The sequence below is a fragment of the Arthrobacter sp. HMSC08H08 genome, assembly GCF_001807575.1.
In the GTDB taxonomy this organism is placed as follows: Bacteria; Actinomycetota; Actinomycetes; order Actinomycetales; family Micrococcaceae; genus Pseudoglutamicibacter; species Pseudoglutamicibacter albus.
Genome location: NZ_KV789371.1, coordinates 1 through 57671, shown reverse-complemented (window position 1 = coordinate 57671; position 57671 = coordinate 1). Strand labels below are relative to the sequence as shown.

At 60.6% G+C, this 57671-nt stretch carries 49 protein-coding genes and 2 tRNA genes (1 of these 51 running past the window's edge); 36 read left to right on the top strand and 15 right to left on the bottom strand.

What is annotated here, in order from left to right:
- From HMPREF3175_RS00255 to ilvA, 9 genes are all read left to right on the top strand, one after another.
- Positions 1-548: the end of an FtsB family cell division protein gene (locus HMPREF3175_RS00255; RefSeq protein WP_070490016.1), read on the top strand. It extends 571 nt beyond the left edge of the window; 548 of the gene's 1119 nt are visible here — the last part of the coding sequence; its start codon lies off the left edge, out of view; it ends in the stop codon at positions 546-548.
- Positions 549-602: 54 nt separating this feature from the next.
- Positions 603-1331, top strand: a complete 729-nt coding sequence (locus tag HMPREF3175_RS00250) for a DUF501 domain-containing protein (protein ID WP_070490014.1) — start codon at positions 603-605, stop codon at positions 1329-1331.
- Positions 1332-2282 (top strand): Ppx/GppA phosphatase family protein, encoded by a 951-nt coding sequence (locus HMPREF3175_RS00245; protein ID WP_070490012.1) that lies wholly within the window; start codon positions 1332-1334, stop codon positions 2280-2282.
- 47 nt (positions 2283-2329) lie between these two features.
- Complete coding sequence (locus HMPREF3175_RS00240; protein WP_035754932.1) at positions 2330-3718, top strand: NAD(P)/FAD-dependent oxidoreductase; 1389 nt, start codon at positions 2330-2332, stop codon at positions 3716-3718.
- Positions 3719-3780: 62 nt separating this feature from the next.
- Positions 3781-3853 (top strand) — tRNA-Leu (locus HMPREF3175_RS00235).
- Position 3854: 1 nt separating this feature from the next.
- Positions 3855-4505 (top strand): peptidyl-tRNA hydrolase, encoded by a 651-nt coding sequence (locus HMPREF3175_RS00230; RefSeq protein WP_070490010.1) that lies wholly within the window; start codon positions 3855-3857, stop codon positions 4503-4505.
- A 120-nt stretch (positions 4506-4625) separates the two neighbouring features.
- The gene (locus HMPREF3175_RS00225; protein ID WP_070490008.1) at positions 4626-5630 is read left to right on the top strand and encodes a Bax inhibitor-1/YccA family protein; all 1005 of its coding nucleotides are present in this window, start codon (positions 4626-4628) and stop codon (positions 5628-5630) included.
- Positions 5631-5717: 87 nt separating this feature from the next.
- On the top strand, positions 5718-7076 hold the full coding sequence (locus HMPREF3175_RS00220; RefSeq protein ID WP_083285496.1) for an AI-2E family transporter: 1359 nt from the start codon (positions 5718-5720) through the stop codon (positions 7074-7076).
- Positions 7077-7231: 155 nt separating this feature from the next.
- Complete coding sequence (gene ilvA, locus HMPREF3175_RS00215) at positions 7232-8491, top strand: threonine ammonia-lyase (protein WP_035755019.1); 1260 nt, start codon at positions 7232-7234, stop codon at positions 8489-8491.
- Positions 8492-8615: 124 nt separating this feature from the next.
- Here ilvA and greA read toward each other — a convergent pair whose 3' ends face one another.
- Entirely contained in the window at positions 8616-9104 is a 489-nt protein-coding gene (gene greA / locus HMPREF3175_RS00210; protein WP_035754933.1) for a transcription elongation factor GreA, read from the bottom strand.
- A 199-nt stretch (positions 9105-9303) separates the two neighbouring features.
- Positions 9304-9762, bottom strand: a complete 459-nt coding sequence (locus tag HMPREF3175_RS00205) for a DUF4307 domain-containing protein (protein ID WP_070490003.1) — start codon at positions 9760-9762, stop codon at positions 9304-9306.
- A gap of 67 nt (positions 9763-9829) precedes the next feature.
- Here HMPREF3175_RS00205 and mca point away from each other — a divergent pair, with 67 nt between their 5' ends.
- The 4 genes from mca to HMPREF3175_RS00185 all read left to right on the top strand — a co-directional run bounded on the left by mca (position 9830) and on the right by HMPREF3175_RS00185 (position 12584).
- Entirely contained in the window at positions 9830-10798 is a 969-nt protein-coding gene (gene mca, locus HMPREF3175_RS00200; RefSeq protein ID WP_070490001.1) for a mycothiol conjugate amidase Mca, read from the top strand.
- 59 nt (positions 10799-10857) lie between these two features.
- The gene (locus tag HMPREF3175_RS00195) at positions 10858-11160 is read left to right on the top strand and encodes a tripartite tricarboxylate transporter TctB family protein (protein ID WP_070489999.1); all 303 of its coding nucleotides are present in this window, start codon (positions 10858-10860) and stop codon (positions 11158-11160) included.
- A complete protein-coding gene (locus HMPREF3175_RS00190; protein ID WP_070489997.1) occupies positions 11157-11936 on the top strand; it encodes an isoprenyl transferase in 780 nt (259 codons plus the stop codon). Before HMPREF3175_RS00195 ends, HMPREF3175_RS00190 begins: the two co-directional genes overlap by 4 nt.
- A 132-nt stretch (positions 11937-12068) precedes the next feature.
- Complete coding sequence (locus HMPREF3175_RS00185) at positions 12069-12584, top strand: prepilin peptidase (protein ID WP_052048287.1); 516 nt, start codon at positions 12069-12071, stop codon at positions 12582-12584.
- 190 nt (positions 12585-12774) lie between these two features.
- Here the strand turns inward: HMPREF3175_RS00185 and HMPREF3175_RS00180 are convergent, their stop codons facing one another.
- The 3 genes from HMPREF3175_RS00180 to HMPREF3175_RS00170 form a co-directional block, all read right to left on the bottom strand.
- Positions 12775-14196, bottom strand: a complete 1422-nt coding sequence (locus HMPREF3175_RS00180) for a class II fumarate hydratase (protein WP_035754942.1) — start codon at positions 14194-14196, stop codon at positions 12775-12777.
- A gap of 10 nt (positions 14197-14206) precedes the next feature.
- A complete protein-coding gene (locus HMPREF3175_RS00175; RefSeq protein ID WP_035754944.1) occupies positions 14207-14827 on the bottom strand; it encodes a carbonic anhydrase in 621 nt (206 codons plus the stop codon).
- Between the two features lie 149 nt (positions 14828-14976).
- Entirely contained in the window at positions 14977-15642 is a 666-nt protein-coding gene (locus tag HMPREF3175_RS00170) for a DUF4245 domain-containing protein (RefSeq protein ID WP_070489995.1), read from the bottom strand.
- A 142-nt stretch (positions 15643-15784) separates the two neighbouring features.
- Here HMPREF3175_RS00170 and HMPREF3175_RS00165 point away from each other — a divergent pair, with 142 nt between their 5' ends.
- Both HMPREF3175_RS00165 and HMPREF3175_RS00160 read left to right on the top strand, forming a co-directional pair.
- Positions 15785-16171 (top strand): DUF485 domain-containing protein, encoded by a 387-nt coding sequence (locus HMPREF3175_RS00165; protein ID WP_070489993.1) that lies wholly within the window; start codon positions 15785-15787, stop codon positions 16169-16171.
- A gap of 29 nt (positions 16172-16200) precedes the next feature.
- Entirely contained in the window at positions 16201-17757 is a 1557-nt protein-coding gene (locus HMPREF3175_RS00160) for a solute symporter family protein (protein ID WP_070490139.1), read from the top strand.
- Positions 17758-17869: 112 nt separating this feature from the next.
- On the opposite strand, the gene HMPREF3175_RS00155 is transcribed toward HMPREF3175_RS00160, so the two are convergent.
- Positions 17870-20080 carry a BCCT family transporter gene (locus HMPREF3175_RS00155; protein ID WP_070489991.1) on the bottom strand — a complete coding sequence of 737 codons (2211 nt, stop codon included), beginning with the start codon at positions 20078-20080 and terminating at the stop codon, positions 17870-17872.
- Positions 20081-20310: 230 nt separating this feature from the next.
- Between HMPREF3175_RS00155 and glpX the strand changes: the two genes are divergently transcribed.
- On the top strand, positions 20311-21255 hold the full coding sequence (gene glpX / locus HMPREF3175_RS00150; protein WP_083285511.1) for a class II fructose-bisphosphatase: 945 nt from the start codon (positions 20311-20313) through the stop codon (positions 21253-21255).
- 137 nt (positions 21256-21392) lie between these two features.
- Here the strand turns inward: glpX and manA are convergent, their stop codons facing one another.
- From manA to HMPREF3175_RS00130, 4 genes are all read right to left on the bottom strand, one after another.
- Positions 21393-22643: a mannose-6-phosphate isomerase, class I gene (manA, locus tag HMPREF3175_RS00145; RefSeq protein ID WP_070489989.1), complete on the bottom strand. Its 1251-nt coding sequence runs from the start codon at positions 22641-22643 to the stop codon at positions 21393-21395.
- Between the two features lie 64 nt (positions 22644-22707).
- Positions 22708-24441: an LCP family protein gene (locus tag HMPREF3175_RS00140; protein WP_239446199.1), complete on the bottom strand. Its 1734-nt coding sequence runs from the start codon at positions 24439-24441 to the stop codon at positions 22708-22710.
- 35 nt (positions 24442-24476) lie between these two features.
- Entirely contained in the window at positions 24477-25037 is a 561-nt protein-coding gene (gene purE / locus HMPREF3175_RS00135; protein WP_370977498.1) for a 5-(carboxyamino)imidazole ribonucleotide mutase, read from the bottom strand.
- A complete protein-coding gene (locus HMPREF3175_RS00130; RefSeq protein WP_070489987.1) occupies positions 25025-26182 on the bottom strand; it encodes a 5-(carboxyamino)imidazole ribonucleotide synthase in 1158 nt (385 codons plus the stop codon). Before HMPREF3175_RS00130 ends, purE begins: the two co-directional genes overlap by 13 nt.
- Positions 26183-26485: 303 nt before the next feature.
- Between HMPREF3175_RS00130 and HMPREF3175_RS00125 the strand changes: the two genes are divergently transcribed.
- The gene (locus HMPREF3175_RS00125; protein WP_083285492.1) at positions 26486-26968 is read left to right on the top strand and encodes a GtrA family protein; all 483 of its coding nucleotides are present in this window, start codon (positions 26486-26488) and stop codon (positions 26966-26968) included.
- A 64-nt stretch (positions 26969-27032) separates the two neighbouring features.
- On the opposite strand, the gene HMPREF3175_RS00120 is transcribed toward HMPREF3175_RS00125, so the two are convergent.
- On the bottom strand, positions 27033-27881 hold the full coding sequence (locus HMPREF3175_RS00120; protein WP_141739856.1) for a TIGR03089 family protein: 849 nt from the start codon (positions 27879-27881) through the stop codon (positions 27033-27035).
- A gap of 432 nt (positions 27882-28313) precedes the next feature.
- Here HMPREF3175_RS00120 and HMPREF3175_RS10565 point away from each other — a divergent pair, with 432 nt between their 5' ends.
- From HMPREF3175_RS10565 to HMPREF3175_RS00105, 3 genes are read left to right on the top strand one after another with little or no spacing between them, the layout of a single operon-like run.
- A complete protein-coding gene (locus HMPREF3175_RS10565; protein WP_141739855.1) occupies positions 28314-28967 on the top strand; it encodes a WhiB family transcriptional regulator in 654 nt (217 codons plus the stop codon).
- A complete protein-coding gene (locus tag HMPREF3175_RS00110; RefSeq protein WP_083285491.1) occupies positions 28964-32473 on the top strand; it encodes a glycosyltransferase in 3510 nt (1169 codons plus the stop codon). Before HMPREF3175_RS10565 ends, HMPREF3175_RS00110 begins: the two co-directional genes overlap by 4 nt.
- Positions 32454-34076, top strand: coding sequence for a DUF5719 family protein (locus tag HMPREF3175_RS00105; RefSeq protein WP_070489979.1), 1623 nt, complete (start codon positions 32454-32456; stop codon positions 34074-34076). Before HMPREF3175_RS00110 ends, HMPREF3175_RS00105 begins: the two co-directional genes overlap by 20 nt.
- A gap of 20 nt (positions 34077-34096) precedes the next feature.
- Here HMPREF3175_RS00105 and HMPREF3175_RS00100 read toward each other — a convergent pair whose 3' ends face one another.
- Complete coding sequence (locus HMPREF3175_RS00100) at positions 34097-34609, bottom strand: metallopeptidase family protein (RefSeq protein ID WP_083285490.1); 513 nt, start codon at positions 34607-34609, stop codon at positions 34097-34099.
- A gap of 141 nt (positions 34610-34750) precedes the next feature.
- Between HMPREF3175_RS00100 and HMPREF3175_RS00095 the strand changes: the two genes are divergently transcribed.
- The gene (locus HMPREF3175_RS00095; RefSeq protein WP_035756219.1) at positions 34751-35137 is read left to right on the top strand and encodes a DUF3499 domain-containing protein; all 387 of its coding nucleotides are present in this window, start codon (positions 34751-34753) and stop codon (positions 35135-35137) included.
- 82 nt (positions 35138-35219) lie between these two features.
- The gene (locus HMPREF3175_RS00090) at positions 35220-36281 is read left to right on the top strand and encodes a TIGR01906 family membrane protein (RefSeq protein ID WP_070489976.1); all 1062 of its coding nucleotides are present in this window, start codon (positions 35220-35222) and stop codon (positions 36279-36281) included.
- A gap of 102 nt (positions 36282-36383) precedes the next feature.
- Here the strand turns inward: HMPREF3175_RS00090 and HMPREF3175_RS00085 are convergent, their stop codons facing one another.
- Entirely contained in the window at positions 36384-38273 is a 1890-nt protein-coding gene (locus tag HMPREF3175_RS00085) for an AMP-dependent synthetase/ligase (RefSeq protein ID WP_256174079.1), read from the bottom strand.
- Positions 38274-38343: 70 nt separating this feature from the next.
- Positions 38344-40014: a dolichyl-phosphate-mannose--protein mannosyltransferase gene (locus tag HMPREF3175_RS00080; protein ID WP_052048455.1), complete on the bottom strand. Its 1671-nt coding sequence runs from the start codon at positions 40012-40014 to the stop codon at positions 38344-38346.
- Between the two features lie 135 nt (positions 40015-40149).
- Here HMPREF3175_RS00080 and rsmI point away from each other — a divergent pair, with 135 nt between their 5' ends.
- From rsmI to pth, 14 genes are all read left to right on the top strand, one after another.
- Positions 40150-40995 carry a 16S rRNA (cytidine(1402)-2'-O)-methyltransferase gene (rsmI, locus tag HMPREF3175_RS00075; RefSeq protein WP_070489972.1) on the top strand — a complete coding sequence of 282 codons (846 nt, stop codon included), beginning with the start codon at positions 40150-40152 and terminating at the stop codon, positions 40993-40995.
- A 192-nt stretch (positions 40996-41187) separates the two neighbouring features.
- A complete protein-coding gene (locus HMPREF3175_RS00070; RefSeq protein WP_035756215.1) occupies positions 41188-42666 on the top strand; it encodes an NAD-dependent succinate-semialdehyde dehydrogenase in 1479 nt (492 codons plus the stop codon).
- Positions 42667-42779: 113 nt separating this feature from the next.
- Entirely contained in the window at positions 42780-43769 is a 990-nt protein-coding gene (locus tag HMPREF3175_RS00065) for a TatD family hydrolase (protein ID WP_070489970.1), read from the top strand.
- A 213-nt stretch (positions 43770-43982) separates the two neighbouring features.
- Positions 43983-45179: a resuscitation-promoting factor gene (locus tag HMPREF3175_RS00060; RefSeq protein ID WP_176744712.1), complete on the top strand. Its 1197-nt coding sequence runs from the start codon at positions 43983-43985 to the stop codon at positions 45177-45179.
- 152 nt (positions 45180-45331) lie between these two features.
- Complete coding sequence (gene rsmA, locus HMPREF3175_RS00055; protein ID WP_083285488.1) at positions 45332-46291, top strand: 16S rRNA (adenine(1518)-N(6)/adenine(1519)-N(6))-dimethyltransferase RsmA; 960 nt, start codon at positions 45332-45334, stop codon at positions 46289-46291.
- Positions 46288-47265, top strand: coding sequence for a 4-(cytidine 5'-diphospho)-2-C-methyl-D-erythritol kinase (locus tag HMPREF3175_RS00050; protein ID WP_070489968.1), 978 nt, complete (start codon positions 46288-46290; stop codon positions 47263-47265). Before rsmA ends, HMPREF3175_RS00050 begins: the two co-directional genes overlap by 4 nt.
- A gap of 157 nt (positions 47266-47422) precedes the next feature.
- Complete coding sequence (locus HMPREF3175_RS00045) at positions 47423-49285, top strand: ABC-F family ATP-binding cassette domain-containing protein (RefSeq protein ID WP_070489966.1); 1863 nt, start codon at positions 47423-47425, stop codon at positions 49283-49285.
- 11 nt (positions 49286-49296) lie between these two features.
- Positions 49297-50076, top strand: a complete 780-nt coding sequence (locus HMPREF3175_RS00040; protein ID WP_070489964.1) for a gamma-glutamyl-gamma-aminobutyrate hydrolase family protein — start codon at positions 49297-49299, stop codon at positions 50074-50076.
- A 98-nt stretch (positions 50077-50174) separates the two neighbouring features.
- Positions 50175-50246, top strand: a tRNA-Gln gene (locus HMPREF3175_RS00035).
- Positions 50247-50282: 36 nt separating this feature from the next.
- Positions 50283-51770 carry a bifunctional UDP-N-acetylglucosamine diphosphorylase/glucosamine-1-phosphate N-acetyltransferase GlmU gene (glmU, locus tag HMPREF3175_RS00030; RefSeq protein WP_070489962.1) on the top strand — a complete coding sequence of 496 codons (1488 nt, stop codon included), beginning with the start codon at positions 50283-50285 and terminating at the stop codon, positions 51768-51770.
- Between the two features lie 62 nt (positions 51771-51832).
- Complete coding sequence (locus HMPREF3175_RS00025) at positions 51833-52813, top strand: ribose-phosphate diphosphokinase (protein ID WP_035756212.1); 981 nt, start codon at positions 51833-51835, stop codon at positions 52811-52813.
- Between the two features lie 219 nt (positions 52814-53032).
- The gene (locus HMPREF3175_RS00020) at positions 53033-53659 is read left to right on the top strand and encodes a 50S ribosomal protein L25/general stress protein Ctc (RefSeq protein WP_035756211.1); all 627 of its coding nucleotides are present in this window, start codon (positions 53033-53035) and stop codon (positions 53657-53659) included.
- A gap of 290 nt (positions 53660-53949) precedes the next feature.
- Positions 53950-55749, top strand: coding sequence for an alkaline phosphatase (locus HMPREF3175_RS00015; RefSeq protein WP_141739854.1), 1800 nt, complete (start codon positions 53950-53952; stop codon positions 55747-55749).
- Positions 55750-55933: 184 nt separating this feature from the next.
- A complete protein-coding gene (pth, locus tag HMPREF3175_RS00010) occupies positions 55934-56485 on the top strand; it encodes an aminoacyl-tRNA hydrolase (RefSeq protein WP_070489958.1) in 552 nt (183 codons plus the stop codon).
- 250 nt (positions 56486-56735) lie between these two features.
- Here the strand turns inward: pth and HMPREF3175_RS00005 are convergent.
- Positions 56736-57671: Na+/H+ antiporter NhaA (locus tag HMPREF3175_RS00005; protein WP_070489957.1), on the bottom strand; the 936-nt coding region annotated here is incomplete at its 5' end.

Here is a 57671-nt window from a genome sequence, read left to right as displayed (position 1 = left end):
CCCGCATCAACGATCGCCTCACGGAACGCGCAGCACTTCAAGGCGCGATCCGATCGACGGGTAAGCGCACCCCAGCCGAGAAGAACAAGCCAGCCCCGCAACAACCCGTTCCGGCTAAAAGCTTGTCGATGCGCGTCATCGTGCTCACCATCGTCATCGCGATCTCGGTGGTGACAGTGTTCCCAGCGCTCACAACCCTGGGCCAGCAGACCGCCGAACTCAACAAAGCCCGCGCGGACATCGCGAAGGCAAAGTCGGAACAAGAACGGCTCACCCGTGAGCTTAAACGCTGGGATGACCCGGAATACATTAGGCAACAGTCTCGCAACCGGCTCAATGTGTATGCGCCGGGGGAAAAGCTCTACGTCCCGGTGGGTAAGCCTGCTAAAAAGAAGCTCGCCTCAACCAACCACCCGAGCGGCTACCGCCAAGGGCTGCCGTGGGTCGAAGGGCTGTGGGATTCCACCGTGTCGCTAGGCGTCAACCCGACCACGCGCTTCCAGGACTCAGAGGAAAACGCTCAAGAGCCCGAAGGTGAAAAAGACTGAGTAGAAGTTGATCGGTGCAGGTATCGATAGGGCGGCACCGAGTGAGGAGAAGACATGACGACCCTCGCAGCAGAGGCGCTCAATAGCGAAGAGCGGGTCCCCACCGAGAAGGACGTTGACACCGTTTCGCGTCAGCTTGGCCGGCCCGCTCGTGACATCGTGGAGATCGGCGCTCGCTGCGTGTGCGGTAATCCTCTCGTGGCAACCACCGCGCCTCGTCTCAGCTCCGGTATCCCGTTCCCCACGACCTACTATTTGACGCATCCGGTCGCGACCTCGGCGTGCTCACGTGTTGAGGCTGAAGGCCTCATGGTCACGATGAACGAACAACTTTCTAAAGACCCTGAGCTCGCGAAAGCCTACGCAGCAGCGCACGAACACTATCTTGCGGTGCGGGATGCGATCGGTAAGCGCTCCGGCGTGGGTGAGGTCCCTGAGATAGCGGGAGTATCCGCGGGCGGGATGCCGGACCGCGTCAAATGTATCCACGTGTTGGTGGGGCATTCGCTGGCGGCTGGCCCGGGAACCAATCCGCTCGGCGACCAAGCTCTCGAAGCGATCGCTCAGTGGTGGCGCCCCGATGTCTGTTCGTGCCAAGGCGCGTGGGACACCGAAGGTCCCGCACCATCGAAAGACAAGTCCCGCCACGTGCGCACCCAAGCGGGTGACCCGGAGAAGAAGCGACTTGAACGAGCCGCCAAACGCGCGGCAGACGAGGCTAGCGACAACAGCAAGGCCGGCAGCAGCGCGGCCGATGGCACGAACCAGGCGGAAGGTAACTAGATGCGTGCTGCCGTCATCGACTGTGGAACGAACTCCGTCCGACTCCTGATTGCTGATATGACGGTCACTGACGGCGAGATCGAACTCACCGACTGTGTACGCACGATGGAGGTTGTGCGGCTCGGGGAGGGCGTGGACTCTCACGGCCGGGTCTCGGCAGAGGCCCTAGGCAGGCTTGCGAAAGCCCTCGATGGTTTCGCGGCCACGATCAAACGGTTCCAGCCGGAGCAGACCACGTTCGTGGCTACCTCAGCTACCCGGGATGCCGCCAACGCTGAGGAGGTGCACGATGTGGTGCGCCATCATCTCGGGGTCGAGCCGCGCGTCATCACGGGCGAGGAGGAGGCTCGCTTCTCGTTCACGGGCGCGGTCTCTGCGGTCGATGTGGCTCCGGTTGAGAATGTTTTGGTCCTGGACCTTGGGGGAGGGTCCACCGAGTTCGTGACCGGGCGCGGCGGCGAGGTGACTGCTGAAGTATCAACGCAGATGGGTGCGGTCCGTTACGCCGAGCGTTTCATGCATTCTGATCCGCCATCAGAGGAACAGAAAGAAGAACTCGCTCAGGCCGTCGGGGAGGTCCTGGCGGGGATCTCAGACACGATTGATTTCAGCTCGGTTGACAGGCTCGTGGGTGTCGCCGGTACCGTGACCACGGTGCTCGCTCACGCGCTCGACCTGCCTTCGTATGTCCCAGAACGCATCACCGGCGCCGCGATCCCCGTCCCGTTGGCGATCGCAGTGTGTGGCGAACTCGCATCGTTCTCTAAGAAGCGGCTCGCTGACCTGCCGTACATGCACCCTGGCCGGGTCGACATCATGACCGGTGGCGCGATGATCCTCAAAACGATCCTTGAAACCATCCAGGAACGCACCGGCGGGCGCGTCAAAGAGCTCGCGGCGAGTGAAAACGACATTCTTGACGGCGTTGCGATCGATCTCATGCGCCGCTGAGTGCCGCGTGAAGTTTGACAATCGCAGATCAGGCATAGAATGGAACTATGCCTAGCTCACAGCAACTGTCCCAACGCCCACGTACTCTTGTTGTTGGGGGTGGATACCTCGGTCTTTACGTTGCTAAGAACCTGCAGAAGAAGGTTCGTGCACTTGGCGGCGTCGTCACCGTTGTCGATCCGCTTCCATACATGACCTATCAGCCGTTCCTCCCGGAAGTTATGGGTGGATCGATCGAGCCACGCCACATCACGGTGCCTCACGCACGTTGGCTTCGTCACAGCGAGCTCGTGCGCGGCTCGGTAGTCCGCATCGACCATCAGGCGAAGGAAGCACTCGTCAAGGATGACAACGGTGAAGAGTTCACCATCCCTTACCAGGATGTAGTCCTCGCCGCTGGTGCGATCACCAAGACGTTCCCGATCCCGGGCCTTGCTGATGCCGGCATCGGGGTGAAGCGTGTGGAGGAAGCGATCTATTTGCGCGACCACGTGCAGGAACGCATCCAGTTCGCTGACAATACCGATGACCCGGTGGCGCGTAAGCGTGCGCTGCGTGTTGTTGTTGTGGGTGGTGGCTTCAACGGTGTTGAAACCATCTCCGAATTGCACGATGCGGCGGTTCTTGCCGCTAAGCGTTGCAACAACATCACACCGGCAGACCTTGACTTCCAGCTCGTTGAAGCGATGGGCAAGATCATGCCTGAGGTCCAGGAGGACTCCGCTAAGTGGGTTGTTGAGCACCTTCGCGACCGCGGTATCACCGTGCGCCTGAACACATCGCTCTCTGATGCGACCGACCGCCACCTCAAGCTCGTCTCGATGCCAGGTGGGGACCCAGTCGATGAGTTCGACGTCGACACCCTGATCTGGACCGCGGGCGTTCAAGCCAACCCGATGATCCGCGAAACCGACCTCAACGTTGAGCAGCGCGGCCGCCTGACCGTCGATGCAACGCTGCGTTGCGTTGATGCTGACGGCAACGTCATCGAAGGCGCATGGGGCGCAGGCGACATCGCGGCAGTCCCGGACCTCTCCGGTGGCGGCCTCCCAGACGGCACGTGCGTTCCGAACGCTCAGCACGCCGTCCGCCAGGCTCCTGTCCTGGCAAGCAACCTGCTGGCTGAACGCTACGGCCAGGGTGAGATTAAGGAATACAAGCACACCAACCTCGGTGCTGTTGCCGGCCTCGGCTACGGCAAGGGTGTCGCTAAGATCATCAAGTTCCCGATGCACGGCTTCCTCGCTTGGGCTGCTCACCGCGGCTACCACGGCATGGCGATGCCAACCATCGAACGTAAAATCCGCGTGTTCAGCGGCTGGATCAACCAGCTCATCGCTGGCCGCGACGTGTGGGGTCTGCGTAACGTGAACCGTCCGTTCGACGAGTTCCGTAAAGCAGCTTCCCCTAAGAAGAAAGCTGATGCTTCTAAGTAATTCTCATAGCGAGGCATAAGCCTCGCGCGTGCTCAGCGTCTAGCATGGCGCTGAGCACGCAAGCCCCCATAGCCCAATGGCAGAGGCAGAGGACTTAAAATCCTTTCAGTCTGGGTTCGAGTCCCAGTGGGGGCACGTGCCAGCTGTTGAACTGATTCAGCCGATCGCGGTCTTGAAAGACCCGGAGGCTTTAGCGACCCACGAAGATACGTGTCTTGCCGCGGCGCTCGCTTCCATCACAGCGTGGCTTGCTTTCCCGGATGACCCGATGTGGGGCCCGTGGCTTCACGGGCCCGACGGCCGGGGCGGCGGTCAAGGCAAAAGCGTGCGACGGGGCAAACCGAAAGACTTCCGTGCGCTTGAGAACGCCGGAGCGGTCATGGTGAGCGTCGGGACTGCTCAAGCGGCCGCGCTGGCCCCTACTGAATATCCGCTGACCGGCCGCATGAAGCAGCTGCAGGTTTCTGGAACCGAATTCGAACACGCCGGCGAGCCAACCGTTTACGGTGAGATGAATTCGCCGAAAATTCTGCACATCGGTATCGATACCGTATTGGGGATGTCCACGGGTAAAGCGGCCGCTCAGTCCGCCCACGCAGGGCTGACATGGGCGATGCAGTTGAGCCATGACGAGCTTGAAGACTGGATTGAACACGGTTTCCCATCCACGCTCATCCCGCTTGATCGCGATGGTTGGCGCACCACGGCAACGAACACGACAGTGGTGATCCGCGATGCCGGGCACACCGAGATCACACCGGGTTCGGTGACCGCGGTCGCCTGGTGAGCGAATGCGTACAGGACAGACGACCCTGTAAGATGGTTCACAGTTCCTTGGACGCGTGAAACGTCGCCAGGTGATCTGTGCGTGTTCGCGCCGCCCTAAGAAAAAAGAGGTAGAAAATTAATGGCTTTCCGCAGTAGCAACCCGGTTTTCAAAGAAGGAAACTTCCGCGAGAAGATGCGCAACGGTGAAGGCGCCGAAGCGATCCACGCGCCGTCAGCTGCAGATCTTGACCGTATGTATGGTGCGCCCTCGGCACAGCCGGGCCAGCAGCCTCCGCAGCCACCGCACGGTTATCAGGCCCCGCAGGGTAACCAGCCGCCGCAACCGCCAATGGGTTACCAGCCTCAACAGGGCTATCAGCAGCCTGACTACGCGGCTGGCGATCTAAGCGTCCAGCATGGTCAGGGTGGCCAGGGCGAGCGCATGGTCATGGGCGATGTGCTCAACAAGATGACCATCTTGCTCGGCCTGATCGTTGCTTCCGGCGCGGTTGCTTGGTTCATCGTGATGGGTACCGTCCGTGGCGCTATGAGCGGGGCGGGCGTAGGCGCACTCGGTGGCGCAATCATCCCTATGGTGGTTATCGCAGCGATCGGTGCTTTCGTGATCGCGATGATCAACCAGTTCAAGCGCGTCACCTCGCCGGCCTTGTCTGTTATTTACGCGGTCCTTGAAGGTTTCGTGTTGGGTGCGATCTCCGCGATCGCTGAAGTCGCTTACCCAGGTATCGCTCTGCAGGCCGTTCTCGGCACGATCCTCGTGTTCGCTGTCACCTTGGGCCTGTACCGCTCGGGTAAGTACCGCACCTCGCCACGCATGACCCGCATCGTGATGGTTGCGGCGATGGCTTACCTCGCGTTCTCCCTGGTCAACCTCGGTGTTGTTGTTTTCGCTGGCACCTCGATGCGTACCGGCGTGTTCGGTATGCTGATCGGCCTGTTCGCGGTGCTGCTCGCTACCTACTTCTTGGTCATGGACTTCGAGTTCATCCAGGGCGCGATCGAGCAGGGCGCACCGAAGCACGTTGCATGGACCGCGGCGTTCGGTCTGACGGTCACGCTCGTGTGGATCTACATCGAGGTCCTGCGTCTGCTGATGATCATCCGCGAAATGGTGGACCGCTAAACGCAGGACACCACAGCTGGGCACGCTCAGCGCATAAACCTCAAGCCACGGTATGCCAAAACATTTGTTTTGGCATACCGTGTTTTTATGCCCAGATCATCACCGAACCGTCTCCGCAAGGCGGGGGCGAGGTTTTCAGAAAAGCTCCGTAGCGTCCGCAACTCTATAGAGCAGCGCCGCGCGGAACTTAAAGCGGAGCAGGAACAGCCAGAGCGAGAGCCTGAACAGCCAGATGTAGCGGTGCCTAGCGATATCCCGCAACCGCTCAAGGTCACCGCGGGGTATGCGTGGCGCATCGGCGTCATTATTGTGGTGACGGTCATGATTCTGTGGGGCCTCAGCCGTGTAGCGGTGGTTCTGATCCCGGTGATGATCGCCGCACTACTGGCCGGCCTGTTGAGCCCTTTGAAGAAGCTGCTTGTGAAACTGCGGTTTCCAAACGGGCTGGCGACCTTCGGAGCGCTACTGATCTTCGCGGGCCTGCTCACTGGAGTTGTGTGGCTCGTGGTCGCGACCATGGCGCAAGGCGCTGAAAGGTTGTGGGCCGAGGCGATCGACGGCATCAACTCGATCCGCACTTGGTTGGCGACGGGCCCACTCAAGATCACGGATACACAAATCACGGACTGGGCCCAGGAGATGCTGCAGCGCCTGCAAGCGAATTCGCAGGATGTACTCAAGCAGGCCGCATCAGTGGGCACCACCGTGACCCATTTCCTCACGGGCCTCCTATTGACGATCTTCGCGCTGATCTTCTTCCTGCTGGATGGTCCGAAGATCTGGAAGTGGGTTGTCGGTCTTTTCCCTCGCCACACCCGTGCTGCCGCTGATGGGGCTGGCCGCTGTGGCTGGGCGTCACTGATTTCTTATATCCGCGTCCAGGTTGTGGTCGCGTTGATCGACGGTTTCGGCATCGGGCTGGGCGCCTACATCCTCAACGTTCCGTTGGCACCACAGCTGGGTGTGCTGGTGTTCCTGGGTGCGTTCATCCCGATCGTCGGTGCGTTCCTGACCGGCGCTGTCGCCGTGCTGATCGCGCTTGTAGCCCAAGGCTGGGTCGTCGCGCTGATCATGCTCGGTGTCGTGCTGCTGGTGCAACAGGTTGAATCCCATGTGTTGCAGCCGCTGATCATGGGCCGCGCAGTGAGCCTTCACCCGCTCGCTGTGGTGTTGGTGGTTGCGTGCGGCACGTTCCTGTGGGGCATCGCTGGAGCGCTGTTCTCGGTTCCTCTGGTGGCCATCATCAATAGCGTCGGCAAGTATCTCGCCGCGAAGGAATGGGAGCGAGACCCCGCGGTTGCCCACCACCGTAAAAATTCCAGGCAGAGTGACGTAAAAGCGAGCCACGAGCCAACAGATACATATGATGAACAAGAGCCCCGTCTCACCCCGCGCCCAGCTGATACCGCAGCCGAGCGGGACGGTGACGAGCAACAAAAACCATAGCTGCGCGGCAAAACTCAAAGCGCAGTGACCGCTGGAAACCTCAGCAACCAGGAGAAACTAAAGTAGTGACGAGAAACAGAGTAGTGACAGAGCAGGCACGTCAAGACGAATCGTCCACTCCTACAGAACCCACTCCCACCGAAGCGGCACCGACGATTCCTCGCGAAGACCCCACACGTAATCTTCCGGTGACGCTTGCTGATATTCGCCGTGCGGCTGAGGTGCTCGATGGCGTGGTTGAGAAAACTGGCCTGCATCACTCGCGTGCGTTGGAACTTCACACGAAGGCACCCGTGTGGCTCAAAGCCGAGAACCTGCAGCGTTCCGGGTCCTTCAAGGTCCGCGGCGCCTATGTGCGCATGAAGAACCTCACGGAATCCGAACGTGCCCGCGGCGTTGTGGCCGCATCGGCCGGTAACCACGCCCAAGGTGTAGCCCAGGCCGCATCCCGGCTCGGGATCAAAGCACGGATCTACATGCCGTTGGGCGTGGCACTACCTAAGCTCACCGCGACCCGCGATCACGGCGCCGAGGTCGTATTGCACGGCGACACTGTCGATGAAGCGCTCGCCGCAGCCGAAGAGTACGCGAAGGAAAGCGGCGCGGTGTTTGTGCACCCGTTCGACCACCCGGACATCATCGCGGGGCAGGGGACCATCGGTTTGGAGATCCTGGAGCAGTATCCAGAGGTCGAGACCGTGATCATGGGAGTCGGCGGCGGCGGCTTGCTCGCCGGGGTCGCGACCGCGATCAAGGGTCGGGCAGCTGAACTGGGTCGGGATATCAAGGTCATCGGTGTCCAAGCTGAGGATGCGGCGGCCTATCCGCCGTCGCTAGCCGCGGACGCGTTGGTTCCGCTCACGAAGGTCCGTACGATCGCCGATGGCATCGCGGTGGGCCGCCCCGGCCAGATGCCGTTTGAGATCATTCGTGAGCTCGTTGACGATGTCGTGACGGTCTCTGAGGACGCGCTGGCTCGCGCGCTCGTGTTCTTGCTGGAGCGATCCAAGCTCGTGGTTGAACCGGCCGGTGCCGTGGGGGTTGCGGCCCTGCTGGAGCACACGCTTGTCGATTCCGGAATTGAGCCTTCCAAGACGGTCGCGGTCCTCTCCGGAGGCAACATCGACCCGCTCCTCATGCTGAAAGTGATCCAGCGCGGTCTGGCTGCCGCTGGCCGTTACCTCACCATCAAGATGATGCTTCAGGACCGCGCGGGTGAGCTCGCAACCATATCCCGCATCATCGCCGAATGCGGCGCCAACGTGACCCGCGTGGACCACACCCGCATCGGCGGGGCGCTGTCGATGGGCGACGTCGCGATCACCATCGACATGGAAACCAACGGCCACGAACACTCCAACGAAGTGCTCGATGCGCTACGCGAGCACGGCTACGACCCACAAGTCATGCAGTAGTAGGCCCACAGCAGCCAAGCGGGCTGCCACCAGGGGCAGCCGATACGTGATGGGACAGCGTGAGGGGCGGTTCAGAGATCTGAACCGCCCCTCACGCATCAAGCTCGTTGAACTTAAACGGTGTTTAGCCTTCGAACGGGTGAGCCTCTACGATTTCGACCGGGATCTCCTTGCCGTTCGGGGCGGTGTAGCTCAGTTTCTCGCCGACCTTGCGGCCGTCGATCGCTTGCCCGAGTGCGGAATGATCCGAATACACGTCAAGATCGGTGCCGTCAGCGAGCTCGCGGTTACCGAACAGGAAGCGGGTCTCCATACCCGCGATGTTGGCGACAACCACCATGCCTGGCTCGACCACGCCGTCGTCTTGAGGGGTTTCACCCACCTGGGCGTTCTCAAGCAGCTGCTTCAAGTACACGATGCGGCCCTCGTTCTTCGACTGCTCTTCACGCGCCGCGTGGTAGCCGCCGTTCTCCTTCAGGTCGCCCTCGTCACGAGCAGCTTCGATACGCTCAAGGATCTCAGCCCGGTACGGGCCGGAGAGGTGCTCCAATTCAGCGCTCAGACGATCGTAGGCCTTCTGTGTCAGCCACACTTCTTCATGCTGAGACGTCATGAACACTCCATTTCGTTGAACCGCGCCCCAACAGCGCGGTGGTTAATTGCAAAAGAAAATACCCACTGGTTACCTTGACCGGACTGAAGCAGCGTCAAGCTAATCCCAGCGGGCACACTCGTTATCGCACGAGTCTAACGCGCAAAAGCGAACAATGGGAGCCACAACAGGCTAAATCTATGGAAAATTTGTGGCCGCGCTACTGGGTTCCTGTGCGCCAGCATGCTTCGTGGCCGGCCGTTACAGGCGTGAACGTGGTGCGCATCGGAACGGTTTTCTGCACGATGTAGCGATTGCCGGAACGCTCGGAACTTTCATCCGCTTGGAAACGGACTTCCCTGTAGCCGACCACCGAATAATCCTGGCTCAACGCACGCAAGCCGCACGTCACATCGGCCCCAGGATCCATGGTCACCGCAACCGTGACCTCAACGTTGCGGTCACTGATCAGCTGATACGAGATGTCCTTGGCATCGAAACTGCTTTGGAACCGAAGCGTCACAAAAAGCAGGTAGCCGGAAAGAAGCAGAATCCCGACCACCGCAACAATCCACCAGCCGCGCGTTGACAAACTACGACGCGCAGAACCATAGCGGTTCGCTAGGCTTGGAGATTGGCGAGTATCCTCGCCACCGATTTTGAGATCACCTGAGGACATGATGCCCCCATTCTATCTGGGGCATCGAAGGGGGAATCGCACCACCATGGGACATTCGCCGCGTAGTGTGCCTGATTCGTCTGGCTTGCGTGTACTTTCCGTGCACGCCCACCCCGATGACGAAGCCAGCAAGGGCGCATCGATGGCCGCCGCGTACGCGCAGGCCGGGGCGGAAGTGCTTGTCGTGACCTGTACTGGCGGTGAGCGCGGAGACATCCTGGTAGAGGAGGTCCAAAGCATGCCGCGCGCGCACCGCGACCTCACTGGTTTGCGCCGCGAGGAGATGAAGGTTTCCGCGAAGGCGCTCAACATCAAGCATGTTTGGCTGGGCTTCGAGGATTCGGGCCTGCCGGAGGGGGACCCGCTGCCGCCGCTTCCAGAGAGCTGCTTCGCCTCGGTTCCGCTCTATGATGCTGCCGCGCCGCTGGTGCATCTGGTGCGTACGTTCAAACCGCACGTGCTCATCACGTATGACGAAAACGGCGGATACCCACACCCGGACCACATTCGTACCCACCAGATCTCCGTCGAAGCGTTCCGTGCCTCCCACCGCGAAGACGAATATCAGGGCCTCGGTGAGCCGTGGACCATCTCCAAGATGTACTACGACCGCGCGTTCTCACTTGAGCGCTTCAAAGCCCTGGACGAGGCGATGCGTCAACGCGACGGTGTCTCTCCGTTCGGTGAGCGCATTGAATTCTTGGAAAGACGCCAACGCGACAGCACCAACCCCGCTGCCCGGCACCGTGTGACAACGCACGTGCCCATCAGTGGCTTGGTGCACTTACGTGATGAGGCCCTCCTGGCCCACCGTTCCCAGGTTGAACCGGGCGGCTTCTTCTTCGCGGTCCCTCCGGAGCTCGTGGAAGAGGTGTACCCGTGGGACGACTACGTGCTCGCGGCCACTCGCGTGCACACCGAACTACCGGAGTTCGACCTGTTCGCTGGCCTTCACGATGGCGAAGGTGAGCGCATCGGTACGTTGCGTCCGGTGCCGGAAGCCTTCAAGCCAGAGCTTGCCAACGAGCGGCGGTAAAATAGATCAATGCACGGGGGACGCCGGATCCTCGGATGCGTTGCGTATGGAAGGTGAGCATGCTTTTCTCAGTACTGGCCTACGTCCCAGCGAATCTGGGCACTGACTCGGATGAGTACCGCGCTGTTGGGCCCGGCTTCCCGGGGTTTGTGGCTATCGCATGCTTGGCGATCGCCGTTATCCTCCTGATCGTGTCTATGGCCCGCCGCATCCGCCGCCTCGATTACCAGCCGCCGGTTGAGACCGCTCAGGCTGAGCTTGTTGAGCAAGGCCAAACTGATGAAGTTGAACGTGAAGCACGCCGCCGTCTTGCCGAAAAATACGGTGAGAACGCCGAGCCGGGGCGAAGCCCGCAAGCATGAGGCTACTGAAGATCTCGTGGCCGCCGCGTTTCCTCTATGGCCTGTATGAGCGGCGGCTAGCGCGCGAGCTGGAGCCTGCGAAACTTCCCAGGCACATCGGCGTGATGGTCGATGGGAATAGGCGCTGGGCTAAGCTCGCGGGTGCGCCGACGGCCTCGGGGCACCAAGCGGGCGCGGATAAGATCCTTGACTTCCTTGAATGGTGCCGTGAGATCGGCATCCGTACCGTGACTCTCTACATGCTCTCTACCGATAACCTCAACCGCGACTCGGCTGAGGTTGCCGCACTGCTACGGATTATCGACGAGACCTTGAGCCGGGTGGGGTCTGAAGGGTCGATGCGCGTGCATCCGGTCGGGGCGCTGGATGTGTTGCCTGCCGAGCTTGCCGAGAAGTTGTGTGCGCTGCGTGACAGCACCGCTGGCCGTGGGGGCCTGCACGTGAATGTTGCGGTGGGCTACGGTGGCCGCCGCGAGATTGTCGATGCGGTGCGCGCTTTACTTGAAGACGCCGATACCCGCGGTATGAGCGCCGGCGAGGTCGCGAAGGCACTCGATGCCGATATGATCGCCAAGCATCTCTACACCTCGGGCCAGCCTGACCCGGACCTGGTGATCCGGACATCAGGTGAACAGCGCCTCTCCGGTTTCTTGATGTGGCAGTCGGCCTATTCCGAGTTCTATTTTTGCGAAGCTTTGTGGCCGGATTTCCGGCGCGTGGACTTCCTGAGGGCGTTGCGTGACTTCCAGCGGCGGCAACGCCGCTTCGGCTGCTGAACCGCGCTCCGCACGGACCCCGGGGAGCAATCCGCGCGTTAGCCTGTCCACAACTGTGATGCGGGCTGAATCTGTCCACAATACCGGGCAGTCCGTAGCGAGTCTTTGCAGGGTGCGCATAGCCTTGAGAGCATGCGCACCCTGATTCTTTCCTACGCCGGCTCAGGTTCGGTATGGGGCCTCATCGTGGCCGCCGCGCTGATGTGCGCATGCCTTGCGTTCTTAGGCTTCGGGGTAGTTCTGGCGGTCATCGATGCCCGCACGCATCGGCTCCCGAATGTGTGGGTAGCCCGCCTGAGTGCAGCGTGCGCTTTCTTCCTCACGCTCGCCACGTTCGCCTCGATCGGGGCGGGAACGTTCCTGGGGCTCCGGTGGATCCTGGCCGCCGTGTGCGGGGCAGTGGTGTTCATCGCGCTTCGCTGGATGACTGCTCAAGGGCTTGGCTTAGGGGATGTGAAACTCGCGCCCGTGTTGTGTGCGATGTGTGCGGTAGTCAGCTGGGGCCACGTTGTGTTGGCGGGGGTGTTGATGTGCCTGATCGCAGGCGTGCACGCGCTCATCGTGATGATCGCGACCCGCAACCCGCGCGCCTTCATCGCGTTTGGCCCAGCCATGCTGTGCGGAACAGGGCTCGCGCTCGCGCTCTAGCGGCGGCCATCTCAGCGCGGTCCCTTTCTAAAAGGGACGTTCCTAACAGGGGCATTCCTAACAGGCCGCGTAAAACAGCCCCGCGGGCACCCACCGTTGTGGTGAGCGCCCGCGGGGCTGTCGAGTTCAAGTGCCGCAACCGTATCCGGTTGTGGCACTTGAAATGTGTCGAGTCGAAACTCGAGGGCGCTTAGTTGAAGCGGCCGGTCATCGTGGTGACGTCGAGTGCCTTGTCGAGGTCAGCCTCGGATACCTTGCCCTCGCCTTCGCCAACGAAACCGAGCGCAACGGTCGCTTCGCGCACCGTCATGCCTTCAGCAACGGCCTTCTTGGCGATCTTCGCGGCGTTTTCGTAGCCGATGTACTTGTTCAACGGGGTCACCACGGATGGGGAGGCCTCAGCCAGGAAGCGTGCACGCTCCTTGTTGACGGTGAGGTCGTTGATCATCTTGTCTACCATCACGCGGGCGGTGTTGGTGAGCAGGCGGATCGATTCGAGCAGGTTGGCAGCCATGACTGGGATGCCGACGTTGAGCTCGAACGCACCGTTGGTCGAGGACAGCGAGATGGTCGTGTCGTTACCGATGACCTGCGCGCACACCATGGAAGAGGCCTCGCAAATCACGGGGTTGACCTTGCCCGGCATGATGGAGGAGCCTGGCTGAAGGTCTGGGATGTGCAGCTCGCCCAGGCCGGTGTTCGGGCCGGAACCCATCCAGCGCAGATCGTTGTTGATCTTCAACAGCGAGTAGGCGATGTTGCGCAACTGACCCGAGGCCTCGACGAGGCCGTCTCGGTTAGCTTGTGCCTCGAAGTGGTTGCGGGCCTCGGTGATTGGAAGCCCGGTGTTTTCCGCGAGGTTAGCAATGACCTTCTCGGGGAAGCCCTCTGGGGTGTTGATGCCCGTGCCAACCGCGGTACCGCCCTGTGGGACCTCAGCTACGCGTGGCAGGGAAGACTCGATGCGTTCGATGCCGTAGGCGACCTGTGCTGCGTAGCCACCGAAGACCTGACCCATCGTGACCGGGGTTGCGTCCATGAGGTGGGTGCGGCCGGACTTGACGACGTCCTTCCACTCAACACGTTTCTTCTCAAGCGCCTCGGAGAGGTACTTCAACGCCGGGATGAGGTCGTTGATGAGCGCGCCAGTGACAGCGACGTGAACAGAAGTTGGGAACACATCGTTGGAGGACTGGGAAGCGTTGACGTGGTCGTTTGGGTGGACCTGGGTCTCGGAGCCGTTGGCCTTCAGCTCGCGGGTAGCCAACTCAGCGATGACCTCGTTGGTGTTCATGTTCGAAGACGTTCCGGAGCCGGTCTGGAACACGTCGATCGGGAACTGGTCATCGTGCTTACCGGCGATGATCTCGTCAGCTGCGTGGAGGATCGCGTCAGCGATCTCCTGCGAAATCACGCCGAGCTCGAGGTTCGCCAGAGCTGCCGCGCGCTTAACCTGTGCGAGAGCGTGGATATGCTGCGGCTCAAGGGTTTTACCGGAGATCGGGAAGTTCTCAACTGCACGCTGGGTCTGTGCTCGGTACAGAGCATCAATCGGTACGAGGACCTCGCCCATCGTGTCATGTTCAGTGCGGAATTTAGGTGTTTCAGCCATATCTCAAATCTTACCGCTCAGAGTCGACGAGCTTGACCGTGCCCGTATCGAGCGAGTACACGGCACCCACAATCTTCACCTTGCCGGACTTTTCGGCACGGTAGAGCACCTGGGAAAGCTCACGCAGAATTTTGACGGTGCGCCGGGTGTGGATTTCAACAGCGCCGCTCAGGCCCGGAGTGTTCGCGTCCTCGCGGGCCTGAACCACGGACGGGAGGATGCGCTCAACGAGCGAGGCGATGCTACCTGGGGGAGTGTCCCCTGAATCCAGCGTTGCCTTCGCGGCTTCGACCGCGCCACAGGAGGTGTGGCCGAGCACCAAAACCAACGGGACCTTGAGCACCTCGACCGCGAACTCGATCGAACCGATCACGGTCTCGCCCAAAGCGTGGCCAGCGGTACGGATCGCGAACAGGTCGCCGTAGCCCACATCGAAGGCGTACTCCATGGGCACCCGGGAATCCGAGCACCCTACGACCGCGGCGATCGGGTGTTGCTCTTTACGCAGAAGTTCGCGGCGGGATTTATCCGAATTAGGGCGAAGCGGGCGGTCTAAAGCGGCGCGCTCGGCACCCTGAAGCAGGGTCTCAAGGGCTTGGTCCGGGGTGAGAGTTGGGTTGGTTGCTGGCATGGTGTCCTCGTGGTGACAGGCCCCTCATGATGAAGAGCGGTTGTGGTGAAGGGCGATTCAAGCCCATGATAGGGCGGTAAGTGGGCGGAATCGACGAAGGGTGCGGCTATGGCGCAGCGGTTACGGGCCTGCCGCGGTTACGGGCCTGTTTAGGGCGCTGACTTCTGAATGTTCTGGGCGACCTCAGGCAGGTGTTCGGCCACGTCGTTTTTCATGGTGATGACGTAGGTGAAGCCGTTGATCTTTGCGACCCAGCTGGTTCTGGCGTTGTCTCCCTTGCCGCCGGTTGCACGTTCGGTCCACTCGGTGCCGTCGACGTTGTGCTTCTTGCCGGTCGGGACGGAGCCGTCGGTTGCCAGGGTGACCCAGGAGTCGTTGGCTTTATCCGTTTGCTTGACGGCGGCGAAGGCCTCATCGCGGATCACGACGCCGAGGTCCCAGAACGCTACACCGTCAGCGGTGCCTGGGTTCCAGCGGGCGTAGTTGACGTACCAGCCCTCTGGTAGATCTGGTGCGATCGCATCGAAATCGAGGGTTTCCTTGGTTTGTTTCGCGATTTCTTCGACGTTGACGCGGTCGTTGTATTCGTGCTGCCTGTTCGCCGGGTTGAGAAGGATGACGGGGATCACCACGAGGATCGTCAGGGCGGTGGAGATGATCATGCCCTTGATGGTCTGGTTGGCGCGTTTGGCCTGCTTCTCAGTCAGCGGCGCCTTGAAACCCGGCTCTCCGGGGAGGGGCGAACGCTCAGCGCTGGGGGTCTCAGTTGCTGGAGGCTCAGCGTTGTGTTTTGCGTCGTCAGATTTCTCAAGCACGGCTCCATTGTCCCCCATATTGGGCACTACACGAACTGGTTATGGAATTTCGTGTGAAGAATGGGTAGATTCCAATCAACGAAACGTGATGCAAGTCACATTTTGTTTGTCATCTACTTTCTCCTCGAGGTAAGGACCGCTCATGGAGCAGAAATCCTACGATGATCTCGCGGAGCGGAGTATCGCGGTTCGTGACTCCCAGGAGTTTCAGAACCTGAAACGTTCCTTCATGCGGTTCATCGCACCCATGTCAGTGATCTTCCTGGTCTGGTACGTCATCTACATCGTGCTTGCTAGCTACGCCCCGGGCTTCTTTGGGATCAAGGTTTTCGGACTCATCAACGTCGCCTTGCTGTTTGGTTTGGCGCAGGTGGCCACGACGTTCATCATCACAACCCTGTACCGCCGGTGGGCGGATAAGAAATATGACCCGTTGGCCACAACGCTTGGTGAACGCATGGAATCGGGCGCGCTTTTGGCCGATGAGGAACGCGCCGCTTCAGAGTCGAATAAGGATGGTGCGGCGTGATCATCGATCAGATTAACCCGGTCATCAACATGATCGTTTTCGGTCTGTTTGTTGCGGTGACCCTCTACATTGTTTTCCGTGTTTCACGTAAAGGTTCCTCAGCTGATGAGTTCTATACCGGTTCGAGGTCTTTCTCCGGCCCACAGAACGGTGTGGCCATTGCGGGTGACTACCTTTCGGCGGCGTCATTCCTGGGCATTGTGGGTGCGATCGCGGTAGCCGGCTATGACGGCTTCCTGTATTCGATCGGCTTCCTCGTCGCGTGGCTCGTGGCTCTGTTGCTGGTTGCGGAGCTGCTGCGGAACACGGGTAAGTTCACGATGGCAGACGTGCTGAGTTTCCGCTTGCGTCAGCGTCCTGTCAGGATGGCGGCATCGCTGACAACCCTGGCCGTGTGTTTCTTCTACCTCATCGCCCAGATGGCTGGCGCTGGTGGCTTGGTTGCGTTGCTGCTCGGTATCGAGGGCAAGGCGGCTACCGCGAGTGTTGTGATCATCGTGGGTGTCTTGATGATCGTCTACGTGATCGTGGGCGGCATGAAGGGCACAACCTGGGTGCAGATCATCAAGGCTGTCTTGTTGGTTCTTGGCGTGGCGATCCTCTCGATCGTTGTGATGGCGAAGTTCGGTGGCAACTTCTCGGACCTGTTGCAGGCGGCGGTTGATAAGTCGCCGAAGGGCGAGGCCGTTTTGATGCCTGGTTTGAAGTATGCGAACCCGCTGGACTTCATCTCGCTGGGCTTGGGCCTGGTCTTGGGTACCGCAGGTCTGCCGCACGTTTTGATGCGTTTCTACACCGTGCCGACGGGTAGGGAAGCGCGGCGTTCGGTTGTGTGGGCCATCTGGATTATTGGTGCTTTCTACGTCATGACCCTGATCCTGGGCTACGGCGCGGCGGCACTGGTCGGTCCGGACATCCTGACGGCGAAGACCACCCCGGGTGGCGAGAACGCGGCAGCCCCGCTGTTGGCTTTGGAGATCGGTGGGCCGGTACTCATGGCCGTGGTTTCGGCGATCGCGTTCGCAACGATCCTCGCGGTTGTGGCTGGTCTTGCGATCACCGCGGCAACCTCGTTCTCGCACGACATTTACACCTCGGTCATCAAGAAGGGCGAGATCACCCCTGGCCAGGAGGTCAAGGTCGCTCGCTTGACGGTTGTGGCGATCGGTGTGCTCTCGATTATCGGCGGCATCGTTGCGCTGGGCCAGAATGTCGCGTTCTTGGTTGCGTTGGCTTTCGCTATCGCGGCCTCGGCGAACCTCCCGGTGATCCTGTATTCGTTGTTCTGGAAGCGTTTCAACACGGGCGGGGCTTTGTGGTCGATGCTCGGTGGCTTGTTCACGACCCTGATCTTGATCACGTTCTCGCCGGCGGTTTCGGGTAAGCCGACCTCGATGTTCCCGAACCTGGACTTCGCGTTCTTCCCGCTATCCAACCCGGGTATCGTCTCGATCCCGGTCGGGTTCTTGCTCGGCATCCTCGGCACGTTCCTCACCAAGCCTTCCGAAGATCACGATGCGAAACACGCGATCATGGAGGTCCGCGCCTTCACTGGTGCTGGCGCGGAAAAGGCCTCGGAGCACTAGGCCAGTCGCTACTCGGGCGTCAAGTGACGGAACGCGAAACCTCGCGAAAAGGGCTGTGGCCCCAGCATCACTGATGCTGGGGCCACAGCCCTTAAACGGAAGCGCTGAGCCGTTACTGGCCTTGCGGTTTAGGCTTGTCGCCGTTGCCAGCGGATTCCTCGTCAGCGGCCTTATCAGGTTCTTCTTCGACGATTGCGCCTTCTGGAACGTCGATGCCTTCGGCGAGGGCTTCTTGCGTGATGACTATGTCGCCCGTCTCAGGATCGACCAGGGAAGGCTGTTGCTCAGCGGGCAGCGGCTTGCCGTCATCATCGAGGTACAGCCCGGAGTCGTAGTCGAAGCCGATCGGGTTGCCGTCGGCGTCGGTACGGGCATACCAGTCGGTGAACTCATCCGAGGTCGAATCGAAGTTGCGGCCGGCCGCGTATTCGTTATCGGATTCGACGACGCGCAGCTCAAAGTTATCGCCGTGCTCTTCGATACCGTATTTGACGGCGTTGGACAGCGCCACGTCTTCGAACTTCTGGCGGATCACCAGCGGGTCGGTCCGCATCTCTTTATAGAGCGCGATCGCCATCAACGCGAGCACCACCGCGAACGGTAGCGCGGTGATCGTAATGAGGTTCTGCAAGCCTTGCAACGCGGTCTTACCGGCCATCAACAGGATCACCGCGGCGATGCCTGCCATCAAGATAGCCCAGAACGCGGTAATCCAGCGCTTAGGGTGCGGGTTGCCGCGCTGGGACAGCTGGGAGTTCACGATCGAAGCGGAGTCCGAGGTCGTGATGAAGAAGACCGCGAGCATCACAATCACGATCGGGGCCACAAACTGCGCTCCCGGGAGGTGCTCAAGCACCACGAAGAAGATGTCTTCAGGGGCGGGCAGTTTATTGATGTCGTCGCCGGCAGCGATATCACCTGTGCTGCGCTGCAGATAGATCGCGGTGCCGCCGAGGATCGTGAACGCGAGGATGATGATCGAGGACGGGATCGCCAGGACGCCGACCACGAACTGGCGGACCGTGCGGCCCTTGGAGATCTTCGCGACAAAGACACCCACGAATGGCGCCCAGGAAACCCACCAGGCCCAATAGAACGTGGTCCATGCGGAGAGGAACGCGTTCATCTCCGGGGAATCAGCGGTCGTGGCCGCGAGCATCGTAGGCAGTTCAGCGAAGTAGGTCGCCACAACGCCAGGGATCACGTTGACCAAAAAGACGGTAGGGCCAACCACAAAGAAGAACAGTGCCAGGGCAAGCGCCAACACGAGGTTGATGTTGGAGAGCCGCTTAATACCCTTGCTCACACCCGATACTGCCGACCAGATGGTTCCGATGGTCAGCAACACGATGATGATGAGCGCGAGCCTATTAGCGCCCGGGCTCCAGCCGGTCACGAGTTCGAAGCCTCGGCCGATCTGGAGCGCACCGATACCGAGCGAGGCCGCGGTACCGAACAGGGTTGCGATGATCGCCAGGCCGTCGATGACGCGGGCACGCACCGAGCTTGAGGTTCCACCCCACAGTGGCGTGAGGATCGAGCTCATGAGCGGTACGCGGCCGCGGCGGTAGGAAACATAGGCGACAGCCAAACCCACGATGCCGTAGATGGCCCACGCGTTGATGCCCCAGTGAAGCGCTGACTGCGCCATCGCTTTTTTGACCGCATCCACTGTGGCTGGATCGTATGCGCCGGGGCGAGGGGAGAGGTAGTAGGTCATCGGCTCGTATGGGCCGAAGAAGATCACACCGATACCGATGCCGGCGCCGAAGAGCATCGCCGCCCACGAAACCGTCGAGTATTCAGGCTTATCGCCCTCCAACCCCAGCGGGATGCGCCCATACTTGGTGAAAGCGAGCACCAGAAGGTAGATCACGAGCACGATCGCCAGCGAGTTGAAGATCCACCCGAGGTTAGTCATGATCCAGGTGAGCGCGGCTGTGGTTGAGGACAGCACCTGATCAGGCTGGAGAACACCCCAGACCACAAAACCGATCACGGCAAGACCGACCGTGATGAGCATCGGCTTATCTACGCCGTAGCGGATTTTCTGGTGGTCAACATCCACGCCGGGAACGAGTGCCGGGTGGATGTTGTGTGGGTAGCGGTTGAGTCCGCCGAGGAACTCGCCGGCTTTACGCCCGACCGTCTTCAGCGTTTGCCCGGCGGTCGGTTTAGGGGTCCGCCTCTCGCGGTTCTCCGCTGTTAGAGGGTGCCCGGGATGTTCCGGTTTGCCTGCGCCCTTGCTTGGGCGACGCCTCTTTTGTTGACTGTTCTCAACCGGTTCTTCCGGTTGAGAATCCAGTTCATCATTGGATGACATCTTCTCTCCTCAGGGTCAAGGTGTAGCCCTCATCATATAAAGATTGGGTTTTCTTGCTAGTTGGGGGACTGACTGTTTACGGGGTGGGCATATGATGAACGTGAGGCCCGAGGCCGTGATAACTGCAAGCGAGAACACTGAATGAGGACTCCGTGACGCAAGAGCAGGACTACACCCAACTGTCCCCTAAGCTGTCTGTTTCAGAGGCGGCTCCAGACCGGAATTTGGCGATGGAGCTGGTCCGTGTGACCGAGGTTGCCGCGATCGCCTCCGCACCGTGGGTTGGCCACGGGGATAAGAACGCGGCTGACGGCGCGGCTGTCGATGCGATGCGCGCGATGCTCACGACCGTTGATTTCAACGGTGTTGTGGTGATCGGTGAGGGCGAGAAAGATGAAGCCCCGATGCTGTATAACGGCGAGCACGTGGGTTCCGGTAACGGCCCTGAGGCTGATGTTGCGGTTGACCCGATCGACGGAACCCGCCTGACTGCGCAGGGTTTGAATAACGCGTTGTCCGTTATGGCGGTCGCTGAGCGCGGCACGATGTATGACCCGTCGGCGGTGTTCTATATGGACAAGCTCGTGACCGGGCCGGAGGCAGCGGATTCGGTCGATCTTCGCTTGCCGATCGGTGAGAACATCCGCCGTGTAGCCAAAGCTAAGGGCAAAAAGCCGTCCCAGGTAACGGTAACCGTTCTAGACCGTCCGCGCCACGAAGAGATGATCAAAGAGATCCGCGAGGCGGGTGCGCGCACCAAGCTGATCCTAGACGGTGACGTTGCCGGGGCGATCGCAGCGGCGCGCCCTGATTCCGGTGTTGACATGCTCGTGGGTATCGGCGGAACCCCAGAGGGCATTGTGACCGCGTGCGCTATCCGTGCGCTAGGCGGCGTGATCCAGGGCCGCCTGCACCCAACCGATGATGCCGAACGCGAGGCGGCCGAGAAGGCTGGTTTGGACGTCAACCAGGTCCTATCCACCGAAGACCTGGTCACGACCGATAACTGCTACTTCGTGGCAACCGGCATCACCGACGGCGACCTGCTGCGCGGGGTCCGCTACCGTGGCGACCGCATCGTGACCCAGTCGCTCGTGTTGCGCGCTAAGTCCGGCACTATCCGCGAAGTCACTGCAGAGCACCGCGCCGATAAGTGGGACGGATTCACCCGCTAAAGCAACGGCGCGTAGCCTGGAGCGTGATCAAACCGTAGAGCACTAGCGCTGGAGGGGCGTGGGTGAAGATTCATCCACGCCCCTTCAGCGTTAACCAGGTTCTCTGGGCTAGGTTTTCTGCGCCGGATTCTTGAGACCTATGCCGCGGCAGCCGGTTTCTGGCGTGCACGCGGGGTCGCGCACATATACGCGTGGGCTTGCTCGTCAGATTCGATGGAGAGTTCACCGGCGGCGGCAGGGATGAATGCGGATTCGCCGCGGGTGAGCTGAACCTGGCTTCCGTCTGAACCGCTCACCGTGACGTTGCCTGCGAGCGCGATGATGCAGGCTGGGCCACGCAAAGACACCGCCCCGGTTGAGGTGCCGTTGATGCGGATGAGCTCGAACTCATCGAAATCGGTCGAATACAGCTCAACGCCCGGCTTTTCCTGGGTTGGCCGCACCCACGTAGGCTCGAGCGAGGCGAAGCGGGTGATCGAAAGCAGCTCGTCCACGTTGATGTATTTGGTCGTCATCCCGCACCGCAGCACGTTATCCGAGTTGCCCATGACCTCAATCGCTGTCCCGTGGAGGTAGGCGTGAATGTTGCCGGCCTGCAAAGCCACGGCTTCACCCGGCTCAAGCTCGACGTAGTTCAGCAACAGCGACACTAGAACGCCGGCGTCCTGCGGGTATTTGCTCTCAATCCACGGAAGCAACGGAAGCAGCGCATCGACCTCTTGCAGAGCATCGGCATCGCGGGTAGCTATGTCCTCTACGATCCGCACGGCGTCAGTAACGATCTCAGCGATGTCCTCGATGCCGTTGAGCACATAGGACAACGCGGCCTTATAGTCCCGGTTCTCCAGATGCTCGATGACGGTCTGCGCGAGCATGCGCGTGCTTTCCCGCGAAGAGTTATCCCGCAACAGCTCCCACGCCGGGATGCTCGCCTCTGCGGAACGGAAGCCCGTCAAAGCCTTGAACGGAGTCAACGCGAGGATCATCTCTGGCTTAGGCCGCGGATCTTTATACATCCGATGGGGAGCCTCGATCGGCACGCCTTGTCTTTCCTCAAGCTCAAACCCGGCTTGTGCCTGGAACGCATCAGGGTGCACCTGCAAAGACAACGGGGCATCCGCAGACAGTACCTTCATCAAGAACGGAAGGCTCACACAATCTGCTGGCTGGGAAGCGAGCACCTCAGAGCCGAGCATCGCCTCAGGGTTTTCCTTCAAAACATCCGCCAAGGAACGGCCGTTAGTGCGCAAACGGCTTGGCGCGCCCGGGTGCGAACCGATCCACAGTTCGGCCTCTGGGCCTCCTGTGGGCGTTCGCCCTAAAAGCTCGGTAATCGCGGAAGATGAACCCCAGTCATAGTCGCGGATGGAATTATCCAATTTCTCCACGGCTATCACGTCTCCTGACTCTCATAAACATCCAGGCCTATGGACCCGGATGGGGCAGGTCAGCCTAGCCGACCTTGCACGAATCGTTGTTTTGAGCAATCTGCTCAATCCGGCCGGTGTCGCCAACATACTCAAGTTCCTGCAGGTACTTCTCCGTAATCGGCGAACCATCACGCTGTGTGGTGATGACCTGATCTTCCGCCCCCAATGAGGCCTCAGAGGAAGGCTCAGGTGAACTCTGAGTAACTTGCGGTTTAGATTTGCCAGAAGCCTGACCCTGGTGCGAAGACTGCTGCGTATCCTGCTGGCCGGAATCCTGCGGTTTGGATCCCTGAGGTTGAGAATCGCGCGGCTTATCGTCTTCAGCCTTCGCACCATCGTCGGTAGCTTTGGCAACCAACTGGCCTACACGCTGATGAATCAGATCATAATCAGGGTAAGTCGAGAACAAGTCACCCGGTTTACCGAAATCTGGGGCACCCAACGTGAGCCTTAAGAATGAATGCTGACGCGTCTTCTCTGCTAACCCAATAAACGAACCCAACTGGGACTGCGGAATATTCGTGCGAACAATCTCCTCACCCGAATCCATGATCTGGGTGAAGTTCACCAAAACATTCTGCGGAGTGAACTGCTTGATCATCGCCTGCTGCAAACACTGCTGCCGGCGAATACGGTGATAATCCGTTGCGAAATCACGCGAACGCGCAAACCACAACGCCTGTTTACCCGTGAAGTGATGCTCACCCGGGCTGAACCACTTGGTGCGCAAACCCGTATTCGGGTCCCGCTTCCCGTTATAAGGAACCCAACCGCCAGAGACGATCTTGACCCCACCCAACGCATCGATCAGGTGCTCAAAACCACCCATATCGACCGTGACATACATGTCGATCTGCAATCCGGTGACGGCGCTCGCCGCCTCCATCGTCGCAACCGCACCCGGGTCTTTAGTATCCGGGTACTTATCCGCATGCTCTTGCTCCACGGTCGGATAGATCGCATTGAAAATGCATTCATCCCCACAGTTGAAGCCGTTCGGATACACCTTGCGCATCGGCGAACCCTCAGGGAAAGGCGCGTTCTGCAAATTACGCGGAATCGAAATCACAACAGCACGGCCAGACTTCGCATCAATCGACCACACCTGAGCCGAATCCGGACGCAAACCCACACGCGACTTACCCGCATCCCCACCAAGAACCAAGATGTTATAGCGGCCATCAACCGGATCAACCGCCGGGCCGGAAGCGAAAATAGTGCCCAGCGTGGACTTGCTCTTGAACGCAAGATACGAGCCATAACCCAGCCCGCCAGAGGTGATCACCACAGCCAGCGCCGTGAACACAGTGACGATGCCGCGCATACCCGGCGCCAACATCGTCGGCTTCGTGATCCGGTAAGTGTGAACGAAAAGCAACAACCAGCCCACAGCGAGCACAGCCAACACGATGCCCACGAGCACCAAAACCCACGGCCTGCTGAACACATCGAGCAGTGATCCACGGTTGATCAGCGCCCACGCAACCAAGATGAGCAACGCAACCCACACGCTCACCGTGACCGTGAGAGCCTTACGCCCCAAAGACTTATATCCGGTCACAAGCTGCGCGCCGCCTGGCACCAGAAGCGTCAACAACCACAAAATCCAGGCACGCTTAGAACGGCCCGGCGCGTTCAACTGCTCCGGATCAGGAACGGGGGAGGTCTTCAAAGATGCAGGCTGAGTCTGGAAAGATGCAGACCGAGCCTTGAAAGACGCGGATTCTGCTTTGAAATGTTGCGAGGAATCGTTCACGTTCAAACCTATGGAGAACTGCCGCCTGAAACGGCCTACCGGGCTGACGACTCAGCTGCGCGCTTCTGTGACAAGGCACGGCCCTTAGCTTCAGCGCCGGCACGCATCTGCTCGGCATAGTCTGCCAGAGCCGCAGATATGCGGGAGGCTTCCTCGCCTGCGCCGCAACCTAAGATCCGGGCCGCATACAAGCCGGCGTTCTTGGCGCCGTCTACCGCCATCGTCGCAACAGGGACACCACCTGGCATCTGAACGATCGAGAGCAAAGAGTCCAAGCCTTCAAGGTTCTTCAAGCTCACCGGAACACCGATCACCGGCAGAGTCGTGACAGAGGCGAGCATGCCCGGCAAATGAGCCGCACCACCCGCGCCAGCGATGATGACCTCAAAACCCTTCGATGCGGCATCCGTGCCGAACTGGATCATCTGATGCGGCATCCGGTGAGCCGAAACAACATCAACGAAATACTCGATGCCCAACTCGTCCAATACATCGGCCGCAGCTGACATGGTTGGCCAGTCCGAATCCGAACCCATCACAATCGCAACGCGAGGCTGCTTCTTCTCACCACTCATACCCGAGCTCATGCATCGCATCCTTTACTCATGATGTCCGCGGCAACACGCGCCTTCTGGCGCACATCGTCCAGGTTCTCGCCCTCGAAACCGACACGGTTAACATGGCCGATCTTACGGCCTGGACGCACCGCCTTGCCGTAAACATGCACTTTAACCTGGGGATCGGTCGCCAACGCGTGCGGCAAGGTAGCGGCGAGATCCTCATTGGCCCCACCCAAGAAGTTCTTCATCACGGCAACAGGTGCCAACGGTTCAGCAGATCCCAACGGCAGGTCAGCGACCGCACGCAGATGCTGCTCAAACTGACTCGTCACCGCGCCATTCTGGGTCCAATGCCCGGTGTTGTGCGGCCGCATCGCAAGCTCATTGATCAGAAATCCGGGGCCACGGCCTGGAGTCTCAAACAACTCGACGGCCAAAACACCTGTAACACCCAGCTCGGATGCAATCTTCAACGCGGTCTGTTGCGCGGCTTGGGCGGTCTCAACGGGGAGGTCCTGCGCCGGGGCGATCACCTCATCGCACACCCCAGCAACCTGAATCGTGTGGGCCACAGGCCACGCGGCAGTCTCACCCGAGGGGCGGCGAGCAACCAAAGCAGACAATTCACGCGAGAAATCCACCAATTCCTCACACAACACCGCGCCGCGCTCACACCATTCGCTGACCCGGGCAACATCAGCCGCGGAATCCAGCTTCTCAACGCCCTTGCCGTCATAGCCGCCACGCGGGGTCTTCACGATGATCGGCCAACCGATCTTCTCACCGAAAGCCCGAACCTCATCAGCGGAACTTGCTGAGCACCACTTAGGGTTCGGCAACCCCAAACGCTCAACGGCCTCACGCATCACAATCTTGTCTTGGGCGTGAATCAACGCATCCGGGCCAGGGTGAACCCGCACACCCTTCTCAACCAGCTCATGCAGAATCTCAGCCGGAACATGCTCGTGATCAAACGTGACAACATCCACAGTGGAGGCGAAATCCAGGACCGTCTGTCGATCCTTATAGTCACCCACCGGCGCGTGAGCCACCGCCCGTGCACTCGCGGTCTCTTCCGACTCACACAGAATGGAAAGCTCGATCCCTAAATCAATAGCCGCCGGGGCCATCATCCGGGCCAGCTGGCCCCCGCCAATCACACCAATGCGCAAAGTTTTCATCTTTTCTAGTCTAAGATAAGGCCCTTGTAGACCAGGGCTCATCCGAGCAGGCTGAATGTGATCTGCGACCCACGCGGTACGCATCCACCTACAGGACTACAAGAAAAACGAAAACCGCCAGTACAGTGGGCAGAATGAGACCGCGGGTAGAACGCGAGACAGTGGGCCGGGTGGGCTCGCTACACACGCTCTGCCGCAACGATTAGCTCCGTAAGAGACAGCGTACTGACAACGACTGCGTACTGACAACGACAGCGCCGTGAGAATGTCAGCGCCATATTTACTGCAACGAGGAGGCACCGCATGATGCGAACCCTTTGGAGCAAAATGCGTACTCTCATCGAAGTGATGTGGCGCGAAGTCGCCAAGTTCGGTGTCGTGGGCGCTGTTGCCTGGGTTATCGACACAGCCGTGTTCCTGTGGCTTATCAAAGGCCCGATGTCAGATGCGGAAGTGTGGGCTAAAGGGTGGGCGACCGTGGTCGCCTCGATCTTCTCGTGGGCTGCAAACCGCTGGTGGACCTTCCGCCACCGCCGCAACAACCGGTGGGCGCGAGAATTCGTGCTCTTTGCCGTGATGAACGCGATTGGCCTGCTGATTGCTGCCGGATGTGTCTTCTTCACCAAGTACGTGCTTCAGATGACCAGCCCGATGGCGCTGTTCATCGCAGGCTCCGTTGTGGGGCTCGTGCTCGGAACCATTTTCCGCTTCATCGCCTACCGCTTGTGGGTCTTCAACGAGGCAAGCGCCACCGAGACCAAGCAGCGCCACGAAGTCACGCTCTGAACACTCGGTCACGCTCTGAGCACTCGGTGGCGCACTCAGTGTGAGGTCATGCTCTTAGCACGCGTTATACAACACCCGTAGTGATGGCTCGTGTGATGCGTTCTTGTTCGCATAGCGAATCAGTCGGCTTACCCTCAACCAGGGATTCGAGGGGCAGCAGGACCAGCGAACCTTCGGATCTGCATGCCAAAAGCGATGCCATAGCCGCCGACCAATCACCGAGCCTCCAATCACCGGACCTCCAGCCGCCAGCCGTGGCATCCCGAGCCGCCTCGGCCTGAACGGCGGTCCCGCCTACCCCAAGCCAGGAGACGGACGTGGCTGCGCCATCGTTGGCCTCCGTATAGGCCATGTGTTCAAGCGCGGTGGTGTCTAGACCATCGACGTCCCACGCGGCTTGCGCGGCGGCAGCGGCCGCGAACGCCAGCGCATCGGGTTGTGCGCGGACCTCAGCTGCGTGATCGACCATCCCTTCGGGGACTTCGCCCGGGAAGGAAACCGCGAGGGCCTCAAGTGTTACTGCCAGGACGTCAGGGGCGGACATGTGCGCGGAGGGATTGCCAGTGATGACGAGGTCGGCGCTTTCCTCATGATCCGTGACGGTAGCGCCTAAAGAAAGGGCTGCCAACGCTAGTGGGAGTGTGCGCCAATGCGGCGGAACGTCAAGATGGACCGTATAACCGGGGCCGATCCCGAATTCCATCTCTAATAAGCCGGCGTTCTTGGCCCACCAGTTAACAAGTACCCGGCCGGAGAGTTCGATGCGGTGGCCACGGGTTCGGTCGACCAGTAGGGGTGTGGTCGCGGTTCCGCGCTCAGCGATCAAACTCAGGGCCTGGGGGATCCTGAGCTCGAGCGACTCATCGTGTAGTGGGGGAGTGTGAGGTGAGGGGGTGTTGGGGGTAGAAGTCATACTCATATTTAACGTCAGGGATGCGCTTGAAAGGTAGTTCTCAGACACCCTCGGATGGTCACTTTTTTGATCTGCCCGAGTCTTTCTAGGCGACCGCAAAACACCCCAAACAGCGCAAATACCTAATAATTTCTAAGCTAACGCAAAGGTTTTTGTGTAGTAGCTCCAGGCTTGCGGCCTCAATCTTCATGGTGATACAAAAGCCATTTTTTGGCTCGATTTCGCGACGTCGGCATTTGACGAATCGTTCTTACGTGGATGTAATTATGTGTGTGCGCCGAGCTCGGTAGTACACCTGAGGGTACGAGTGAGCTAGGCGCGCCAAACCACCCCCAACGGTTATGCAATTGTTAGGAAGCTGACCTGAGGTGGGAGGCGTCGAAAACGGCGCAAGATTTTGATGTGGCGAACGGATGAAGGGACGCATGACACATGGCACAGCGTGACCGCTACGAGCTCGCGGAGGCCCGCGAGGAACGAGCAGTTGTTACGCGCGATGTGCCCGGCGATTGGTTCCTCGATCCAGCGGACCCTGAAGCCGGCACGCGCTACAACAGCAATCTTGACTTAGAAGATGCTGCGACCGCTTTCCTGGCGGCGCATTCCTCTTCCGATGCCCCGGAAGCGCTGGCGACTGTAACGCCGCTGCACACCGAGGGTTTCGATGCCACTCAACTCGACACTGCACGGCCAGGTGCTACGCAGTTCAATGCTGACCAGTTTGGTAATGCCGAAACGAACGCTGGAAATGCGACGAGCCTACTCGAAGCGGCACCGAGTGCAGGATCAGCTCCTGCCGAGGTGGAGAAGCCGTCGTCCCAGCAGTTCGTTTCACTCTCCGAATTCATGGGAATGGCAGACGACGGTGAGCTCGGCTGGCAGACCCAGGCACTGTGTGCCCAGACTGATCCGGAAGCGTTCTTCCCTGAAAAGGGCGGCTCAACCCGTGACGCTAAGAAGGTTTGCGGTTCGTGCGCGGTCCGTGCACAGTGTCTTGAATATGCACTGAAGAATGACGAACGCTTTGGTATCTGGGGCGGGATGTCTGAGCGTGAGCGTCGTCGACTTCGAAAGCAGGGTGCCTGATCAGTAGCGCAGCTCATGTAACGGCAGTTGTTGTCACCCATGATGCCGCATCGTTTTTACCGGCCACGGTCGAAGGTCTTATGACCCAGACCCGGCCGGTCGATGCGTTATATGGCGTTGATACGGGTTCACGGGATGGCTCCGCGCAGCTACTTCGCGAGCTTCTACCTGAGTCGGCCGTGGTCTTAGAAGAGCCTGGAACCCACTTTGGTGCGGCTGTTCAGCGAGCTGTAGATCACATGCCTTCGCAGGGCGAAAGCGCAGCCCGTGAATGGCTGTGGTTTATCCACGATGACTCCGAGCCTGCCGCTGATGCGCTTGAGTTGATGCTTGCGGAGATCAGCAAGTCTGAATCCACCGCGGTCGCTGGCGCTAAACAGGTGGATGCCAGCGACCGAGTGCATCTGCTGGACGCCGGTCTGAGCCTGACCCGCCACGGTGAACGGTTCGCTGGTGTTGGTCTTGAAGAAAAAGACCAAGGCCAGTACGACATGTATACGGACCGTTTAGGCGTCAACTCTGCTGGGATGTTGATTCGCCGCGATGTGTTTGAGGAGCTCGGCGGGTTTGATCCGGCTCTTCCTGGTGTTGGCGATGACGTCGATTTGGGGCGGCGTGCATGGCTTGCAGGCCACCGTGTGGTGCTTGTTCCGGGTGCGTATATGTTTCACCGGCCCGATGTGGTCAAGGACATCGCGGGTGAGGACGCCCAATACGCTGCCGCGAAATACACGCGTTTGAAGTATGCGGCACCGCTGACTTCCTTTTTTCTTGGCCTGTGGATGATCGTCTCCGGGTTGGGTAGCGCTGTGGCGCGCCTGATTGCTGGAGATACGCACACTGCGGGGCTTGAGTTCCGGCACGCGTTCGCCCCGTTGACCCGCATGGGGGCGGTGCGCAGGGGCCGGAAATCGGTGCGGCGTATCCGGAAGGTTCCTCGTTCGAGTGTGAACAGGCTTCTGGTGGGCCGTGCGCAATACAGAGACCACGAGCGGGCTATCCGCGACGGGTTGATGTTGCATGATGCTGAAGCCCAAGCGGATCAGACAACGCGTGCCGAGGCCAGCGGTGACGATGATTCCTTTGAGGCCGCGGCCGCCGATGGCCGTACGACCCGCGGCGTTGCTGCCGGGGTGATCGCGGTGGCTCTCGCCGCGATCGTTGGCGCGGTGACGTTCCGTGGCGCGATCATGGCTAAGGGCATCGCAGGTGGAGCGTTGTTGACGCCGAATGATTCGCTGTCACAGATGTGGCATGCCGCGGTTTCGCCGTGGTCCACCGAGATGTTCGGTATGGCCTCTGGGCCGGATGCTTTCGCTGGGATCTTGTTCTGGCTTGCACTCATCAGCGGCGGTAACGCTCCGATGGGTATTGTGGTCGCCTATTTCTTAGCTTTGCCGGCTGCCGCGTTCACGATGTGGTGGGCTCTGCGTCTGGTGACGCGCGCTCCGGCTTTCCGCGGCATCGGCGCGTTGCTGTGGGCTTTGGCTCCGGTGTTCGCGGTTGATTTGACGCAAGGCCGGATTGCTCCCGCGTTGGTGCATGTTGTTCTCCCGCTGTTGGTGTATGCGTTGGCGCGCGCGGTAGGTGTTCGTGGCGCGGTGGGCGTTGCCTCCTATTCGGAGAATGAAGGGCTGTCCTCGTGGCCTTCGGCTGTTTTCGCGAGTGTTCTTGCCGTTGTGGTGGTTGCCGCTGAGCCGTTGTGGCTGGTTCCGCTCGTGGTCTTCACGCTGGTTGCCGCCGTGGTTTCTCGCCGGGCTCGGGTGTTGGCGTGGGTTCCTGTTCCTGCGTTGATCGCTTCCGCCCCTACGGTTCTTGATGCGATCCGCACCCCGCGGATTGCTTTGGCGCAACCTGGCTTGCCGCTGCCGGGTGAGCCGACGCCTGCGTGGCAGGCTTTGCTGGGTTTCCCATCGGGTTTCGATGCGGGCTCTACCGTGACGGGGTGGGGTTGGCTTCCTGGAGGTCATGGAGCGCTGATCGTTGCGCTGGCGTGCGGTGTTCCGTTGCTGCTGATGGGCTTGATCGGGCTGGTTGCTCCGCTCAAGCGGGCTATGTGGATCCGAGTGTTTGCGTTGGTAGCGTTGGTTGTGTTCGCGGCATCGGTTGCTGCGAGCTGGCTGGTTGCCTCCACTGTTGGTGGGCAACGCACCCACTATTACGTGGGTTCCGCGGTGAGCCTCGTGTGGCTCGCTTTTGTTTTCTCGGCCGGCGCGATGCGTGAGGCGGGGACTGTACGGATCCGGGCGCACGTGCAGCGGACACGGTGGACGGGCAGGCTGGTTGCTTACTCGGTCATGGTCACGATGCTGGTGAGTGGGACCACCTGGCTGGCTCCGATGACGCAATCGGATTCGGCTGCTCAGGATGCTGACCGTGGTCTGGGGATGCAACCTGCTGTTCACGCTGTGGAGGAAACGACGCTTCCGGTCACAGCAGCTGACCGCGGTGTGGGGCCGTTTGAGGAACGCACCCTTGTTCTATCCGGTGCCGAGGATGGTCTCTTCCGCGCCAACATCGTGACCGGTGATGGCTTGCATCTGGAAGAGGTGCGTTTACGTCCGCACGCGAGCGCGCTGGGTGGCAGCGTGTTGGATCCGTCTGGCACCGTGATCGCTGAGGCGCCGAAGGGCCAAAACCTAGCCAAGGAAGCTGTTGCCGGTTTGGTTTCCGGTGACGGCGGCGATGCCGCTGAAACGCTAAGGCAACTGGGTGTTGGCTACATCGTGATGAAGGCCGCACCTAATAATGGCAGTGTTGCGAAGAACCTGGATTCGATCCCTGGTATCGCCGCGGTGACCCGTGGCGAGCGGTCGCCGGCCTGGCTGTGGCAAGTGGACACTTCGGAGGCGACTCAGGAACTCTATGAGCTGACGGGCTCTGTCACTTCTCGCGTACGCGTTGAGGCCGCTGATGGCACGATGCTGCAGCTGCTCAAGAGCGAGCACGGCGCGGTGACCGATCAGAAGACTGAGACCACGCAACCTGGCTCGCAAGGGTCGGCTGGCTCGGAAGGACAAGCTGGCTCGGAAGGTTCTGGCCGCTTGGTGGTCATGGCAGAGAACTTCGATTCCGGTTGGAGCGCAAGCCTCAACGGTAAAGATCTGCAACCACAGAAATACAAGGGCTGGATGCAGGCCTTCGAGTTGCCTGTAGAGGACGGCACGTTGAATATTACGTATTCGACGTGGTGGCAGACCCCGTGGCTGATTCTTTCGGCGATCGTAGCGGCGTTCTGTGCGCTGTCGATGATGCCGATGCCGCGCGGATGGCGCAACCGCGTCCGCTACGTGCCGGTCTACCGTGAACCATACGATCCGGATGCGGTAGCAACAAACGCGCCGGAAACCGAAGCAACGGACACGCCGGAGCATGCAGCTGAGCCTGAACTAGCAGATGAATCTGAACCAGCAACTGAACCCAACCCAGCAGATGAATCTGGTCCAGCAGGTGTGTCAGAGACTGACCTAGTGGAGGAGGGTGAGCGTGAGCGAAAAGAAGACTGACGATCCAGCGCCTCGCACCGCGCGGTCGCGTTCGAAGGTTGTTCTCGCCGCCGCCACTGGTGCGTTGCTCGTTGCAGGTTTCGGTGCTGTTTCGGTGGCTGATCATTTCTTAGCCCCGGACACAGACGGGGAGCCGTTGGCGATCGCTGCGACCTCGTTGCCGGTTTCTGAAAGCACACTTGTGTGCGGGCCTACTATCGCGGCGGCTTCCACCAATCAGGGGGCCACGGATTCTGCCTACGCGCCTGGCGCTGACCACGCGTCCTCCACGCTGCGCGGCATAGCCTTAGGGGACCGGGGTATGCGCGTTCCTGGAGCGCGCATCGTAAGCGGGGATAAGACTGAGCAGGTTTCGAAGGATCTTCCGGAACAGGAAGCTCTCAAGGTCGCAACGCGTAACGAACAGGGCCTGTCTGGAACGAAGGCCGTTGGCAAGGGTGGTGTGAAGGCCAACGATTCGGCGTGGTTCACGGTTCAGGGGCTCGGCGGTAATGCTTCACCGGCGGCGGGTGTGCGTACTATCCGGCAAAAGGATGGGGACCTGGAAGGTTTCGCGAGTGTGCCGTGCACGGCACCTTCTACGTCACACACGATTGTGGGTGGCTCCACAACGTTGGGGCATGCCGCTGTTTTGGTGGTGACTAACACGCAACAGGCGACCGCTACGGTGCAGGTCGATGTCTCTACCAAGGATGGGGTGAGCTCGGCTGGAATCCCGCAGTTCACGCTCAACCCGGGCGATACTCGCACGATCAACCTGGCCTCGGCTGCCTCTGATGCCGATGCGGTCGCGGTCACGGTGAATTCTTCGGGCTCGCCTGTGCGTGCCGCTGTGGCTCAGACCGCGCTCAGAGGTTTGGTTCCCGGTGGTATCGACAGTGTTGAGGCTCAAGCCGAGCTGGGTCAGAAGGTGATCATCCCGGGTGTTCAGGCTCAAGACCCTGCGGCTGACCGTTCCGCACGCCGCACTGAGGAAGCAGGGGATCTGACCCCCTCCGTCATCCTCTACAACCCGGCGGCTAAGAAAACTCAGGCCACCGTGACGGCGGTGCGCGATAACGGCACGTCTGTTGACCTCGGCTCAGTGGCCTTGGAAGGGCGCAGCGTGGGCAGTGTTGCTACGGATGCTTTGCCGGCGGGCACCTATTCGATCGTGGTTGAGGCGGATACTTCGGTTGCTGCGACCGCGCGGCTACTTCGCGGACAGGACGCCGATAAGGCCCACGACGTGGCATATATCCCTGGCACCTCAGCGCTGGGCAACCAGAACCTGGTTGCGCTTCCGGAGCAGGGGGCGGCGCGGTTGAGGATCTTCGCAGACCACGATGCGGTGGTTACGGTCACGCCGGTCTTAGGTAACGGCACGCTCGGTAAAGCTCAGCGCGTTGAAGTCGCTGCCCAGCGCACGGTTGAAGTCGAGCCAGCTAAGAACGCGGTGGGCTTGCACGTTGCCTCTAGCCGCGGAGAAGCCTACGCATCGGTTGTGACTACCGACGGCGTGGGAATCGCTGCGATGAATGTTCTCAACACGGATCAATCCAACGCTGCAGTGCGGGTGGATCTGAACCCGGTTGCTCCGCGATCCGTAAGCGGCGAATACTAGAAACCGCGGGCTACCGGTATCTAACGGTGAGGGCCTGTCCCATAGATCGGGTCGATCTCTTCAGGCGGGACGTTGAGGAACTCACTCACGAGCTCAATCACAACGTCAGCGACGATGTGCGCCAAGTGGTGCTCATCCACAGCCGAGGTCTCGATCGGTCTGCGAAACAACACCACATGGCGTGTGCTGCGGTGTGGGTTCCGGCGCTCTTGCCTCACTGTTGCAACCCCGAGCGGGACCGTTTCACCGCGGGCGGTAGCCCGCTCCAGGGACGCGGAGGTCGGTGCGGTCCGCACCGCAAAATTGATGCCTTGAAGCTCATCTGCCCACGTTTCGAAAAGCCGGTCAACAACCTCCCACATGATCTGTTCAACCCGCTGATTCCGGCGCTCAGCACCAGGCGACATCGGCGGTAGGACGTTTCCACGCCATCGCCCACGCACATCGGCGCGGCGACGTTGAACGCCTCCACTGACTGCCCGCGAAGCCAACGAACCTTCTCTGAGTGGGTGTGGATCGATTCTCCAGCTCATACCGCCAGCATATCCACGCCCAACCGATACCCAGAAGGTTGAGCCCAAAAGGTTGAGTCTAGAACCATTGAGCAGAGTCACGCATCAGTTTCCGGCCCTGCCTCCACCTCTTTACCTAACGCGACTAGTACGCTATCAAGCGTGGAATCTCAACGTTTTTGTTCTCGTCCAGGGTGCCGCAGGGAAGCGTACGCAACCTTGACGTATGCGTACGCAGACTCCACCGCCGTGCTCGGCCCGTTGGCTCTGAAAGTGGAGCCGCACGCATACGATCTGTGCCGCCACCACGCCGACCGCCTATCGGTCCCGCTCGGCTGGGAGCTTCTGCGGCTAGACATCCCAGAGCAACGGAAACCACTGTCCAAGGACGACATGTATGCCCTGGCAGATGCCCTCCACCAAGAGGAACAGCGGGACCAGGAACAAGCTGAAAGGACAGCCCCTCGCCGCACACGCGAGCGCCTCGGCGGAGAGAACGCTCCGCCACCAGCTAAACCCGGCCTGCACTTGGTGCGTGATGACGACTAAAACCTTCACCGGCAGCGCCGCGCTCTAGATTTCTCTTTCAACGCCCCTCCTTTTAGCAATTCTGGGGCGGAAAGGACCCTTGATGTCGCTGAATACCCCTGATCCTTGGAAAGAGGACAGAGACGAGCAAAACCCGACGGGACCCAAAAGCCCTGCGACGCCTGAATCTCCGGCGGAGCCTGCGAACCTGAACGAAAGCCGTGATCTGAACCAAAGCCAGGAAGCGACCCAGGCGTTCCCGCCGGTGTCTGAGCATCCGCCAGCATCTGAGACCGCCGTGCTCGGGGCGCCACCGGCTTCAGAGCAGTCTGGGGATCAGGGCACGTATTTGCCTGTTTCGGAGAAGCCCACGCCTGGTTACAGCGATGAGACCTCGCATGAAACTGTTGCTGCGAGCCTCGACTATAAGCCGGTCTTCCCACGCATCCTGCAGTGGGTAGTCGCTGTCTTGACCCCGTTCGTGTTGCTCGCAGCGGCCGTTCGGTTGGTCGCCTCTTCCGCTGTCTTGTGGTTTATCTACCACATTCCAGGTTTCCCGGCAGACCCGGCAGGATTCACCCGCGGCGACCGCGTTCTGTACGGCTCATACGGGGTGGACTATCTCAACAACTTCGCCCCAAGTAAGTACCTCTCCCAAGTCCAGACCGACGAAGGTCCGCTGTTCACCGCCAACGAGGTCTCGCACATGGCCGACGTCAAGTCGCTTGTGCACCTGTGCTACCTGCTCGGTGTGATCGCGCTCGTTCTTCTGCTGATCAGCTTCATCATCCTGCGTAAAACCTACCCGGGAGGCGTCCGCAGGGGCCTGTTCGCCGGCTCGATCGTAACGTTCGCGGTGCTACTCATCTGCGCGGCTGTGGCGTTGGTTGGCTGGGAGGAGTTCTTTGTTGGCTTCCACCAGTTCTTCTTCTCACACGGTAACTGGCAGTTCGCGTGGGATGATTCGCTCATCCGGCTCTACCCGCCGCAATACTGGGTCATCGCGGCAGGCATACTTGGCGGCCTGTTGCTCGTGGGCAACCTGGTGTTGATGCTCGTGACGTGGCCAACGCGCCGCCGTCGGGAGCTGTCTCGCAAGCAGATGGAAGAGAAACGAGACGGTTCGGACTACGTCATCGAATACGATGCGTTCGATCAACGCTAAACGAACACGGCCCCGCCGTTGAGGCTTGAGCTCAAACACGGGTGGGCGGTAGCTGGCCACAGCTACCGCCCACCCGTGTTGTTGACCTACGTTGCCGCCCAGCTATGAGCGTTTGCGGTAGATCGTGTTGATCGTGTCAGCATACTGCTGATAGACCTGCGGGCGGCGTACCTTCATCGATGGAGTGAGGGTGCCTTCGTCCTCGCTGAAGTCTTCATCGAGGATCACGAACTTGCGGATAGATTCAGCCCGGGACACGGTCGAGTTGGCGCGGTTGATGTATGACTGGATTTCCTCATGCACGCGCATGTTGCGCACCGCATCGGCCAGGGTCGCTACTCCGGAGACCTTCTCTGCCTTCGCCCAGGTGTGTAGTTCGTCTTCATCCAGGGTCACCAGCGCTGAAACGAAAGGCTTGTCATCACCCAGGAGAACAACCTGGGACACGATGCGGCCTTCCCGCACGATCTCCTCGAGCGGGCCGGGTACAACGTTCTTACCGCCGGCGGTCACGATGATGTCTTTCTTACGTCCGGTAACGGTGAGGAAGCCGTCTTCATCGAGCTCACCGAGGTCGCCAGTGTAGAAGAAGCCCTCGTCGTTGAAGGCTTCCTGAGTGGCTTCCGGGTTGTTCCAATAGCCGGCGAAAACCCCGATGCCTTTCACGAGGATTTCGCCGTCATCGGCGATGCGCACGCAGGTTCCGGGGATCGGCAAACCGACCGAGCCGACGCGCTGTATACCTGGCATGTTCACGCTCAAGGGTGCGGTGGTTTCGGTGAGGCCGTAGCCTTCGAGCACGCCGAGGCCGATCGCGTTGAAGAAGTGCGCGAGGTCCGGGAACAGGGGAGAAGCCCCGGAGATCGAGTAGCGAACTTCTCCACCCATGATTTCGCGGATCTTCGGGTACACGAGCTTGTTGTATAGCCGGTATTCGGCCTCATGCAGCGGGTTGCTGCGTGGTTTCTGTTGGCCGCGGCGCACCTGGTCTTCGGCGCGTCCGCGTTGGGTCGCGATGTAGCGGGCGCGGCGGAACAGCCAGCCCTTGCCCTCGGCTTCTGCTTTGGCGAGCGCGCCAGCCATGAGTTTTTCGTAGATGCGCGGCACTGCAAGCAGGAATGTTGGTTTGATGTTCGGGAGGTCTCGGGTCACGGTGCGCGGCGAGCAGTGGGAGACCGTGATGTCGCGGTACATGCATGCGTGCTGTACGGCACGGGCGAGGATGTGGGCCAGCGGCAGGAACAGCGCGGTGCGCCCGCCCTCTCCAACGACTTCGCTCAAGTGCTCAACGAGGTTGACGGCTACGAGCGTGATGTTGCCGTGGGTGATGATGCACCCTTTAGGGCGCCCGACGGTTCCGGAGGTGTACACGAGGGTTGCGGGATCGTTGAGTCCCGGGCGGCTGCGGCGAAGGTTCACTTCGTCGTCGGGCACCCCGGAGTCACGTCCGGAGGCCATGAGGTCTGCGAGTCCGGCGCCCACGGGTACACCGTCGTAGAGAACCGTGGCTGGGTGGCCGGCGTCGTTGACGACGTCCATGCGCAGGTGGCGTGGCGCGCGGTCTGCAGGCAGATTCGCTACCGCTTGCGCGGCCGGGTCGGAGGCGTCCGGTGTTTGGGTCAAAAGGTGGCTTGCCCCGGAATCGGTGAGGATCCATTCGATCTGGGAGATCGAGGAGGTCTCATAGATCGATACGGAGATCCCGCCTGCAAACCATGCGGCTTGTTCGGCTAGTGCCCATTCGAAGGATGTGGGGGCCATGATCGCGAGCACGGAGCCTTCTTCGAAACCGTGGGCGATGAGGGCTTTCGCGAGGTCGGTTACGAGGCGTTTGTAGTGTTCCCCGGTAACGTCCACCCAGGTTTCGGCATTGGGGTCATAGACGGAGTAGACGGGTAGGGGCTTGTTGCGTGCAATCCGGTCGAGCAACAGCTGTGGCGTGTTGTAGTTGGACGGCAACGTTTCAAGTTGCGGCATGCACCGTTCGCGCACTGATTCTCCTTGAAGGCCGATGGGTTCTAGCGGTGGGGCAGTCGGCTGCACCGGATAGGGGGCGGACGGGTTATGTCCAGCTTGGTATCCAGATGCGCCACTGGGCGTGTTCGCTCAAAAGTGTTCCGCCTGTGACGATCGGTAGGAAGAAAGCGGATGTGAGCAGGATGATGGCGACGATGCCGGCTAGGATTCCGGTGCGGATCTTCGCTTGGAGCTTGGGCGTGCCCGGTGGCGGGGCGAGCATACGTAGCGCATAGACGACTGCGAGGATCCAGCTGAGTTGGAAGCCGGTCGTGTAGAAGAAGAACATCGTGCGTTCTGGATAGAACAGCCACGGGATGTAGCCGGCTACAACACCTGCCAGGATCATGAGTGCTACCCAGTCGCGGCGAGCGAGGAAGGCCCACAGCACGATGAAGATGCAGAGGGTCCCGGCCCACCACAGGAGCGGGTTGGGTAGGTCGGTGATGATTTGGACGCAGTTGCGGCCGGGTTCGCATTCGACGCCGTCGCGGGTGGTGGTGTCCCATTTGAACAGCGTTGGGCGCCCTGCAACGAGCCAGGTCCACGGGTTGGACGCCCAGCCGTGGTCTTTGGTCAGCCCGGTGTGGAATGCGTAGGCCTTGCCGTGGTAGGTCAGCAGGTCAGCTAGCGGTGCTGGGAAGAGCTTGACCCATGCCGCACCTTCGCGTTCGGCGAGCCCGTGGCCCCAGGCGCGCGGCTGCATCAGCCACGGTAGCCAGGTGAAAAGATAGGTCAGTGCCGCGACGGGTACTACGCGGATGAACGCGGGGATGCCGTTGTGGAGTACGCCGCCTTTGAGCCATTGTTGGATCCCAGCGGCACGGCGGGCTTGGCAGTCCCACCACACGATGAGTAGGCCGAAGACAGCGACGAAGGTGATTCCGGACCATTTGATAGCGCACAAGGCACCCAGTGAAACACCGATGCCGATCTGCCACGGCCGGGACCATAAGCGCGGCCCCACCCCTTTATAGAGGGCCGCTACCTTGCGTTTATCGCTAGAGGCCTCGGCGTCTCCGGCGAGCGCGTAGGCCAGTTGGCGGCGCCCGTAATCGCGGTCTACGAGTACGAGCCACGCGATGATCGTGATGAACATGAAGTAGAAGATGTCGAGGATCCCGGTCCTCGATAGCGCGATCTGTTGGCCGTCGAGCGCTACGAATACTCCGGCGAGCCCGCCCCATACGGCGGAGCGGAACAGGCGGGTTGCGGCCATGGTTGTGAAGACGGCTGCGATGGTTCCGGCGAAAGCGGTGCCTGCACGCCAGCCGAGCCCGGTGTCTGTTCCGAAGATCGCCATTCCCAGCGCCATGATCCATTTACCCAGTGGTGGGTGGACGACGTAGGAGGCCTCGTTACTCGGTGTTGCCGATCCGTTGACGAAGTCTTCGTTGATGTCTTGCGGCCATTGGCGTTCGTAGCCGTAGTTCAGAAGTGAGTAGGCGTCTTTGACGTAGTAGGTTTCGTCGAAAATGAGTTGGTGTGGGTGGCCCAGGTTGAAGAATCTGATGATCGCGGCGAGTGCACCGATCAGCAGAGGTAGCCACCAGCGCGCGTGTGAAACGACCGTGTTGAGCTTGCCGCCGGGCATGCCGGTGAGGCGGAGCAGTAGCTCGTCGAGGCTCGGTCTTGAACGGCTCAGCTGCGCCCCCTGTTTGCGGTGGGCGTGCTGTTGCCGTTGAGCTTGAGAAGTGGTGCGCGCGGAAACAGTCACAGGCTTACTCTACTGAACTACGGGGTTTGAGGCCGGAAGATGGCTAGGAGGGTAATACCAAAGTAATACGGACACACTGTAGCGGAGGCGATGTGCCGCGGTGTTGGTGTAGTGGCGGCTGGGTAGGCTGGCGGTGTGAGTGATGTAACTGGTCGCATCGAGATTGCTGGTACCCCGATTGGGAATATTGGGGATGCGAGCCCGCGGTTGCTCGCGGCGTTGGAAGAGGCCGATGTGGTGGCGTGTGAGGACACGCGGACCACGGCGAAGCTGTTGCGGGCTTTGGGGATTAGGGCTCGCGGTGAGTTGGTTGCGTATCACGAACATAATGAGCGTTCGCGTGCGGATGAGTTGGTGGAGCGGGCTCGCCGTGGGGCGCACGTTGTGGTGGTCAGTGATGCAGGCATGCCAGGTATTTCTGATCCTGGCTACCGGATTGTTGCGCGCGCGGTCATCGAGGATGTGCCCGTCACGGTGATCCCGGGGCCTTCGGCACTGATCTGTGCACTCGCCGCATCGGGGTTGCCGACAGACCGGTTCACGTTCGAAGGATTCATGCCGCGCAAGGCTTCTGAACGCACAGCCTTCATCCGCGCGGTGAGTACGGAGACGCGCACTGTCGTGTTCTATGAGACCCCGCACCGGATCGCGGCGACCCTTCAAGCGCTCGCCGAGGGTTTGGGTGGGCAGCGCCGCGCCGTGATTTCACGTGAGATTACAAAAATGTTTGAAGAGCATCGGCGTGGAACTTTAGAAGAGTTGCTTGCCGGGGTGGCGGAGGATCCTCCACGCGGCGAGATCGTAGTGGTGTTAGAAGGTGCCGCTGAAGAAGCTGAAGCCAGCATCGAAGAGTTAGTTCCGCTGGTCCTAGAGCGGGTAGCTGAAGGTGAACGGCTCAAAGACGTGTGCAAATCGCTTGCCGAGGCTTACGGGGTGTCCCGGCGGGAACTCTATGACGCGGCGGTCAAAGCCCGGCCATAAGTGTGGCCCGGCGGTAAGCGTGGCCCGGCCGCCGAAGGGACCTGGCCGTAAGTGTTGCCCGGCCGTGAAAGGGACCTGGCCCTGGCGAGCCGGGCCAGTCAGCGAAATGCGGCGTCGCTTTCTAGCGGAATAGTTTGCCGCACGTATAAGTTGAGCTAAGTAGACCTCGATGATCCGTGGCAAAGGAGAACCATGACTTCACAGCGCGAAGCCGAACTGCTGGAATCAGTCCCGAAGGGGTTGCTGATCAATGGTGAATGGCGCGATGCCTCTGATGGCGGAACGTTCGATGTTCTCGACCCTGCAACGGGGAAGGTTTTGGCTACGTTGGCCTCTGCCACCTCTGAGGATGCTAAGGCCGCTTTGGATGCGGCTGATGCTGTGCAGGCGTCGTGGGCTCGCACCTCTGCCCGTGAACGTTCTGAGATTCTGCGCCGTGGTTTCGAACTGATTCAGGAACGCGCCGAGGATTTCGCTCTGCTCATGACCTTGGAGATGGGTAAGCCTCTGAACGAGGCGATGGGCGAGGTTAAGTACGGCAACGAGTTCATGCGGTGGTTCTCTGAGGAAGCGGTGCGTCACAACGGCCGCTACAACGAGACCCCTGAAGGCAACATGAAGATGATCGTGCAGCACAAGCCTGTTGGGCCGTGCTTGCTGATCACGCCGTGGAACTTCCCGCTGGCGATGGCGACCCGCAAGGTTGCTCCTGCTGTAGCTGCCGGCTGCACTATGGTTTTGAAGCCAGCTAAGTTGACCCCGCTGACTGCCCAGCTGTTCGCTCAGGTCATGATGGAGGCAGGCCTTCCAGCAGGTGTCTTGAACGTGGTTGCTGGTAAGTCGGCTTCCCAGATTTCTGGCCCCATCATGCAGGATCACCGTCTACGTAAGGTCTCCTTCACCGGCTCCACCCCGGTGGGGCGCCAGTTGCTCAAGGACGCCGCAGACAACGTTTTGCGTACCTCGATGGAGTTGGGCGGCAACGCGCCATTCATCGTGTTCGATGACGCCGACATCGACGATGCGGTTGAGGGCGCTATGGCGGCGAAGATGCGCAACATGGGTGAGGCCTGCACCGCGGCGAACCGCTTCCTGGTCCAGGATTCGGTCGCCGAAGAGTTCACCCGCAAGTTCGCTGAGAAGATGGCCGCCCTCAAGCCTGGCCGCGGCACCGAAGAAGACGTCAACGTTGGCCCGGTCATCGAGGAGTCCGCTCGTGAGGACATCCACTCGATCGTGACTAAAGCGGTTGAACAGGGTGCTAAGGTCGCGACCGGTGGCGAGAAGATCGAAGGCGACGGCTACTTCTATCGCCCGACCGTCTTGACCGATGTTCCGCACGACGCCGAGATCCTGCGTGAAGAGATCTTCGGCCCCGTCGCCCCCGTCACGACGTTTGCTACCGAGGACGAAGCGATCGAACTCGCCAACGCATCCGAATACGGTTTGGCCTCCTACATCTACTCGAAGGACTACAACCGCCTGATCCGTGTGGCGGATCAGATCGAATTCGGTTTGGTCGGCTTCAACCAGGGCGTGATCTCCAACGCTGCCGCACCATTCGGTGGCGTCAAGCAGTCCGGTCTGGGGCGTGAAGGTGGCGCCGAAGGTATCGAGGAGTACAGCACCGTGCAGTACATCGGTATCGCAGACCCATACGCCAAGAAGTAAAGCCTTCTGCACAGACTGTGACCTAACGGGGTGGCCATCGCATCAGCGGTGGCCACCCCGTCGTTAACCTCACTCCGTCGTTAACCTCGCTGTGCATCGCTAAGGTTGTTGATATGTGTTCTGAACATCAAGGTTTGGTTGTTCCCGGTGAAACTCCGCGGCCTTATGTCCCTGAGGCCCACGAAGGCCTCGGCGATGACAGCGGGCGTAAGCGCGCGGCCGTCAACGAGCAGGGTGCTCGCCGTAAGCTCGAATATCCGCCGGCCCCGCAGCCATTGCCGGTCCCGGTGATCGATAACCACACGCACATGGATTTCCATGACGGCGATGTCGCGTTATCTGTGAGCCAGCACATGGATGTCGCCGAGCAGGTCGGTATCTCTGGGGCAGTCCAGATCGGGACCGATGTTGAGTCTTCGCGCTGGTCTGTTGCCGCGGCGGAATCTGATCAGCGCGTGCTTGCCGCGGTCGCCTTGCACCCCAACGATGCCGCGCGGGCTTATGCGGAAGGCACCCTTGAGGATGATCTCGCGGTCATCGAGCAGTTGGCTGGGCATCCCCGGGTGCGGGCGATCGGAGAGACGGGGCTTGATTACTTCCGTACCACCGAGGAGGGCTGGGCGCCCCAGCACGAATCTTTCCGCCGGCATCTTGATATTGCGCAGCGTTTGAACCTGCCGGTACAGATCCATGACCGGGACGCGCACGATGACACGGTGCGGATCTTGGAAGAAGAGAACTTCGATGGAACGGTTGTCTTCCACTGTTTCTCTGGTCCGGTGTCGATGGCGATGAAAGCGCGCGAGCGCGGCTGGTATGTCTCCTTCGGCGGGACCGTGACGTTCAAGAACAACCACGAGCTTCGAGAAGCGATCATGGCGGCCGGGCCACAGCTGTTGATGGCGGAGACGGACGCCCCCTTCTTGACTGCCCACCCGTTCCGGGGCCGCCCGAACGCTCCATACATGACCCCGTACGCGGTGCGGTTCGTCGCGGACATGTTCGGCATGGACCTAGATGAGTTCTGCCACACACTCAACGAAAACAGCACGCGTGTTTACGGGGATTTCGCCGCAGGTTTCACCCAAGAATCGCCTGAATAATAGCCATACCCCGAAACTGTGCAGGAGCTGAAGTAGCGATTTGATAACAATTAGGTTACGATTGTTATCGCATCGTGACCTTCGGTGTGGTGCTGACAAGCACTTCCTTCCCTGAAGGCCGAGCGTGAACGCTCATCGAGCGCTTCATGGAAAAGGTCATGTGTGCAAAGAAATATCCCCGAACATAGTGCCTGTCAAGGCATGAGGTTTTTCGTGAACAAGAAGATGAAACGCGGTCTGATCATTGGCGGCCAGGCAACTGTAGCCTCGGCGCTGGTCTTGGGAACCGTGGGGTTCGTAGCAAATAACAAATCCATCGAGGTTGTCGTCGACGGGGAATCTCAAAACGTCCGTACCTTCGGTGGGAAGGTAGAAGACGCCCTGAAGGCAGCTGATGTCACCGTTGGCCAACACGACCGTGTCACGCCAGCCGTAGACTCCGACATCAAGAACGGCGACACCGTCAACATCCTGACCGCTCACAAGGTCGAATACCAGGTCGACGGCGAAGACAAGACCGTCATGACCACCGCACGCACCGTGGATGAGCTGGTGGATGAGCTCGATCTCGCTGACGGTTCTGACATCAACCTCGACGGTCACGTCCAGTTGGCAAGCGCTGAGAAGCTCACCGTGCTGACCCCTAAGGAAGTCAAGCTCAACCTCGCGGGCAAGAAGTCGACTCTGACTACTACCGCACTCGATGTTGACGCGGTTCTGGCCGATAAGGGCGTCAAGGTTGGTAAGCACGACGAAGTGAAGCCTGCCCGGAACACTGTTGTATCTGATGGCATCACCATCACGTACAACAAGATCCAAAAGAAGAAGAAGACCACCACCGAGGCGATCGCGTTCGAAACCAAGCGTGAAGAGGACGCCAAGCTCGCCAAGGGCAAGACCGAGACGGTCACCGAAGGCAAGGCTGGTGAACGCAAGGTCGTGACCGAGACTGTGATCCGTAACGGTAAGAAGGTCTCCACCAAGAAGGTCTCCGATAAGGTGACCCGCGAGCCAGTCGATGCGCTGATCAAGGTTGGCACCAAGGAAGAAGCCCCAGAGCCTGAGGAGAACTCGGACTCGGAGGAGAGCTCGAACAACTCCTCGAAGGGTAAGAAGAAGAAGTCGAAGTCCAGCTCGAAGGCTAAGGCCCCAAGCGGCGGCGTTTCCTCGACCTGGCAGGCACTGGCTCAGTGTGAGTCCGGCGGTAACTGGAGCATCAACTCCGGTAACGGCTACTACGGCGGCCTGCAGTTCTCGGCTTCCTCCTGGCGTGCAGCCGGCGGCACCAAGTACGCTCCGCTGCCACACCAGGCAACCCCAGCTGAGCAGGTTGCTACCGCAGAGAAGTTGCGCGCTAACGGTGGCTGGGGCCACTGGCCAGCATGCTCGAGCCGTCTCGGCCTGCGCTAAGCCACACGCTGTGCTTTCAGGTCAGCACCTGAACGTTGGCTTATAGCTCCGGAATAAATCACCCGGAATAGGCACTGTTCAAGCCCACGATGGTGCGGGAGTCTCCCGCGGCATCGTGGGCTTGGCCGTTTAAGGACATTAGGATTGAGGGGATGAATCACGTGCCTGAATCTTCTGCTTCAGCTCCGCTTTTGGGGGCTGCTCATATTCGTGCGCTCGCCGATGAGCTGGGTGTGACCCCGACTAAGACGCTGGGGCAGAACTTTGTGATCGATGGGAACACGATCCGCCGCATCGTTGCCGCCGCACACCTCACGGGCGATGAGACGGTGCTTGAGGTGGGGCCGGGCCTTGGTTCGCTGACGTTGGGGATCCTGGATGCCGCTGCGCGCGTGATCGCGGTGGAGATTGATCCGCGGCTGGCCGAGCGCCTGCCGCGCACGGTGGAGCAGTGGCGCCCGGGCACGCATGAGAACCTCACGGTCATCAATGAGGACGCGTTGAAGATCACCGAGCTGCCGGGCGCACCCGATGCGCTGGTTGCGAACCTGCCCTATAACGTCGCGGTTCCCGTAGTGCTGCATCTGTTGGCGCGCTTTGAGAGCATCCGTTCCGGTTTGGTCATGGTCCAAGACGAGGTAGCCGACCGTTTGGCAGCGAAGCCGGGGAACAAGCTCTATGGGGTCCCTTCCGTCAAGGGCGCGTGGTACGGGTCCATGACCAAAGCCGGGGTCATCAGGATGAACGTGTTCTGGCCCGCGCCCAAGATCCGCTCAGGGCTCGTTGCGTTCACGCGTGGCCCCAAACGCGGGGATGAGGCTCTGCGGGAGGCGACGTTTGCGGTGATCGATGCGGCATTCGCGCAACGACGCAAGACGCTACGGGCAGCGTTAGCCGGATGGGCAGGTTCCGCCGCAGCAGCCGAAGAATATCTGCGTGCAGCAGGAGTAGACCCGCAGCTGCGCGGCGAGAAGCTTGAGATCGAGCAGTTCATCGCGATCGCCCAGGCCCGCGCTGCAGCAAGCGACAGCGGCGCGGTAGGCGACAGCGGCGCGGCAGGTGAAAGTAGTGCTGCCGTTGAAGAAGTAGGAGAGCAAGGTGGTGGGGTGTGAGTCTTCCAGCGTTGGAGGAACAATCGGGGTTTGCGCGCACGGTCACGGCGCGCGCACCAGGCAAAATCAACGTCAGCTTCGAATGCGGTGACCCGCGCGAGGACGGATTCCATCCGGTTGCGACCTTGTATCTTGCGGTCGGGTTGGATGAAGAGGTCACCGCCCGTCACCGTGACGACGGCGAGATCGCGGCGGAACTCGATGACGCATCGAGCATCGCGGTGGATCAAGCGAGCTTCCCGGTAGGAGCCGATAACCTCGCAGTGAAGGCCGCGCTCGCTTTGCGGGACGCTACCGGAGTGCACGCTGGAGCTGACTTGCGCATCCTCAAGCGTGTGCCGATCGCTGGAGGCATGGGAGGCGGCTCCGCGGACGCGGCCGCGGCACTCGTTGCGTGCAATGCGCTGTGGGAGACCCGCCTGAGCAGGCAAGACCTCGCCTCGATCGCCGCGGGGCTCGGCTCGGATGTTCCCTTCGCGCTGTTCGGCGGCGCGGCCGTCGGCCTGGGGCGCGGGGAAGACCTCGCGCCAGTGCCGCTGCGCACCGAATCGCACTGGGTTCTGATCCCGGCATCGTACGGGCTCTCAACACCGAAGGTGTATCAGGAGCTTGACCGGCAACGCGAACGAGCCGATGTGAGCGTGCCCGCGCCTCAGGAAGTCTCGCCCGAGGTTCTCCACGCCCTACTCGAAGGGGACCCGCTCAAGCTCGCAGCTTCCGTGCATAACGACCTCACTCCGGCCAGCATCGCGCTTGCACCGGAACTCGCGCACGTCATCGAACGAACCGAGGAAGCCGGGGCGCACAAAACGCTCGTATCAGGCTCCGGGCCAACCCTGGCCTGCATCGCGCACTCATCAGCGCATGCGGAACGGATCTCGATGCAGATACGTGATGAGCTCGACCTACAAACCATCGTGGTGAGCGCACCTGCGGCAGGGGCCTCGATCCTGCCCAACTGCGGCGCAGTTTGATGGCCAGCGCTGCCTGATGACATGCCCGGCCTGGTAGCCAGCGCGGTCTGGAGGCCAGCCCGGCCTGGCGAACTTCACGCGCTGAAACCTGCACGCTGAAAGCATCCACGCACACTATCCACTGAAAACTATTCATTGAGAAGGAAACCCTGTACAGATGTCCCACCTCTTAGGTGCTGAATCGATCTCCATCACGTTTGGTACCCGCACCGTGCTCGATAACGTGACGCTCGGCATCGACGAGGGCGACCGCATCGGGATTGTGGGCCGTAACGGCGACGGCAAGTCCACACTCATGAAGCTTCTGGCGCAACGGATCGAACCGGATACCGGGCGGGTGACGCATCGGCGTGATCTGCGGGTCGGTTACCTCGATCAAGCCGACGTTTTAGACCCCGAACTGAGCGTGCTTGAGGCGATCGTGGGTGATGTTCCGGAACACGAATGGGCCGCTGATGCCCGCATCCGTGACATCATGAGCGGGTTGACCGAAGGCATCGATCTGAACAAGAAAGTCGGGGAGCTCTCCGGCGGGCAACGCCGCCGTACCGCGCTTGCCAAGCTGGTGGTTGCTGACTGGGACGTCATCATGCTCGATGAGCCCACCAACCACCTCGACGTTGAGTCGGTCGCATGGCTGGCTGAGCACTTGAACCAGCGGTGGCGCGCCAACGAGAACGCGTTCCTGGTGGTGACTCACGACCGCTGGTTCCTGGATGCCGTATGCACCATGACGTGGGAGGTCCACGATGCGATGGTGGATGCTTTTGATGGCGGGTATGCGGCCTATGTTCTGGCTCGGGCCGAACGCGACCGCGCCGCTGCGGTCAAGGAAAGCAAACGACAGCAACTTGTCAAAAAGGAGCTTGCGTGGCTGCGCCGCGGCGCACCGGCACGCACCTCGAAACCCAAGTTCCGCATCCAAGCAGCCAACGCGATCATCGAAGACGTTCCCGCACCACGCGAAAGCCTCGAGCTGAAGAAAATGGCGATGGCCCGGCAAGGCAAAGACGTCATCGACGCCGAAGACCTCACCTATACGCTGCCCAACGGCCGCGCACTCTTCGATGACATCACGTGGCGGCTGGCACCAGGGGAACGCGTGGGACTTGTGGGCGTCAACGGTGCAGGAAAATCCACGCTCATGCGACTACTGGACGGACAACTCGAACCGAGCGCCGGGCGCGTCAAGCGCGGCAAGACCGTGGTTTCAGCGATCCTCTCCCAAGAAGTCAAAGAGCTTGATGAGCTCGCGAACACGCGCGTCGTGGACGTCATCAAGGCAGAAGGCAGCCAGTTTGTCGCCGGAGGCCGCGAAGTGTCCGCCGGTCAGCTACTCGAGCAGGTCGGGTTCAACGCGCACAAGCAATACACCCCGGTCAAGGACCTCTCCGGTGGCGAGAAACGCCGCCTGCAACTCTTACGCCTCATGGTGGGTGAACCCAACGTGCTGATGCTCGATGAGCCGACCAACGACCTCGACACCGACACCCTCGCCGCGATCGAAGACCTCCTCGACACGTGGGCCGGAACCCTGATCGTTGTCTCCCACGACCGCTACCTGCTCGAACGCGTCACCGACCACCAGCTCGCACTGCTCGGAGACGGCAAACTCCGCGATCTGCCCGGCGGCGTTGAGCAGTACCTGCAGCTACGCGAACACGCAGCGCACGCCGGCACCGACAACAGCAGGATAAGCCACAGCGGGACAGGCCAGCACGGAGAACCCGCCGCCGCATCGGACGCTGGGGGCGCAGCTGAAGCCCCCGCGCACAAGCCAAACAAGCCAGCGTATTCGGCAGCCGAACAGCGCGAAGCGCGCAAAGACATGCAACGCTACGAACGCCAACTCGGACGCGTCGAGAAGGCGCTCGCCGAGGCAGAAGAGAAACTCATCCAAGCGACCGAGGCCGGGGATTTCGAGGCGGTCACCCACCTCACCCAGGAAGCGGACGCGGTGCGGGAGCAGAGGGACGAGCTGGAGATGGCGTGGCTCGAGGCCTCCGAGAAGATCGGGTAGGGGGCAGGTTGATGCCAGAACAAACGGAAGTCACTGAGTATCGGCCGGTCTGTGAGTATCGGCCGGTGCGCATCGCGATGAGCTACGTCATGGATGCCGCGAACGTCCCTGTCAGCTATTCCGATGAGCTTCACGGGCTCGCAGCCCATACGGGGCGTTCACTCATTGAGGTCGGCGGGCACGTGCAACCGTGGTTCGTGGATGCTCTCAAACCGGGACGCAGCGCCAGCGAGGTTGTCGCGGGCGCGGAGGCGGTCATTATCCTGGGTGGTGCTGATGTGCATCCAGGGTTCTATGGGTTGGAGCGTGAACGGTGGCCCGAGGTCGATCTTGCAGGTGTGAGCGCGAGCGCCGATGCGTTCGAGATAGAACTCGTGCATGAAACCCTGGCCGCCAATAAGCCGCTGTTAGGGATCTGCCGCGGCCTGCAGATCATCAACGTTGCGCTTGGCGGCACGCTCATCCCGGAGATCGGCAACCCTACGATCCATAAGTCACCACCAGATGGCGACGGCTGGGCTGATCACAGCGTGAGTCTCACCGCCGGCAGCACGCTCGAACGCATCTACGGGTCAGCCGAAATCACGGTGCGTTCCGCGCATCACCAAGCCGTCGATGCGCTCGCCGCAGACCTCGTGCCCGTCGCGACCGCCCCGGACGGCCTCGTGGAAGCCGTCGAACACCGGCAACACTCCAGGATGCTGGCTGTGCAGTGGCATCCCGAAGACCTCAACGGTGATAAAACTCACCTCGATGAGCTCATGACGTGGCTTCTGCGCCGGATTCATTGACGTACAGATAGACGCTCATAAGACATACGGTTAAGAAAACAAGGCCTAACGTGGCACAATGGACAACGGCCTGAACAGTTCAGCCTGTACCAGGCTGATCCGCCATGGTGTAACGGCAGCACGCCAGCCTTTGGAGCTGTGTGGTCTAGGTTCGAATCCTAGTGGCGGAGCGATAGTGGCAGGGCAGTGGAAGGAAAAACAGCCAGGTGTCCAGCGAAAACGTCCATCCGGCAGCAGTGATCGTTCTAGCCGCAGGTGCTGGAACACGTATGAAATCCTCTAAGCCGAAAATCCTCCACACACTCGGCGGCCGTTCGATGGTCGGCCACGCGCTCGATACCGCGCATGCGCTGGAACCCGATCGTCTCGTCGTGGTTGTGCGTCACCAGCGTGACCGCGTTGCAACCCACGTGCTCGAGCATGCGCCTGACGTGAGCATCGTCGACCAGGACGAGATCCCAGGCACCGGCCGCGCAGTCCAAGTTGGCCTTGAAGCGATGAACGACCTCGCTGAAGGCACCGTCTTGGTGACCTACGGCGACGTCCCGTTGCTTTCCCCGCAGTTGCTCACTGAACTCGTGGAGCGCCACGAATCCGAGGGCAACGCGGCAACCGTTCTGACCGCCGCGGTTGAAGACCCGACCGGCTACGGCCGCATCCTGCGCGATGAAAACGGCGACGTCACCGGGATCGTTGAGCACAAAGACGCCACCGAAGAGCAGCGTCTGATCAACGAAGTCAACTCCGGTATCTACGCGTTCTCCGCGAACGAGCTGCGTTCGGCTCTGGCCCGGGTTTCGACCGACAACGCCCAAGGCGAAATGTATCTGACCGATGTGCTCGGCATCATGCGTGAAGACGGGCACCGCATCTCAACGGCAGTGACCACCGATCAGTGGCAGGTAGAAGGCGCCAACGATCGCGTGCAGCTTTCCGCGCTGGGGCGTGAACTGAACCGCCGCATCACCGAAAAGTGGATGCGCGAAGGGGTCACCATCCAAGACCCTGAAACCACATGGATCGACGTCGATGTCGCCTTGTCCCAAGACGTGACCCTGCTACCGAACGTGCAGCTCGTTGGCCGCACCTCGGTCGGCCAAGGCTCCGTGATCGGGCCAGACACAACCTTGCGTGACACCCACGTGGGCCAGAACGCGACCGTGAAACGAACCGACGCAACCGAATCCCGCATCGGCTCCGGATCGACCGTTGGCCCGTTCAGCCACCTCCGCAAAGACACCGTGCTCGGTGAAGACGGCAAGATCGGCGCGTTCTATGAAACTAAGAACGTCCAGATTGGGGATCGCACCAAGCTCTCCCACCTCGGCTACTCAGGTGATGCGGTGATCGGGGAAGACAGCAACATCGGTTGCGGAAACATCACCTCCAACTACGACGGCGTGAACAAGCACAAGACCGTGATCGGCTCGCACGTTCGCACGGGCGCATCCACCGTGTTCATCGCCCCCGTCGAGGTCGGTGACGGCGCATACACCGGCGCTGGCGCGGTAGTCCGCAAAGACGTCCCTGCTGGCGCACTTGTGATCTCTGATGCCCCGCAGGTCAATAAAGAAGGCTGGGTTGAAGCTAAACGAGCAGGAACCCCCGCCGCCGTCGCCGCGGCCCTGACTGAAGCAAAGAACTCCACCGGATCGGATACAGCCCGTACCGGTTCGGATGAAACACGCCCCTGATTCGGTACAGTCATAGAAGCTCCAACTAACACCCCATCCTCGAGGAGAACGGACAGCTCGCAATGTCTGAACTGAGCTACAACGTAGACAAAAAACTGGTCTTGGCTTCCGGCCGAGCCCACCCAGAGCTGGCACAACAGATCGCCGACGAGCTCAAAACCGAGCTCGCCCCAGTTTCCGCATATGACTTCGCTAACGGTGAGATCTATGTCCGCCCCGGGGATTCCGTCCGCGGTAAAGAATGCTTCGTCATCCAGTCCCATCCGTTCCCGATGAACAACTGGCTCATGGAGCAGCTGATCATGATCGATGCGCTCAAGCGCGCCTCAGCCCGCCGCATCACCGTGGTCTCGCCGTTCTACCCGTACGCTCGCCAGGACAAGAAGGGCCGCGGCCGCGAGCCGATCACCGCGCGCCTGGTCGCTGACCTTTATAAGACCGCTGGCGCTGACCGTATCATGTCCGTGGACCTGCACACCTCGCAGATCCAGGGTTTCTTCGATGGCCCGGTCGATCACCTCATGGCGATCCCGTTGCTCGCTGACTACATCCGCACCCGTGTAGGTAACGAACCGCTCACGATCGTCTCCCCGGACACCGGCCGTGTGCGTGTGGCTGAAATGTGGGCTGAACGCCTCGGCCACGCGCCGCTGGCATTCGTGCACAAGACCCGTGACCTCACCGTGCCGAACAAGGCCGAATCAAAGACCGTGGTCGGCGAGGTTAAGGATCGCGTCTGCATCCTGATCGACGACATGATCGACACCGGCGGCACCATCTCCGGCGCGGTTTCGGTACTGAAGAACGCTGGTGCTAAAGACGTCATCATCGCGGCAACGCACCCGGTCTTCTCAGATCCGGCAGCGCAGCGTTTGAGCGAATCCGGTGCGCGCGAAATCGTTGTGACCAACACGTTGCCTGTTCCAGCTTCGAAGCGTTTCCACAACCTCACGGTGCTCTCGATCGCCCCACTGCTGGCGCGCGCGATCAAGGAAGTCTTCGAAGACGGCTCCGTCACGAGCCTGTTCGACGGCCGCGCCTAACCATGCGAGCTCTGCTAAACTAGGGGAGTTGCCCAGGCGAGGGGAACTACGGTTCCCGTGATCGACGAGGCCTTCTGGATTTACCGGCTAGCACAAGGTGCAGGCCGAAGGTGAGCTTAGAAGCCACGACGAGCCCCCGGGGCGAAGACCAGCCAACACCACCGCACACGCGGAGATATTCACGGTGTGGCGTCATCGACCAATAGGAGAAGAGCTCTCATGCAGAAATTCGAATCCCTTGACGTAGAGGTCCGCGAAGACTTCGGTAAGGGTTCGGCACGGCGCGCACGCCGCGACGGCCAGATCCCAGCTGTTGTTTACGGCCACGGCTCCGAGCCAGAGCACCTGCTGCTCCCATCGCACCAGACCACCCTGGCTGTCCGCCAGCCGAACGCTATTCTGTCCCTCAAGGTCGCAGGCGATGAGCGCCTCGTCATGGTGAAGGACATCCAGCGCCACCCACTGCGCCAGACCGTTGATCACCTCGACCTGCTGATCGTCAAGCGCGGCGAGAAGGTCTCCGTCGATGTCTTCCTCGACTACCAGGGCGAGGTCGCCCCAGGTCTGGCAGCAACCCTCGACATCCAGGAAGTCACCGTCCTGGCAGAGGCACTCAACATTCCAGACACCCTGGTTGTCAACATCGATGGCCGCGAAGAAGGCTCCGTCCTCGCATCCGAGATTGAACTGCCTGAAGGCGTTGAGCTCGAGATCGAAGAAGACACTGTCATCGCGACGATCGCTGAGCCACAGGAAGTCGAGCTTCCAGAGGACGAGGAAGCAGAAGAAGGCGAAGAAGCTGCCGAGGCTCCAGCGGAAGAGAAGTCCGAGGAAGACAGCGAGTAAGCCTCACTGGGACTGCCCGAACTCTCAGGAAGGCCGCCACATGTGTGGCGGCCTTCCGCCATTTAAAGATCAGCCAAAGCGAAGAGTGCGCTTTATATAGAAGTCTGTATTGGCGAGCTATGTTGAGTGATCATCCTTTCATTGCTCGTTCACAGTGAATCACAGGATTCTTTACTGTTTGTTAACCATTCCGTCGGTGAAGGGACGGCCAAAGAGGCATTGAAGGTTTACCTCGCTTCCTAGGCTCATTGGCGTTGGTCACCATCACGCCAAATGAACGGATTGACACAGTGAAAGCACCTCGCACCACCGCGATTGCAACCGCAACAGCGGGTCTTGCATTCGCATCGTTCTTCACCGCAATGCCAGCCCACGCGACAGCGACGGCTGAAGAAGCCCCAGCTACGGGCGGGCCAAAGAACGTCATCGTACTGATCGGTGACGGCATGGGCTACAACCACATCGACAACCTCAACGCCTACACCAAGAACCAGGTGCACTGGCAGGTAGAAACCGGTCCAGACCACAAGGTCATGCCATACGGCGGCAACACCAAGCCAACCGAAGGCTGGCAGGCCTGGGAACACACCGGAATGTCCACCCACTGGGTCGATGGCCCGGCATATGACACCTCGCAAGCCTGGACCAAATTCGACTGGGTCAAAGACAACCCAACCGACTCCGCAGCAGCCGGCACCGCCATGGCTACCGGCGTGAAGACCTATAACGCCGGCATCGGTGTTGACCCAAACAAGAAGGTCGTAGAGAACCTCAGCGAACGCGCCAAGTCCCTCGGTAAATCTGCAGGCGTCGTTTCCAGCGTTCCCTTCTCGCACGCAACCCCAGCCGCCTACTCCGCCCACAACCAGACCCGCCAGGACTACCACGGCATCGCTGAAGAGCAGGTCAACGGCAACATGGACGTAGTGATGGGTGCAGGCCACCCATTCTTCGACGACGACAACAAGAAGCTCGCCACCCCGAACTACAAGTACATCGGCGCAGATACCTACAAGAAGCTCGAGTCTGGTGACAGCGACTTCACGTTCGTGACCAACAACCAGGACTTCTCTAACCTCACCAAGGGCGAGACCCCAGAGCGCGTATTCGGTATCGCTGAGGTAGGTAGCACCCTGCAGCAGAGCCGCGCCGAAGGCAAGGCAAAGAACGAGGTCATCGACCTGCGCACCATGACTGACGGCGCACTCAACGTCCTCGACAACAACGACAACGGCTTCTTCCTGATGGTCGAAGGCGGCGCAATCGACTGGGCAGGCCACGCCAACCAGACCGACCGCGACATCGAAGAAGTCCAGGACTTCGACAAGGCCGTCGACGGCGTCATCGACTGGGTTGAAACCAACTCCAGCTGGGATGAAACCCTCGTCATCGTCACCGCAGACCACGAGACCGGTTACCTCTCGGGCAAGCCAGAAGGCAAGTTCGCGCCAATGCTCCCGCAGGGCACCAACAAGGCTGCAGAGCAGAGCTGGAACAGTGGTGAACACACCAACCAGCTCGCACCATTCTTCTTCAAGGGCGCAAACGCTGCCGAGGTGAAGGCGCTGGCAACCAAGACTGACACGGTCCGCGGCTCCTACATGGACAACACCGATGTAGCTAAGTGGCTGTTGAACACCGCCTGGGTAGCTAAAGACGTTCCACCAAGCGAGGAACCGACCGCGGCTCCAACTGAGGAACCGACCGCGGAACCGACGGACGCGCCAACGGAGACCCCGAGCGAGGATCCAACCGAGACTCCATCTGAACAGCCTTCGGAAGCACCGAGCGAGGAACAGCCATCCGAGCAGCCTTCGGATGATTCGAGCGAGGCCCCAACCGAGGCACCGTCCACAGATGCATCTGATGCGCCATCAGACGCTCCTTCCCAGCCTGAAGGCGAGGACGGCGCAGGCTCCGAGGGCGGCAACCAGAACGATGCGCAGGGTCCATCGACCGGCGGCGATCTAGCCAACACCGGTGTCAACGCCGAACTCATGTGGGGCGCAGGCATCGCGACCCTGCTGGTAGTCGGTGGCGTGACGCTGCTGGTAGTCAAGCGTGCACGCCGCGCTGACGCCACCAAGTAACTAGACCCAAGAACCTTCTGAAAGCGCCGGGACACACGATCCCGCGCGTTCTCAGAACCCCATCGGTACCGCCGTGGACGCCCACGGCGGTACCGATGTTTTAGGCTGGCGCAGTCGTTTCAAGCTGGCACTGCAGTTTCAAGCCGGTGCAGCCGTTGCAGGCTCGCGTAGATACCCTTGAAGCATGGCTTCTGACATGTTCCTCATCGCTGGCCTGGGCAATACAGGCGCCCGGTATGCGAAAAATCGACACAACATCGGCTTCATGGTCGCCGATGAACTCGCCGGCCGCATCGGCGGCACGTTCAAAGCGGCCTCCGCGCAACGGTGCATGCTGCTTGAAGGACGGCTGGGAATAGGAGGGCCGCGGGTTGCGCTCATCAAGCCCACAACGCTCATGAACCGTGTAGGCGGCGCCGTCTCCAGCGTCTCGAAATACTTCGGGATACCGGCAACCAACGTGATCGCAATCCACGACGAGATCGAACTGGGCTTTGACACGACCCAGCCGCGGCTCGGTGGCTCGGAAGCCGGGCACAACGGCTTACGCGACATCACTAAGGCGTTGGGGACCCGGCAGTATTGGCGCATCCGTGTAGGCGTGGGGCGGCCCCCGGGTAGGCAACAGGTCGCCGACTATGTGCTCTCCGACTTCTCCGCGCAAGAGCGAAGAACGTTGCCGATAACCCTCTCAGACGCTGCAGACGAGGTAGAGAAACTGATCGTTACTCTCTGAGGCTGACCACATCGCGCTGATACTGACCGCCTTCCGCTGGGGCTCGCTACAGCCGGTTTCAGGGGATGCTCACCAGATTACTGGGGGTTTTCCATGACTATCCCAGGGTTTATTGAGGCTTGCTCTGTAGTGTCGAAGACACCTCAAGGGTGCGAGTGATGACAGAGGGGCTCCGGTTGAATGATCAACCGGAGCCCCTCACCTTTAACCACTGGCATGTGTGGCGGAACAGTCCATGCCTGAAGGCGGGTCAGTACTTGACGTGGCTGCGTTCCTGAGCCGTCTCTTGTTGCGCCTGCATCTTGTAGCGGCGGTTACGTGGGGCGAGCCAGATGCTCGCGAGCACGGCCGCCAGAACGGAGGCCAGGAGGATCGCGACCTTCGCGTCCTCACCGTGCAGGGAGTCGGTGCCGAAAGAGAGCTCAGCGACGAGCAGAGCGACCGTGAAGCCGATGCCGGCAACCATCGTGACCCCCAGCAGATCGCCCCACTTGATCCTCGGATCCAGTTCGGCGGCTGGAGTGCGAGTGACGAGCCATGTAGCACCCATGATGCCCAGAGGCTTACCGACCACGAGGCCAAGGATGATGCCCCACACCACGGTGTCAGCCATCGCGGTCTTGAAAGCGTCCATGCCCGCGATGGTCACACCCGCTGCGAAGAACGCGAAGATCGGCACCGCAATCCCGGTCGAGAACGGGCCAACACGGTGGGCGAGTACCTCGGTGAGTGGGATGCCTCGATGCCCCTTCTTGATCTTGGCAGGCACCGTGAAGCCGAGCAGAACACCCGCGATGGTCGCGTGGATCCCGGAGTTCAACATGAAGACCCACGCGAGGAACCCAAGGCCCAGCAGGATGACCCACGGGGCCCAGTTCTGGCGGCGGAAGAAGTTAGGGAACAGTTGCGCGAGCGTGCCGTAGATAGCGATCGGCACAAGCGAGAGCCCGAGCCACACAAGCGAAATATCGGAGGAGTAGAAGACCGCGATAATGATGATCGCGATCAGGTCATCAACCACAGCAAGCGTGAGCAGGAACAGCTTGGCCGGGGTTGGAAGCCACGCACCGACTACGGCAAGCACCGCGACAGCGAACGCGATGTCGGTTGCCGCCGGGATGGCCCAACCGTGCACCGTGGATGCGGGCTGGCCGATGTTGACCAGCAGGTAGATGAGCGCGAACCC

Coding starts and splice junctions, on each gene's coding strand:
- HMPREF3175_RS00220 (WP_083285496.1), top strand. CDS start 5,718: ATGCCCAGATCATCACCGAACCGTCTCCGCAAGGCGGGGGCGAGGTTT.
- greA (WP_035754933.1), bottom strand. CDS start 9,104: ATGACGTCTCAGCATGAAGAAGTGTGGCTGACACAGAAGGCCTACGAT.
- HMPREF3175_RS00180 (WP_035754942.1), bottom strand. CDS start 14,196: ATGGCTGAAACACCTAAATTCCGCACTGAACATGACACGATGGGCGAG.
- HMPREF3175_RS00090 (WP_070489976.1), top strand. CDS start 35,220: ATGTCGCTGAATACCCCTGATCCTTGGAAAGAGGACAGAGACGAGCAA.
- HMPREF3175_RS00225 (WP_070490008.1), top strand. CDS start 4,626: ATGGCTTTCCGCAGTAGCAACCCGGTTTTCAAAGAAGGAAACTTCCGC.
- HMPREF3175_RS00130 (WP_070489987.1), bottom strand. CDS start 26,182: ATGAAAACTTTGCGCATTGGTGTGATTGGCGGGGGCCAGCTGGCCCGG.
- HMPREF3175_RS00125 (WP_083285492.1), top strand. CDS start 26,486: ATGATGCGAACCCTTTGGAGCAAAATGCGTACTCTCATCGAAGTGATG.
- HMPREF3175_RS00205 (WP_070490003.1), bottom strand. CDS start 9,762: ATGTCCTCAGGTGATCTCAAAATCGGTGGCGAGGATACTCGCCAATCT.
- glpX (WP_083285511.1), top strand. CDS start 20,311: ATGGAGCTGGTCCGTGTGACCGAGGTTGCCGCGATCGCCTCCGCACCG.
- HMPREF3175_RS00100 (WP_083285490.1), bottom strand. CDS start 34,609: ATGAGCTGGAGAATCGATCCACACCCACTCAGAGAAGGTTCGTTGGCT.
- purE (WP_370977498.1), bottom strand. CDS start 25,037: ATGCGATGCATGAGCTCGGGTATGAGTGGTGAGAAGAAGCAGCCTCGC.
- HMPREF3175_RS00195 (WP_070489999.1), top strand. CDS start 10,858: ATGCTTTTCTCAGTACTGGCCTACGTCCCAGCGAATCTGGGCACTGAC.
- HMPREF3175_RS00020 (WP_035756211.1), top strand. CDS start 53,033: ATGCAGAAATTCGAATCCCTTGACGTAGAGGTCCGCGAAGACTTCGGT.
- HMPREF3175_RS00165 (WP_070489993.1), top strand. CDS start 15,785: ATGGAGCAGAAATCCTACGATGATCTCGCGGAGCGGAGTATCGCGGTT.
- HMPREF3175_RS00155 (WP_070489991.1), bottom strand. CDS start 20,080: ATGTCATCCAATGATGAACTGGATTCTCAACCGGAAGAACCGGTTGAG.
- HMPREF3175_RS00250 (WP_070490014.1), top strand. CDS start 603: ATGACGACCCTCGCAGCAGAGGCGCTCAATAGCGAAGAGCGGGTCCCC.
- pth (WP_070489958.1), top strand. CDS start 55,934: ATGGCTTCTGACATGTTCCTCATCGCTGGCCTGGGCAATACAGGCGCC.
- HMPREF3175_RS00040 (WP_070489964.1), top strand. CDS start 49,297: ATGCCAGAACAAACGGAAGTCACTGAGTATCGGCCGGTCTGTGAGTAT.
- HMPREF3175_RS00160 (WP_070490139.1), top strand. CDS start 16,201: ATGATCGTTTTCGGTCTGTTTGTTGCGGTGACCCTCTACATTGTTTTC.
- HMPREF3175_RS00065 (WP_070489970.1), top strand. CDS start 42,780: ATGTGTTCTGAACATCAAGGTTTGGTTGTTCCCGGTGAAACTCCGCGG.
- HMPREF3175_RS00190 (WP_070489997.1), top strand. CDS start 11,157: ATGAGGCTACTGAAGATCTCGTGGCCGCCGCGTTTCCTCTATGGCCTG.
- HMPREF3175_RS00245 (WP_070490012.1), top strand. CDS start 1,332: ATGCGTGCTGCCGTCATCGACTGTGGAACGAACTCCGTCCGACTCCTG.
- HMPREF3175_RS00120 (WP_141739856.1), bottom strand. CDS start 27,881: ATGACTTCTACCCCCAACACCCCCTCACCTCACACTCCCCCACTACAC.
- HMPREF3175_RS00045 (WP_070489966.1), top strand. CDS start 47,423: ATGTCCCACCTCTTAGGTGCTGAATCGATCTCCATCACGTTTGGTACC.
- rsmA (WP_083285488.1), top strand. CDS start 45,332: ATGAATCACGTGCCTGAATCTTCTGCTTCAGCTCCGCTTTTGGGGGCT.
- HMPREF3175_RS00070 (WP_035756215.1), top strand. CDS start 41,188: ATGACTTCACAGCGCGAAGCCGAACTGCTGGAATCAGTCCCGAAGGGG.
- HMPREF3175_RS10565 (WP_141739855.1), top strand. CDS start 28,314: ATGGCACAGCGTGACCGCTACGAGCTCGCGGAGGCCCGCGAGGAACGA.
- HMPREF3175_RS00185 (WP_052048287.1), top strand. CDS start 12,069: ATGCGCACCCTGATTCTTTCCTACGCCGGCTCAGGTTCGGTATGGGGC.
- HMPREF3175_RS00240 (WP_035754932.1), top strand. CDS start 2,330: ATGCCTAGCTCACAGCAACTGTCCCAACGCCCACGTACTCTTGTTGTT.
- HMPREF3175_RS00175 (WP_035754944.1), bottom strand. CDS start 14,827: ATGCCAGCAACCAACCCAACTCTCACCCCGGACCAAGCCCTTGAGACC.
- HMPREF3175_RS00025 (WP_035756212.1), top strand. CDS start 51,833: ATGTCTGAACTGAGCTACAACGTAGACAAAAAACTGGTCTTGGCTTCC.